This window comes from Xenorhabdus sp. Sc-CR9 (assembly GCF_963897815.1).
GTDB lineage: Bacteria > Pseudomonadota > Gammaproteobacteria > Enterobacterales > Enterobacteriaceae > Xenorhabdus.
In genome coordinates, this window is record NZ_CAWQTY010000233.1 from 1 (window position 1) to 57,671 (window position 57,671).

Consider the following 57,671-nt stretch of genomic DNA (forward strand, 5'->3'; position numbering starts at 1 on the left):
CTGGATCTTGTCCTACTTGTACAGTATTAAGATCAACTTGCCAAACTTTGCTATAAGTGCGCGTTCCATTATCATCTTCTACATAATATTCGAAATACAGGGTTCCTTCTGCACCACTGTGGTACCCTTGCGCTCTATTCAAGGAACAATAGCGTATAGGAACAATCTGATAAATATTATTTTTAAGATTAGCGGGATTGGATAAATCAAATTTATAATTACATTTATTCTGGCGATTCAGGGATGTTAAGTACATTGATATCCCACCTTTTGCCCCCATTTGTGGCAACGTTTTATCATTTCTATCAGTAGTTCCTTTTATGACCACATATAAACCAGGAATAGTATCCGTTTTTACCTGCTGATCTGGCGGTAATGTATCATTTTTTATTTTCTGCTGTTCTATCGTATCTAAAGTAACAGCCCCGTATTCAGAAACTCCATCATCATAACTTGTCGGATCAAGGGTATCTTGAGTCACATAACTAGAGTAGACTGTTAATTTGTCATAAGGTCTTTCTATATTATCATCAGGAGATGCATCGCCTCCTCCTATATATTGTACTTCTATTCCTGTAGAGTAAACCGATGGCCCTTCCTGAGGTATTATCATATAATACAATGCCATCATCTCATTGATTTTTAATTTATTATATGGAAATTTAAAGCGGTATGTAGACAACGTAGTTATATCATTAAGCTTAAATACAGGCTCTAATCTTATTACATGGTTATTCACAAGCGACATTAGATAAAAAACAATACTATCTGTATCCTGATAAGAAGAATATTTAAAAACTTTAACCTGAAATTCCGATTCTCCAGGAGTCTGTTTTAGTGTACCACCCGGCTGTAATCCAAGTATAAACGGACTAGAGATACCAAAAACAGGAGCTGGTTTATCGTTAAAAACATATAGAGATGCCACAAATCGTGCGTAAGTTACTCTCAATATTTGAATCGTAAAATCAACCCTGACAGGAGTGTCTTTTACCGCATATACACGAAATGATATCTTTCCGTTCTCATCACTTTTTACAGCAACAAATTCAATATTGTCATACTTTTGAGGTAATTTCTGAGGCATGAGGTGAGTTGGATTAGTTTCATTTGTAGTTATTTTTACAGAAGGAGTATTTGAATATAGCTGACCTAAAACCATACTGGAAATTAAAATCTGAGTATGCTTTAATGGTGTATTTTTCCCATCATCTGCAGTAATAGCACCAGAAAATACAGAATAAATCTGACCTGTTCCTATCGCATTATCATCTGCCGGAACATTCAGAAATTCGGGTGATGCTGTTAGGTGAATAGTAGTTTGTTCATTTAATTTCTTGACAATATAATTAACTGGTAAAGTTTGTAATGGAGGTTTACTCACGTCAGTCCCCATCAAATTTATAGTAAAAATAACTTTTTCTTCATCAGCTAGACCATTGTCAACTTGTAATAAAAAGACCATATCTTTACTGGTAACAAGATTAGTAATCCGGTTAGATATAGGCGATGCCTTTAAGTTAGTTGTTGTAGGCGATATAGTTACATTAGAAATGTTTGCTATATCAGATGCATTACCTGATACCGTTATTGTTAAAAAACAATATTGCCCTGAAATAACATTCGATCCGTCAGGTATATCTGGAACGATTGTATATTTATCATTTTTTAAAATTGTCTTTCCCATTTTTTTTGCTGTATAGCTAACTTGTTTTGTTGTAATTTCTTGTACGTCATCACCTGAAATAGAAACAGCATGAACAGTATAATTAACTGTCGCATCTGCAATCAAATCATGATTAATTTGCAATTGAAATGTTGCATAGCCACAGGTTTTATCAGAATTTATTCTCCAATCATCAATATTACTTGTTTGAATGGAGTTAGTACCATCTTTTATTAAAAGATGACTTATTTTTTTCAGTACAGATTGATCAGCCGAGAGTGTTACTTTTAAATAACAAATTTGTCCAATAATAACATCTGAACCTGATTTTATGGATACACAAAGCTCCCCATTATTGCATAAATTATGCTGTGCATCTGCTATATTCATATTATTCTCCATTTCATTAATTAAAAAATTATTATCCCTTATTCAATTAACAATTGAAGTTGGCTGAACATCCCCGTAAATAACCTGGATCTTGTCCTACTTGTACAGTATTAAGATCAACTTGCCAAACTTTGCTATAAGTGCGCGTTCCATTATCATCTTCTACATAATATTCGAAATACAGGGTTCCTTCTGCACCACTGTGGTACCCTTGCGCTCTATTCAAGGAACAATAGCGTATAGGAACAATCTGATAAATATTATTTTTAAGATTAGCGGGATTGGATAAATCAAATTTATAATTACATTTATTCTGGCGATTCAGGGATGTTAAGTACATTGATATCCCACCTTTTGCCCCCATTTGTGGCAACGTTTTATCATTTCTATCAGTAGTTCCTTTTATGACCACATATAAACCAGGAATAGTATCCGTTTTTACCTGCTGATCTGGCGGTAATGTATCATTTTTTATTTTCTGCTGTTCTATCGTATCTAAAGTAACAGCCCCGTATTCAGAAACTCCATCATCATAACTTGTCGGATCAAGGGTATCTTGAGTCACATAACTAGAGTAGACTGTTAATTTGTCATAAGGTCTTTCTATATTATCATCAGGAGATGCATCGCCTCCTCCTACATATTTTACTTCTATTCCTGTAGAGTAAATAGGTGGCCCTTCCTGAGGTATTACCATATAATACAATACCATCAGCTCATTGACTTTTAATTTATTATATGGAAATTTAAAGCGGTATGTAGACAACGTAGTTATATCATCAACCTTAAATACAGGCTCTAATCTTATTACATGGTTATTCACAAGCGACATGAGATAAAAAACAATACTATCTGTATTCTGATAAGAAGAATATTTAAAAATTTTAACCTGAAATTCCGATTGTCCAGGAGTCTGTTTTAGTATACTACCCGGTTGTAATCCAAGTATAAACGGACTAGAGATACCAAAAAAAGGAGCTGATCTATCGTTAAAAACATATAGAGATGCCACAAATCGTGCGTAAGTTACTCTCAATATTTGAATCGTAAAATCAACCCTGACAGGAGTATCTTTTACCGCATATACACGAAATGATATCTTTCCGTTCTCATCACTTTTTACAGCAACAAATTCAATATTGTCATACTCCTGAGGTAATTTCTGAGGCATGAGGTGAGTTGGATTAGTTTCATTTGTAGCTATTTTTACAGAAGGAGTATTTGAATATAGCTGACCTAAAACCATACTGGAAATTAAAATCTGAGTATGCTTTAATGGTGTTTTTTTCCCATCATCTGCAGTAATAGTACCAGAAAATACAGAATAAATCTGACCTGTTCCCATCGCATTATCATCTGCGGGAACATCCAGAAAATATTTCGTTTCTGTTAGGTCAATAACTGTTTGTTTATTTAATTTCTTGGCAACATAATTAACTTGTAGAGTTTGTAATGGAGTCTTGTTAGTTTTATTCCCCATCAAATTTATATTAATAATAACCTTTGTTCCATCAGATAGACTTTCCGGAACTTGTAATAAAAAGGTCATGGAATTATTAATAACAGGATTAGAAAGCCAGCTAGATAGAGGCGATGCTATTATGCCATTTGTTGTACTTGATATAGTTACTGTAGTAATGTCACTCATATCAGATGCATTACCTGAAATATTTATTGTTAGATAACAATATTGTCCTAAAATCACATTTGCTCCACCAGGTATATCTGGAACGATATTATATTTCTCTTTATTGAAAATTGTCTTATTCATTTTATGGCCCCATAAATAAAAACATTAATGTAACCAGTTGGAAAGTTCTTATTTATGGTAATTTACTCTGGTTGCTAAATTTTGCATAATGAAAAAAAGTTATCACTCATGATGATAGTAATATAAAAATAAATAAAACTGGTTAGTTTGTTATTCTGACTGAAATTTATATCAGGCTTATAAAAAGAGCAAATAGTCAGTTAACAGATAAGACTCTCCGCCCGACAAGAAGGCGGAGAGGTGCAATAACTCAAAGTTTAGCTCTCAGGGAAGAAGAGACAATGCACAGAATAAATAACCAGCTACTGAGTCGCCAGAGACCATTGTGTCGGTAGCGAGATCAAATACAAACACGTTTTGATGTAATGATGCATTTCCTCCACGAATATCTGCCATATTCGGAGCAGGTACTCCAGTATTAAGAAAGCTCAATATTCCCCAAAAGTAAGGTTTAGGAAACTCCACCACTAGAGGAATTCCACCTCCTGCAGGGTCAAACACATCATTGACTGTTGCATCTTGCACCAGCGGATTAGCCTCAGTGCATGAACCAGGGTCGTTCGGCATATAAACCACAGGATCGCTAGTATGTGAGAAAAATCTTTTATTATTAAATTGATACGTATAAAGATGCCGAACTTTATTCTTCGGATTCTTAACAGATACGTTTATAGCAGCCGTCCCAATAGCAGATAAATTTATTACTCCCGTTGTATTATCTATATTAACGTATCCCTTTATTACCTGAGGAGGAGGATCGAGTATATCTCCATTCTGAAGGATCGGATCTTCTGATGGTAATTTAACTAAACGTCCTTGTAGACCCCTAAACGAGTTATAAGGTCTGTTTTGCTCCTTAAATACTTTTTTCATTGTTTTGTTATTTACACTAATTGTACTGCTCACTTCAAGCCCCGCTTCGTGTGGCATTGGACTGAAGGCAACAATATCTGCTGATTTCGTCTCAGGTGGCTGCCCTTTCACAGGCGGTATTGTTAGTGTAACTTTCACCCCATCCGTTACCTGATCATTCTTAACATCCCCGACACCTACGCTACTAGATAAATGGGCAATAAGCTCCCCTTTCGTTACTGTAGTATCCATTCGTGTAAACTTCATTTCTGGAATACCATTCTCTTGGCTAGTGTCTGCCGCAGGATCAGAACTCCAAATATCATTTTGGAAAGAGTAACCGTCAGGGAGTGGCTTTCCGGTTTTTTTATTAATTATCTTAGCTGTATAGATATAGTAATCCTGACTATTTCCATCTAATACCTTTTTGCCAGTGGGAAGTGTTGATACGATAATTTCTTCAATCCCTACATCCAGATAAAAATTTATCTCAGGAGTACATGCTTTTGGCTCAGTTTGTGGTTCAATAACCTGGAGGCAAACATTTACATTTTGTACAGGGGATCCATTATCAAGCAATCCCCCCGTCAATGTATTTTGTAGGGTGCCGTCTAAACCAATAGTTAATGCTCCTCCAGATGGGGTATCCAATGTCGTCCCTTCAGGTGCGGGTAACCAAGCAAATTTAATATCTGTTCCTTTATTGTCATTTGGTCCTTTATAAAGGATAGTCTTATTCTCATCACGATAAACCGTTGCAGACACTTTATATCCACCACTACTTCCAGCAATTATGTTTTTCCCTAAAACCCGTACATCAATCGTTGGCCAATCAAAATTTACCCCTTCTGGGTCTGAAACTTTATGTCCATCAACTGTTGCTGAGACTCTAATTCCTGTAGCTTTATCTGCACTTGTTAACGTTGCAGTGGCCTTCCCTTGGTTATTCGTCGTTTTTTCAACTGAAATGAACTTAACGGCTGGCCCTGTTTTTGGCTCAAACTCCCATGTTACATTTTGCGCTGGTATTGGTTTGCTATTCTCTCCTGTAACTGTGACTGTGTAGGTGTAAATATCATTTATTAATGCTTTGTTTTTACTGAGATTAACTGGATTATTACGATCCAGTTGAACTTTATAAGTTTTGGGATCCGGAATAAAGGCAAAGGCAGGTGATTTGGCCTTAATTTGATTGTCAAATGAAAGTTGTACCGTGAGTCCATCCAAGGCCTCTGTACTTTTTAATGTTGCTTGTAATGTTCCATCGTCTTTTGTTGTTACTTCGCCATCCAGTGCACTAAAAGTAAATTTATGATTATCCGTGACATCTTTCGTCTCATTTTGCATGATGTGCCACTTCACATTTTTAATGTCCTGTTTCCCAAGAGGCTTGTTATCAATACTATCGATGACAGTTGCTGTAAAGGTATAGGAAGCTTCACCATTGGCGGGTAAAGGACTGCCAGGCTCCATATCCAGCTTTCCTCCTTTAATACGGATCGTTGAGGAATCTATAATGAAGGAAACCAGCTGGTTTGCATCAACATCCTTGTGGTTTTCAATGGAGAGCGAAACCAGTAACTTTTCTCTGGGTTCGTGACTCGCTAACTGTGCCGTTAGTTTTCCATCTTTATCTGTTTTGACGGTTCCGGTTTGGGGGTGAAAAACCAGCTGCTTATCGTCACTCACATCCCGACCATTGAGTGTGATTTTCCATTTTACTTGGTTAATTTCTTTATTCTTTAACACATTGCCATTACCATCCAAAACCACTGCGGTATAGGTAAATGGACTGAGTCCATTAGCAGTTATGGGCTTTTGTGGATCGACAATAAGCTCTTTTATCTTGTACTTTGAGGGATCTGCAATAAAGGAAACCTGTTCTGCATTAAAGGGAGGTTGCTTTTCAATAGTGAGTGAAACCCGGACATCACCGATAAACGTTTTGCTTGCCAACGTTGCTTTTAATTGTCCGCTATCATCTGTTTTGAAGATATCTCCTTCTTTGATAGGCACCAGAATCAGGCCGTTATCCTCTTTCTGATTAGTACTCCATGCCACATTTTTGATTTCTGCATCGGTCACGGCCCGATGGTTATCATTGATATTCACAATTGTGGCCGTGTAATGGAATTGGCTGCGACCGTCAGCCGTTAATGTCCCGGTTGGGGTGACGGTGATATCCTGAACACGGTAACCGGCAATATCCGCAATAAAGGAAACGGGATGGGGGGCTTCAATGGTGGGCGCGTCACCTTTAATGGAAAGTGCAACTTGTAAATCTTTTATCTCTTTATGGCTGGCTAGCGTTGCCGTTAATTCTCCTGATTCATTTGTTGTATCACCCAGAGGTTTAAAAATAAGATTTTGGTTCTGGCTCTCATCTGTGCCGTTTTGTTTAATAAACCATTTCACCTGAGAAATTTTCGTCTTCTTCACAGGGTTATTCTGTGCATCAAAGACAGTGCCGGTGAAGGTATAGTCGTCATGACCATTGGCTATCAGAGGGCTTTTTTTATTCACCGTCAGCTCACCCTTAATATGATACCCCGCAGGATCATCATCAAAACTCACTGTGCCGACTTGGGTTTTCGCCATGCCATCCATTTGCAGGAATACGTTCACCTCTTTCTGCGGTTTACTACTCACTAATGCGGCTTGTAATTGCCCTTTTTCGTTGGTTGTCGAGGTTGGTTCCGGTTTACCCCAACTCAGCCCTGATTCTTCACCAACCGGCGGTTCAGTTGTCCATTTAATATGGTTTAACGGAACATCCTTCGGCAACGGGATATGATTAACTGTGTCGTAAGTCATGACGGGGGTGAAAATATAGGGAGTTTTACCGTCAGCAATGACGCCTCCGTCAGGTTGAACTTCTTTTTCTTTTATTAAAAATGGCCTGACAATCACTTGTATGGTGGCATGATGAGTCTGTTGCAAATTGCTACTTTCTGATACGGTAAAATTCAGCGGATAAGTATTGACTCCCCCTGTATTCAACTGGTATTCAGGAAAGGTGATGGTCATTTTATTGCCGGCATTCAGTGAGATTTTGCCGCCATTTTTGATAAAGTCGTTATTTTGTTGCAGCCAATCCACTTTATCGCTGGGATTGTTAGTCACGGTAACAACCTGTTCTTCATGGCTGTATCCCGTCATCACTTCCGGCAAAGAAAGTTGTAAAGTGGAGCGCTTTTGGTGATCAAGGATGATTTGGTTATTTCTTTCCACCAAATCATAGCGGCTGCCCGCCAATGTTCGCATGGAAGCCACACTGTCTGGCGATAACTGCACATGAAGTGGAACACCCAGTTTATAATTTAAATTCGCCAGGAATTGGGTTTCAGTATGTCCGCTTTCCCCCTGTTTATAATCAACCCCCAGTGTAAAGAGCGGGATGGGGGTATAATTCAGTCCTAACGTCGCCAGGCTGGGATTTTTCTGTTTGGTATCACGGTTGAATAAAGTAACGTTATCACCGAAATATTGCTCATAGGCTAGTTTGGCACCCAGATTGGGATAAGCCGGCAGGAAAAATTCGCCATTAATATCATAACCATTGGCAGGACGTTCATGATAATCGCGCAAATGTTGGGATTTTTTCCAATCACTTAAGCCGTAATACGCATTGGCGGAGAGCTTAATATAGTCTCCCCAGATTTCGCCTCCCATCCCCAAGCGTTGGTTTTTACCTGTCAGATCATGGTCATAAAAGGTATTCAGGCCATACATCCAGTTTTGGTAAAAATAACGGCCACCCAAACCTACGTTAACGGTATTCCTGCTGTCTTTGTTACGGTAGCCAAATTGGGAAAAGAATAACCAATCGGCTTTATTGTCGTAAATAGGGAGCAACAGATCGAGAGAGGTATTCTCTAAAGTCCCTTTTTTATCCAGCCCAAAGTTAATTCTGGTCGTACCAAATTGCGATAACCATTTTTTTACTTCGGAGGTAACGGTGTTGTTAAGTTTGCTCAACGCATAGGATTTGGCGTGTTCGGTTAACTCTTTAGGGGACGAAGAAAGAATATTGCTGACTGCGTGAATATTTCTCGCGATAAAATTTGGTGTGTCAGAATTTGAGGTGTCACTGTTTTTTTCTATATTGGCTTCTTTATGCGTGTTCGAAATTAATAATTTATTACTTGACTCACTTACTGGAATATCTATATTATTTTTCGTGTTTATTTTTTGTGAATAGATATCATTATCCGTTAAATTACCCTCTGCAAGGGCGGTTGTTATTGTAGACGGAATCAGTAATGTATAAATAGCAATGAAAGAAACAATAATCTTACTTAAATATGATGGCATATAAAAGTACCTCAAGATATTTTATTCGTTGACTGTTTTTTCTTTGATGTTTATCAAGAAAATGAGACTTCCCTAATTTCACATATTAGAATGTGTTGTTTTTTTTATTATGAAAAATAGTTATCGGCTGATAACAAAAAGTTATTCTGCCACACGGCTAATAGTTAGATTTCCTATAATAAAAATATTCACACTCTATGAAAGCTCCTGTCACTTTATCGTGTATTTATTCCGGACGTATTTAATTTATTGGATTGGTTTTAATTAGTTATCAAGATAGATAAAAACTAAGATAGTACAAAACTAAAAAACAGCTCGGATATTATCAGTAATCAGAGGGTTTATATTTTTTCTTTTTATTAAGCAGGCTTAACTAACAAGTTTATCTTTATTAAGATAATTCATCGATTGCAGGTCAAATTACAGTACAATAATAAGGGAAAAAATCCCATATGGATGACCATGTGGTTGAGAAAGCTTGTGTCACTAACAAGGCTTGTAGAGTGCTAAAGAAGGGCACAGCCAACTTATCTAAGGTGATACATCTCACATTTATTTCACTATGTTGTCATAACGTGTAAAATAGCAGCATATTTGTGTTAGACGAATGTGGCAGTATTCTGCCATGTTGTATCCATCTAATAATCCATCAAATAGCTAAAACGGTAAAAATACTTGTCAATTAATAACTTAAGAAATATCGCCATCATCGCTCACGTCGACCATGGCAAAACCACGCTGGTTGATAAACTCCTGCAACAGTCCGGTACTTTCGGTGAGCGCGCTGCAACAACTGAGCGTGTGATGGATTCTAATGATCTAGAAAAAGAACGTGGTATCACCATTCTTGCGAAAAACACCGCCATAAAATGGAATGATTATCGTATCAATATCGTAGACACCCCGGGCCACGCCGATTTTGGTGGTGAGGTTGAGCGTGTTATGTCGATGGTAGACAGTGTGCTGCTGCTGGTTGATGCGATGGATGGCCCAATGCCACAGACTCGTTTCGTTACCCAGAAAGCGTTTGCCCACGGTCTGAAACCTATCGTGGTTATCAACAAGGTTGACCGTCCTGGTGCCCGCCCGGATTGGGTTGTTGATCAGGTATTCGACCTGTTCGTAAACCTTGGTGCAACTGATGAGCAACTGGATTTCCCAATCATCTATGCTTCAGCGCTGATGGGTATTGCAGGTAATGACCATACTGATATGGCTGAAGATATGACTCCGTTGTATCAGGCAATCATTGAACATGTTGAGCCACCTAAGGTTGACCTTGATGGCCCATTCCAGATGCAAATTTCTCAGCTGGATTACAACAACTATGTTGGTGTTATCGGTATTGGCCGCATCAAGCGCGGTAAAGTAAAACCAAACCAGAACATCACTCTTATCGACAGTGAAGGTAAAACACGTAACGGTAAAGTTGGTAAGGTTTTCAGCCATCTGGGTCTGGATCGTATTGAATCTGAACAAGCTGAAGCGGGCGATATCATTGCGATCACTGGTCTGGGCGATCTGAACATCTCCGATACCCTGTGTGAATTCAATGCGGTTGAAGCGTTGCCGGCACTGGCGGTTGATGAGCCTACCGTGAGCATGTATTTCTGCGTAAATACTTCCCCGTTTTGTGGTCGTGAAGGTAAGTATGTCACTTCTCGTCAGATTCTGGATCGTCTGAAAAAAGAGTTGGTTCACAACGTTGCATTGCGTGTTGAAGAAACTGAAGACCCAGATGCATTCCGTGTATCAGGTCGTGGTGAATTGCACCTGTCTGTTCTGATTGAGAACATGCGTCGTGAAGGATTTGAGCTGGGCGTTTCTCGTCCAAAAGTTATTTTCCGTGAAATTGATGGCCGTAAGCAGGAACCTTTCGAGCAGGTAACTCTGGATATCGAAGAGCAGCATCAGGGTGATGTGATGCAGGGGCTAGGTGAGCGTAAAGGTGAAATGCGTGACATGCTGCCAGATGGTAAAGGCCGTGTTCGTCTTGATTACGTTATCCCAAGCCGTGGTCTGATTGGTTTCCGTACTGAATTCATGACTATGACTTCCGGTACGGGTCTGCTGTACGCGACATTCAGCCACTATGATGATATCCGTCCGGGTGAGATTGGTCGTCGTCTGAATGGTGTACTGATTTCTAACGGACAGGGTAAAGCGGTTGCTTACGCGCTGTATGGTCTGCAAGAACGTGGTAAGTTGTTCCTTGGTCATGGTACTGAAGTGTATGAAGGCCAAATCATCGGTATTCACTCGCGTTCTAACGATCTGACAGTTAACTGTCTGACCGGTAAGAAGCTGACTAACGTACGGGCATCAGGAACGGATGAAGCGACAACCCTGTCTCCGCATATCAAGAAAACACTGGAACAGGCGCTGGAGTTTATTGACGACGACGAACTGGTTGAAGTGACTCCACAGTCAATTCGCCTGCGTAAGCGTCATTTGACTGAAAACGATCGTCGTCGTGCAAGTCGTAGCAAAGAAGTTTAATTACTTTTTGGTACATTGCGTGTGACAGATTGAATACGAATAGCTTAGGGTGCTTCGGCACCCTGAGTTTTTAGATATTACCTCTTATCTTTTTACCCTGCTCATCTATTCCTGATTGTCTGTCAGTACAGAAAGTTATAATTCTAATCACCATTCATCAAATTCAACACCTGTTCATTAAATGCGCGGCTTGTTTGTTTTTTTGTCTCTTATCCTTTTTTATGCACAAAAATATGATAAAAGTACCAAACGATGAACATCAGTCAGGAGGAATTATGCTGTATATTTTCGATATGGGTAATGTGATTATTGATATTGATTTTAAAAGGGTTCTGGCTGTTTGGAGTAATTTGAGTGGAACTCCACTGGCAACATTGACCGCGAAATTTTCATTGAATGATATCTTCGAAAAACATGAGCGCGGACAAGTCAGTGACAATGAATTTGCAGAAATGGTGTGTGACGAAATGGAGATTTCACTTAGTTTTGAACAATTTGCTGAAGGCTGGAATGCGGTTTTTATTGGTATCAGACAAGAAATTATTGAACTCATGAATAAATTACGCACACAAGGGCATCGCGTAGTTGTGTTATCAAATACTAACCACCTGCACTTTGATTACTTGTCTGTGCATTATCCTGAGATTGCAGCATCAGCCGATTTCCTTTACTTATCTCAAGAACTGGGAATGCGTAAACCGGAACCTGACATTTTTAAACATGTACTTAAGGCGGAAGGTGTAATGGCAGATCAGGCCATATTTTTTGATGATGTTTTAGAGCATGTCGAAGCAGCAATACGATCAGGTATCAATGCAATTCATGTAGCTGGCAGGAATGACATTCCTGATTATTTCAAGACACATGATTTCTCACTTCCCGCAAAAAATTAATGTTTTCCGCAATCAGCGGAAGATATTTTCCTCTATTCTCCTTGCCCGGATAGGGTGAGGACAACAGGTAAGAAAAATGATCGCTTTAATACAGCGTGTGACACAGGCAAAAGTTGTTGTTGAAAATGAAACTATTGGGGAAATTGGACAGGGATTACTGGTGTTATTGGGAGTTGAGAAAGATGACAACCCACAAAAAGCACAACGTTTATGCGAAAAAGTGATGGGATATCGGGTATTCAGCGATGAGCAGGGAAAAATGAATTTGAGTGTTCAGCAGGCTAATGGCGGCTTACTGGTTGTGTCCCAATTTACATTGGCGGCGGATACTCAGAAGGGGTTGAGGCCAAGTTTTTCTGGTGGTGCTGAACCTAAAAAAGCAGATGAACTTTATCGCTATTTTGTTGAACAGTGCCGTATAACTGGTGTAAAAACAGAAACGGGGAAATTTGCTGCAAATATGGAAGTCAGTTTAACGAATGACGGACCCGTGACTTTCTGGTTGCAGGTGTAAAGTAATCCGCAGTGTGCTGTATACGTTTCCCTGACTTACACATGACAACACACAAGAGAGGGGTTGTTTCTATGTACCACCTGAGAGTACCTCAAACAGAACAAGAGTTGGAAACCTATTACCAATTTCGTTGGGAGATGCTGCGTAAACCGCTTCATCAGCCCATTGGTTCAGAGAAAGATGGTTACGACTCAATCGCTCATCATCAAATGGTGGTGGATGAACATGGTAACCCGCTTGCTGTCGGGCGCTTATATATTAATGCGGACAGTGAAGGGGCAATCCGTTTTTTGGCTGTTCACCCCAATGTGCAGCGGAAAGGGCTGGGCACACTGATTGCAATGGCGTTGGAATCTGTTGCCAGACAAGAAGGGGTAAAGCGGGTCGTTTGCAGTGCACGGGAAGATGCCGTCGATTTCTTTGATAAATTGGGTTTTGAGAACCGCGGTTTAATCAATGGGGCCAGAACATCACCGATTAACCATTTTCTAATGATAAAACCTATCATGAGCCTTGATGATATTCTGCATCGTCCTGATTGGTGTGCGGAATTACAGCAAGCATGGCATAAACATATTCCTCTGAGTGAAAAGATGGGGCTGCGGATCACGCAATATACTGGGCAACGTTTTATCACGACGATGCCTGAAGCGGGGAACCAAAACCCACACAATACTATTTTTGCGGGCAGCTTGTTTTCCCAAGCTACGTTAACAGCATGGGGGCTAATTTGGTTATTGCTACAGGAACGCCAGCTGGGCGGAGATATTATTTTGGTGGATGCCAGTATTCGCTATCGGCAGCCCATTACTGGGCGTCCCAGTGCAATCGCAGATTTCAATAATATGAGTGGCGATTTGGCCCGCCTTGCCCGTGGCAACAAAGCCCGCGTAAAACTGGAAGTAGAGGTTAGCGGTGAACATGGTGTCGGTAGCGTGTTCACCGGTACTTATATTGTCATGCCTCCAGAACGTTTTGCTACAGCCTGATTTTGGTGCAGGTTTCACTCTCTGTTGTTGGATGTTCGGTTTCCGAGTTATCTACGGGAGAGTGGGCTGCTGTAGTGCAACGATTTGTCGAAATCAGGCCTTGCTCAACAGACTGTGACTCTTTGTCTGATGATTTATCTTCAGCAACCAATGTACCATTGATTGTGCCTTTAACATTATCAGCAGAGAGGTCACCAGTAATCGCGAGTGAGAAATTCCCTTCTCCTTGAATATTGAGTGGCACCCAACCCCATTGAGGCAAAATGCTCAAATCCGCATTCATTCCTTTGAAATTGAGGTTAAAAGGAGTTTGGGACGTTCGTTGTTCCGCTGTGCCGGTAATTTGCAGTAACCCCTCACTTGTAAAAGCATTTAATTTATCGATGGTTATCTTGTCATCAGTAGTGTGAAATTGCAGATAAGGACGGGTTATCTCTATTTTATTGAATGTCCCCGCTGCGGCCTGAAACGATGCCTGTCCATTCCACAATCCCCATTTGCCATCTTTCAAAAGCTCCAGAGTGTCAACATGGCCTGAAAGGGTGGTGAGCTGGAATGGAAAATGAGGATTAGTATCAACCAACAGGGTATTGTTGATGCTAATGTCATTGAGTTTCAGCCCGGAAATCCATTCTGGTGCCGGGTTTTGTAAATAGTTAATCCAGGCTGATGGCAAATGATAAAACAGCCCTGTTACTGAGCTATCTTTGAGGGTCAGCAACCGGTTTTTGCGATCCCATTTAGTTTGGATATTAAACAACCCCTTTTGATAGTGGGTTGTCAGATTGGCAATGGTAAAAGTATCGCCAGAAAACCGGAATTTCCCAAGAGTATCACTGAGCTGGGCATTATTGAGGGACATGTTCATAACATTAAAATCAATCAACCCATCTTCGCCATCCCAACTGCCATTGACCAGCCCCAGATTTTTGATGGTACTGTTCAGATAATCGACAGACCAGTTTTGCCCTTGTAACTTGGCATTGGTGATATTGAGGTCTTTCACATGAATGGCAGGAAGATGGCTGATTTCTTCCTTGATTGCATTCAATGTCATCGGTGATTGCCAGCGGATATCGCTGATCAGGAGATTATTCCACTGCCAGCTGCCATTAGATAACCGTTGGCCATCTCCAGAAACAGCACCTTGCAGAAATGTCGCGCCAAAAGAATCAATATTCAGAGCCTTATTCTGGTAGCTCCCCTGCATCATGACATTTTCAACGGGAATGCCATTTAAGCGGATTACATGGGCACTGAATTGATATTGCCCATCACCAAATGGGCTTTCCACGGTAGGTGCCCAAGGGGTAATTCCGCCAGTGATGTTCTCTCCCTGAATAGGTGTGGTTGGGTTGTTCAACTGAACATTCATCTGGTTCAGTTGTAAAATATCTGCTTTCAAAGGAAGTGGTAATTGGTTATCAGCTAACGTTACTGTTCCTTGTTGCAATGTCAGGCGGTGGAGATTTTGTGGTGTCAGTAGATGTCGCCATTTGAAATCGAGATTGATGGTATTGGCTTGTAGTGAGAAAGGGCTTTGTTTATCGTGAATATCCACACGGCTAAACGTTAAGGTGGATGGTTGCAACCAACTATGGCTGATGCTTTCCATATTGACCTGATAATGCCCTTGTCGGTTAAACCACTGGCTTAATTGTTTTGCGCCCCAATGCGTCTGGATAACAACATAGATGGTAATAATTGCCAGAGCGAGCAACAATAAAAGAGCGACAACACTTTTCCCTAACCATTTCATGATTCTCACCTCAATATTTCCTCCTGATAGAAACTCTTTTATGCCGTAAAAAGTACAGACGCTCAAGAGCTGGTGCAGATAAAACAGTATTTAATATATTTTTATGGAAGTAAATTCAGATATTGCGAATAGATACGCAAAATACAAAAACTCCCGCCGGGAGGAGCGAGAGGAAGGCAACCAACACTAGCGGCTATTTTCCGGAGTAAAAATCAGATTCAGCAGAATGGCCGTTAAATCACCCATCAATTACTCTAGATATTGGTTTTTATGAATTTGGGCAACAAATATTACGACCAACGCTATGCGGTTTTCGACAATAGGGAGAGGTCTGTACCAATTAGAACCAGCCATTAATGGAGGACACACGCCTATTCATGGAGAGGGTAGTGAGGTCAATGCATTGCGTCACGGTACTTGGATGGGAACTATTGCAGCTCGATATGGTGATGAAGTGGCGAGTTTCGTAGGTAACGCTCACGAAGGACTTCCAACAGGACAAAATGTGAGAGAGCTTAAGCAATTTGACTTAAATCAACGCGTTTTTGATATTGGCTGGGGTTATGATGTGTCTTATCCGGATAAAATAGTCGATATGCTTAATAACGAAATAGGTTGTGAAATTGGTAAAAATGCCGGCTCAACATCGATGAAAGATATTTCATTGAAAGTTTTGGAGCATTTTCATAAAGAAGGGATGTATGTATTTGATTTTTGGGACCCATTTGGGGCTATTGGGGGAGCAACTATTAGTGGAGAATTTACAGATGTTTTCAAAGTAAAAGATTTGGGTGATAAATATCGCGTGCATGGTACGGTAGATTATTACCTTTATGACAAATTTGCCGATCCTTTCGATATGAAAAATCTTATTGGAAAAGAGTGGGATGCTCTTGGTGTTCCATATGATATCGATGACCAATGGATGGGAATTATTAAATTTGAGATAGACAAAGATATTTATGATAATAAAATTAAACCTATGATTGAACAAAAACAAAAAGAAATGATCGAGAAGTGGCAGAAAATGCAGCAATAATTAAAATAGTAATTAGGCGCGCATTTTTAATTATAAATTATTTTTTATCCAGTATAAGATAGCTGTAGGAGCAAAAATGCTGAATACGAAAACAAACATTATTAATAATGTTACCCATATTGATTTTTTTACACTTTTGCCTAATGCAAAATAATTAACCAGAAGAGTTAAGAAGAAAAATAATATTACTGATAGCAAAAACATAGCGATGAATGGCATTTTACGTACTCTGTTAAAAAATGTTTGATGGCATTATGAATGTAAATTAAATTGTTATTTAGTAGTAAAGATGGTTTTTGTGACTAAATTAACAATTATTTTAGATTAATTTTGTTGACGTTTAGGTTAGAGTAATTTGAATATTTCATCGCAAAATCGATGACCGGGCGTGAGAACCCGTGATTTAAGTGGCGCAATAACACGCCATATGCGTGTTTTTTTATTTGCGTAACGGAGCAAGCAGGAAATCCGGTCTTAACAGATCATTAGCTTCCGTGAGTTTGGGTGAATTTTTCCGTCAGTTAGAATATAAATCACTGTGGCGCGGTGTTGCTTTTTTGAAAATCGACAGATGGGCACCATCCAGTAAAACGTGCAGCGTTTGTGGCCATGTTAATGCCGATTTAACGTTATCCATGCGTCAGTGGAAATGTGTTTGTGGTGCTGAGCATCATCGGGATATCAACGCAGCTGTTAATATTGTGGCGATGGCTGTGTGAATAGAGGGTGGAACCGCGGTCCCACCTTAATTTAAAATGTCATTCTGATATCTATGTTAGCACCACAGGCACTAGCGTAACGTGATAATGTTTTCACACTAGCACCCAGCGGATTACCCTCTAGTCGTGTGATCGCGGATGGAGATATACCCAATCGTTTAGCTAATTCTGATTTTGTTAATCCAGCGCGCTCGCGCATTTGGTAGAGCATTTCAACTATCGCTAATTCTTTATCAGCATCGTTGTATGCCTGAATAGCGTCTGGAATATCCAACATTTCTGCTTTCAGTTGTTCGAAACTGATATCGTTCATTTGTTCATCTCCTGTAACCGTTTTCTGGCTATATTTTTATCTCCAACTCGTGGTTCGAATAAACCACCGCCAATAACTTTACTGTGCGGTATTTTTATTTGGTTTCCACCCACACTCAGTCGTTCTATCAACCGAAACATGCGACCTCGCAGTTCGTCAGGTAGTTGTTTTAATTCCAATAGGGCATCTGGATGAGTTATCACATCAAACATTTCTCCTCCTGATTTAAATATACTTAAAAGAGAAATTTCTGTAAAAATTAAGTTTAATCAAAAGAAGAAATTTAACTAAAATATGCCTGCCATGCCTGAATCATTGCATCTTTCAGGTTATCAGCCTGACCAACCCACGAGTAATGTTGCCCTTTATATTCAAATTTTACTACCCATTGACCATCATCACGGCGATGTGGGCGGCAAATTTGGGGCGATATCTTCGAGGCGATAAATCAATTCATTATCTGATTTAGCGGAAACTTCTGGTGAATTGGAGCCATGGGCTGGATTGGCCATGTTATGAAATTCCAGATGGACAAAACAACGCATTTTAATGATCTACAACATTAAGGCAATCGATTGCGTTTGGTTTTACTTATCCCAAACGGCTTAATTCCGTCACATTTTTAAATGTTTTAACTTGTATTTATTAATAATTTTCTTTCTAATCCGATCCCTATCTGCTCTTTGGCGTTTTTATAGGATGATTATAACGTCACATTAAACTTACATAATATTAACAATGGATGGGGTACATAAATGTATCATCTGGATATTTATGGCACGCTCGTTGCTGCCACTCTTGTTTTGCTACTAGGAAGAAAACTCGTAAAAACAGTTCCATTTCTTGAGAAATACACAATCCCTGAGCCGGTCGCCGGTGGATTATTGGTTGCTTTAGTTTTATTGGCGGTTAAACAAACCGTAGGTTGGGAAATCAGTTTTGATTCATCTCTCACCGAACCTCTTATGTTGACGTTCTTTGCCACAATCGGCCTGAACGCTAACCTTGCCAGCCTGAAAGCGGGCGGAAAACTTCTGATAATTTTTGTCTTTGTGGTTGTTGGCCTGTTATTAGTGCAAAACACCGTAGGCATCGCATTGGCGAAAATGCTTGGCCTTGACCCATTAATGGGTCTGCTGGCGGGTTCTATTACACTCTCCGGGGGGCACGGAACGGGAGCCGCTTGGGGTAAATTATTCACTGAACGTTACGGCTTTGAGAATGCGACGGAAGTCGCAATGGCATGTGCGACATTCGGTTTGGTCTTGGGTGGTTTGATCGGTGGCCCGGTTGCACGTTTTTTGGTGAAAAACATCAAAACACCGGGTTTGCGTACAGATGATACAGAAATCCCAACTGCATTTGAGAAACCTTATACTGGTCGTCTTATCACGCCATTGGTGATGCTGGAAACCATTGCCATGATTTCCATCTGTTTGTTGGCGGGCAAATTTATTGAGAAACTGTTGCAAGGCACTTCATATGAATTACCGACATTCGTGTGTGTGCTGTTTGTTGGTGTTATCCTCAGCAATGGTCTGTCTATGCTTGGTTTTTATCGGGTATTTGACCGAGCGGTTTCTATATTGGGTAACGTCAGTTTGTCACTGTTCCTTGCAATGGCACTGATGAGCTTGAAACTATGGCAGTTGGCTTCCCTTGCACTACCAATGCTGGTGATCCTCACTGTGCAGTCAGTGGTGATGGCGTTGTACGCGATTTTCGTGACTTACCGTATAATGGGCAAGAATTATGACGCGGCAATATTGTCAGCCGGTCACTGCGGTTTTGGCTTGGGCGCAACACCAACAGCTATTGCAAATATGCAGGCGATTACTGATCGTTTTGGACCATCACATGTGGCATTCCTTTTAGTGCCGATGGTTGGTGCATTCTTTATTGATATCGTTAATGCTGCTGTTATCAAGTTATATCTGTTGTTACCGGTATTCCCATCTGTTGCAGGTTAATTTGACACGCTTGTGATATGGCCTGATATCTTGGCTAAAATGCCGCTGAAATACTCAGCGGCATTTTAGCCATTATCCCATCCGGCTTTCTGACGTTTGGTTTTTACATCCACCTTAATAGCTTTCTTATTTTTCAGCAGGTTAAGGGCTATTTTATTCATTAATGCGATGTTTCAGCGGCATGACCACTTCTTAGACGCTGTCTGTTTTCACCAAAACTGACGTCTATGAGTATTTAAATAATACCTATTATGTATCAATTACAGAGATTTTTTGTACAAGAGTCAGATAATTTTTCATGCCAGTTAGCATGATGGGATGGGCAGATAACATCAATTTTCGCCACTTGTATACTATTCCAAATAACAAAATTATTCATAAATAAATTGATGTTGTTACTCTATTTTGATTTATCCATGGGGTTTCTAAGTTATCATTTTAACTCAGAGGCACTGGAATTAAATAATAATCGAAATGAATTATTTTGTATTTCACGTTGATGTCTTTTTACGATCGTTTTCATCGTAGCAAAAACCTGGAATACAAAAAATGAGTGGAGCAATATTATGAAAAGTTATTTAATTATATGCATTTAAATTAAAAAAGATCACTTTCATACAACAATATTATAGTTTGCAAACATATTGGAGAGCGACTACAACTCCGAAAAATCATTTCATCTTTTAGAAAGTAAAAGGTGAATTAAGAGATAAAGTTAAATGATGGCGGATTTGCATGCATAATAAATAGTTTTATCCTATAGACAGAAAATTAAATATCACTGCCAAGGACAGTTACAGCTATGTCAAAAAATATTTCTATTGCATTACTCACCCTCGCTTTATTTACGGTGACATTTGCTGTTAACCTTCAAACACCTTTATATGGAGTTTATGCTGCGAAAAGCGATGTAGGGGCAACCGCCGTGACTATAGCTTTTGCTGCTTATGTAGCAGGATTGATGCCGACATTACTCTTGTTAGGGGGATTATCGGATCGGATTGGTCGCCGATTACCTATTACGATAGCTTTGTTGCTTGCAACAGTAGCGACAGTGCTTTTAGTCTTGATTCCTAGCTGGGAAAGCCTTTTTATTGCACGGGTACTACTTGGTATTGGAACAGGATTAGTAACAACTGCTGGTATGGCTTATATGACCGAAATTATGGGAGCTGATAGCATCCGGCGTGCTGCCCTGATCGTGACATCTTCCACCTCGCTAGGTTTTGGCGGAGGTGCTTTGGCTACCAGTTTAAGTCTTGGGTTACAAGGCTCAACTCTCATGCCCGCTAGCTTTATTGCACTATTTGCTATGGCGCCTATTCTTGCTCTCATTGGTTTCAAGATGCCACGCATTGATGTACCTCAACATGTTTCGCTCCTCCGATTTCCGGTGTTTCCTAGTGGAACGTGGGGGTTTGGTATCGCTATGGCTTTGGCATGGTCAACAACGGGAATGATAATTGCCGTAGTACCATTGGAGCTAAAAGCTCAAGGTCTGGATGGCTGGGCAGGGTTTGTCATTTTCTTAGCGATCTTTATCGGCTTTCTCTGTCAGCCCATTGCTCGCCGAATGATGAATTCAAAGGCACTTATTTTAGGATTATTATTAACTCCGCTCGGTTTTCTTATTCTCCTTGTTGGCCTATGGACTCAATCAATAACACTAATATTGGTAGGAACATCCATTACCAGTGCATCAAGTTATGGTTTCACTTACCTTGCGGCTTTATTCGAGTTCTCTGCAAGAGTTCCAGATAATCGAGCCAGAGCAACCGCAGGCCTTTTTATTTACGCTTACATTGGTTTCTCTCTCCCAGTTATTGCGAGTGGTGCATTAGCTGATATGTTCGGTTTACTGCCTGCAATGGTTATATTCTCGGCAGTCCAGATAATCATCACATTAGTTACTATTTGGTTTTGGAAAAAACATTCAGATTTTTAAAAAACAAGCTTTTGGCAGCCATAGATCGATTTCAGAAGTAGCTCATAAAAACTATTTTTATATTGATGAAAGGTGGTATAAGTGAATATTTTAGATAAGGATCTGAGTGTTACAAAATTAATTTCTCAAGTACAACTCAATGAAATGAAATGAAAGGAGATTGGCGATATGCCGTTCTCAGCGATATTTAATCTCGGCTTAGTGATGTTGATTTTCCTTGTGTTTTCTCTAAGAGAGCATTTCGAAAGCAGTTGTTGAAATTTATTTTCGTGGAAAATATTGAGACAAGCGGTATCCAATATTTAGGTGAAGGACTTAAATAATATGTAGAAATATCCAAGAATTGGGATGGTAATTTAAATACAGCATATCCACTTATTGTGGCGTTCTCCTTGGATGTTATAAATGTTCAGTCTGTCGATGAATATCATGTTTTTGGTTGGAAAGTTCTGCAGAAATTACATGATATTGATTCTGAATCTTGGCCAGATAATGTTGGAAAGGATTCTAATTCTCCATCTTGGTCCATGTGTTTTAACGGCATGCAGCTATGCGAACCTTCGTTAAATCTCCCCTTTGCTGAAAGCAGTGCAATGCAATTTGCACAAGCTCTGACTAAACGACTAGATCGTTATCGCTAAGGGCATCCTCCTCCCTCCTATAAATTACATTGCGTGCTTGAGAGGCTATTCAAAGCCTCTCATTACGTAGTCGATTTAGGCATGGCTGTACTGCGAGCTATCCGGTAGCCACCGCTCAATCAGTGCCTTGGCATGTTCAGGATAGTGCTGCTGGATATAGCGAGCGATGCGTTGAGCTTCGGGCAGCATACTTTGATCCCGCAATAAATCCGCGATCCTGAATTCTGCATTACCAGTTTGGCGTGTGCCAAGCAATTCACCCGGCCCGCGAATTTCCAGATCTTTCTGAGCAATTACAAAACCGTCGTTACTGTCCCGTAAAACTTGCAGGCGAATTTTGGCCGTTTGGGTCAGAGGGGTTTTATAGAGCAGGACGCAGTGGGAAGCAATGGCCCCACGCCCGACACGCCCGCGAAGCTGATGCAACTGAGCCAATCCGAGCCGCTCAGGGTTGTCAATGATCATCAGGCTGGCATTAGGAACATCAACCCCAACTTCAATAACTGTAGTGGCAACCAGCAATTGTAATTCACCTTGTTTGAAAGCCTCCATGATACTTTGCTTTTCAGTGGGCTTCATTCGTCCATGTACTAAACCGATTTTCAGTTCCGGCAACGCAAGAGCCAGTTCTTCGCTGGTGGCTTGTGCTGCTTGCGCTTCCAACACCTCAGAATCTTCGATCAACGTACATACCCAATAAGCCTGACGGCCTTCATCCAGACAGGCATTTTTGATACGCTGGATAATATCGTTCCGGCGGGTATCAGGAATGGCGACGGTTGTCACTGGTGTTCGCCCCGGCGGTAATTCGTCGATGATGGATGTATCCAGATCGGCATAGGCGGTCATTGCCAACGTGCGTGGAATGGGGGTGGCTGTCATGATCAACTGATGGGGATGGAAGCCCTGTTCTCGGCCTTTTTCCCATAAAGCAAGGCGTTGATGAACACCAAACCGATGTTGTTCATCAATGATGACCAGCGCCAGTCCTGCAAATTTTACCTGCTCCTGAAACATCGCATGGGTTCCGACGACCATGCTTACCTGACCATTCGCAATCGCTTCTTGTTGTGCCTGACGAGCCTTGCCTTTTTGTTTGCCAGCCAGCCAGCCGATTTGAATACCGAGTGGTTCGAGCCATTGGCGGAAGGTATTGGCATGCTGTTCCGCCAGCAGTTCAGTTGGCGCCATCAACGCAACCTGCTTACCGTGAACAATGGTGCGAACTGCCGCCAAAGCCGCGACCAGCGTTTTACCTGATCCGACATCCCCTTGTATTAAACGCATCATGGGAACGTTCTTTTCCAAATCGTGCTCGATTTCTGCAACAACACGCGCTTGCGCCCCTGTCGGTGAGAAGGGTAATTGATTGAGAAGCTGCTGCTTTAAGGTGTCATCCGCCATGAGTGGTTGGGCGCGAAAGCGCTGTGCTCCGGCTCTGACTGCCAACATACTCAAATGGTGTGCCAGAAGCTCTTCCAGAATCAATCTGCGCTGGGCCGGATGTCTGCCGTTATCTAAATCAGTCAGGGATATGTCCGGTGGAGGACGATGCAATGTATGAAGGGCATCGGGCAGGCTAATAATCTTCCGGCTGAATTCTTCAGGTAGCAGTTCGTTAACAGCACAGGTATCCAATATCTCCAAGGCTTGTTCGATCAACTTACGCAGCGTTGTTTGGCGCACTCCCTCGGTTGTGGGGTAAATGGGAGTCAATGTCTCTTGCAGTTGAACACGGTTGGCGTGTTGCTGGACTTTATATTCAGGATGAATAATCTCTGGCCCCTGATTTCCGGGACGAATTTCGCCATAGGCAACGACGTGTTTCCCTTCGGCCAGATTGTTTTTCATGGCAGCGGAGAAGTTGAAAAAACGCAGGGTCAATACACCTGTTCCATCGCTGATTTGGCAGGTCATGATGCGCCGGCGTCCAAAAGTGACATTGGTACGCAATACTTCACCCGTTACCGTCGCGTGAATGCCAGTCAGCAACTCATTGATGGTATACAGGCGGGTTTGATCTTCATAGCGGAGAGGCAGGTGCAGCAGCAAATCCTGTAGATTGACCAACCCTAATTTGGCGAGTTTAGCGACCTGACTGGCTCCAACACCATACAGAGTGGTTAAGGGAATGGCATCAAGTAGTTGGCCTTTCATGCGATGTCTCCGTCGGTGTGATTTATATCCTTGTATACCTGTTGTCTTTCAATTCGCCGCTTTGTTGGCTGCGCTCACTTGCTGTCGTGCTGCATCTTGAAATTCAATGGGTATCGATGGCGCAGTCGTTGCCTGCATTGCTGCCCACCACACTTCACTTGCGATGATTTGCCCTTGTTTATCAATCAATGGCTGTTCCAGACCCTTACGGTGAGAAACGGCTGCCAAAACGGGATATCCCCCTTCGAAAAGCAGTTTTTGTTGTTCCTCTTCGGATAATATGCTCTTTTCCCGCTGGTACATGCCGGCCAGTTGCCGCTGCCGCTGCGCTTCATACAAGATTAAAGCAGATGCTACTGAGACATTCAACGATTGCACCATACCAGTCATTGGGATGATGATGTCATGATCTGCCAACGCGATGGCCTGCTTTGAAATACCTTTCTTTTCCTGCCCCATAATGATGCAGGTAGGTTTGGTGTAATCAATTTGGCGGAAATCGACGGCTTTATCGGAAAGATGAGTCGCCAAGATCTGCATGCCATCGGATTTAAATTGTGCAATGGCCTGTTCAACTATGGAGTGTGTCTTCACTTGTACCCAACTGTTACTACCCGCCGCGGAGGAGAGTTGGGTTCTTAATGGTTGGTTGGGCCAGATGGCATGGATTTGGTGGAGGCCAACTGCATCCGCCGTACGAATGACAGCAGATACGTTATGGGGTTTGTGGACTTCTTCCAGACAAATTGTCAGGTCAGGTTGGCGCATTGCCATCATTTGGCAAATACGAGCGTAACGTTTAGGATTCATAACCTTTAATTTCGGTTACGGCTGACCCGCATCACGTCCGGCATAACACGTATCTTACGCATGATATTCGCCAGCTGGATACGGTCTTTGGTCGTCAGCCTGATGAAAGCACAATAGACGCGGCCATCTTTTTCCTCTGTATTCATGCTTTGAATGCTGGAGTTTGCATCATTGATGGCGGCGGTCAGATTTGCCAGTGCGCCTTGATGGTTAAACATATCAACTTTAATTTCAGCAATAAAATCACTATTGATATCTTTATCCCATTCAACAGGCATGAATTTTTCTGGTTCTTTCTGATATCCACGAATATTGCGGCACGATTCGTGGTGGATCACTAAGCCTTTCCCCGGACTGATATGGGAAATAATCGGGTCGCCTGGGATTGGACGACAACATTTTGCAAAGGTGATCAGAATACCATCAGCGCCCTTGATAGGCAGCTTACGCGTTGCATTGCCACTGCCGTTTGATGTTTTTTCCGCTGCACCCAATAATAAATTACGCGCGACAACCACGCTCATGGCATTGCCCAGCCCGATTTCGGCCAGTAAATCATCCAATGTAGCAAGTTTCATCCTTGCCAGTTCTTTATCGATATTCTCTTGTGGAATATCGATGACTTTTGTACCGTTGCCCAGTGCATGATTGAGTAGACGTCGCCCTAATCCGATGGAATCATCCCGTTTCAGGTTTTTCAGCAACTGGCGGATTTTGGCTCGGGCCTTAGAACTGACGACAAAGTTTAGCCATGCTGCATTAGGACGAGCACCGGGTGCTGTGATGATTTCGACGGTTTGCCCGCTGCTGAGCGTCTGTGAGAGAGGATAAGGCAGGCGATCAACGCGTGCGCCGACACAAGCATGACCGATATCGGTATGGACAGCATAGGCAAAATCGACAGGGGTCGCACCAGCCGGTAACTCAACAATTCGTCCTTCAGGGGTAAAAACGTAAATCTCATCGGGGAACAAATCAGATTTGACACTCTCAATAAACTCAAAAGAGCTTCCAGCGCTTTGCTGAAGCTCCAGTAAACTCTGCATCCAACGCTGGGCGCGGACTTGTGCAGTTGTGCCGGACTCTCCCTGTTCTTTATAAGCCCAGTGTGCCGCCACCCCCATTTCTGCCATCTGATCCATATCTTCGGTACGGATCTGAACCTCAACAGGCACACCATGCGGGCCAATAAGGGAAGTATGCAGGGATTGATAGCCGTTAGCCTTGGGGATAGCAATATAATCTTTTACTCTGCCGGGACGCGGTTTATATAAACTGTGCATTTGCCCCAATACGCGATAGCAGGTATCAAGATTATTGACGATGACACGAAAAGCGTAAATATCCATGATGGAATGGAAACGCTGTTCTTTCAAATGCATCTTGCGATAGATAGAGTAGAGATGTTTTTCGCGACCACTGACGGTACATTGGATGCCAGCATCTGTTAACCTGCCTTCAATTTCAGACAGAATTTTCTGGATCATCTCTTTACGGTTACCACGGGCGGCCTTAACAACCTCTTTAATCACGCGGTAACGGTTAGGATATAGGGCTTCAAACCCAAGCTCCTCCAGTTCAGTTTTCAGGTGATGGATACCCAAACGATGAGCCAGGGGGCTATAAATTTCCAGCGTTTCCCTGGCAATGCGCCGCCGCTTATCGGGACGCAGGGAGCCAAGGGTTCGCATATTGTGTGTACGGTCTGCCAGTTTAATCAAGATGACGCGGATATCCTGCACCATTGCCATGATCATTTTGCGGAAGTTTTCAGCTTGTGCTTCCTTTTTGTCACGGAAGTTCAGCTTATCCAGTTTAGAAACACCTTCCACCAAACCGGCAACGACCGTGCCAAATAACTGTTCTATGTCCTGAAATGTTGCTGGAGTATCTTCAATTACGTCATGCAGAAGTGCCGCCATAAGTGTTTCATGGTCAAGTCGCATTTCGGCCAAAATACAGGAAACGGCCACAGGGTGAGTAATATATGGCTCACCACTGGAACGGGTCTGCCCTTCGTGGGCATCCCGCGCAACCACATAGGCCTGCTTAAGTAGATCGATTTGATCTTCAGGCAAATATTTCAGAACAAGCTGATTCAAGCTTTCAAACAGGTACAAGGCAGACCTACCGTAAAATTAACGACGACCTTCAGCGATGGCAGAAACAGCTTTGATTTCTGCGGCTTCTTGTTCTTGCTGTTCCTGACGCTCACGAACATCAAGAATTTTATTGTTGATAAGGCCTTGCTCGATTTCACGCAGAGCGATAACAGTCATCTTATCGTTTTCTTCTGGAACGAGGGGATCTTTGCCACCTGATTGCAATTGACGTGCTCGGCGAGCAGCGACCAACACCAGGTCAAAACGGTTACCAATTTTTTCTACTGCGTCTTGAACAGTTACGCGTGCCATATGTGTGCTACTCCACAGATAAATAAATGACTGGGCATAATACTGAAACTTGGTTCAGTCTGCCAATAATTTGCTGATTAAGGCATCATGCCGCTGAGTCTGACGATCTAATCGTAGACGCTCTGAACGAATAATAGATTGTAAATCGGCCAGTGCCGTATTGAAATCATCATTGATGATGATGTAATCGTATTCGTTGTAATGATCCATCTCTGCGACAGCCTGAGCCATTCGTTTAGCAATAACTTCTTCGCTGTCCTGACCACGTCCGCGCAGGCGGCGGAGCAACTCTTCCCTGGAGGGCGGAAGAATGAAAATGCTGCAGGCTGCTGGCATTTTCTGACGGACTTGCTGCGCTCCCTGCCAGTCAATATCAAGGAAAACATCAACACCACTGGCGAGAGTGTCTTCAATGACTTTTCGGGATGTACCGTAATAGTTACCAAAGACACAGGCATATTCCAAAAACTCATCATGGCTGATCATATTTTGGAATTCATCTACTGTGATGAAAAAATAATGTTCACCATGATTTTCGCCTGAGCGGGTCTGACGTGTTGTATGTGAAACAGATACCTGAGTGTCATACAAAGGCTGAGTTTTCAGTAAAGCCTGAATGAGGCTTGATTTGCCTGCTCCACTCGGCGCAGAAACAATATATAACGTTCCTTGGTTCATGATGATTTCTTGACTGGTTGGGTATAAACAAATGCAAGCGCAGGAATATAAAATCCCACATAGTATACACGGATAGGTCAATCCATGCAGCGTTACAATACATGCCAACGGACATTTCAACAAAATTTTTTCTTAACAAACTGACGTTACTGCTTAATTTTGCGAAACAATTTCAGGAAAAATAAACGGTTGCAGAAATTGAGTGTTTATTTTTCGAAACGCTTCGCAAACCCACATTTTCCCCCTTGGTAAAAATTACTGGGCTTTTTATTCTCTGCTCGTGTTTCAGGGAGCTAACGGAGCAGGGATGCTTAACTTTCTTATTGGTTTTCTTATAACAGTCTGTGTGTCGCTATTTGGAATGCCTGCGGCATTTGCTGACAAGGGACATTGTTCTGCATGGATACAGGAAAAATGGTCACAGGAAAAACTTCAGCATGAAATAGAGCATCTGAAACGACAGATGGCGAAATGGGATGCTCTCTATCGCCAGCAGGGTGTCAGTGAAATAGATGATGAAATCTATGATCAATTACTGGAAACTTTGGTGCTGTGGCAAAGCTGTGCAAACCAGATGCCAGACAGCACTTTCGAAATTAAGGTATCGCAGGAGGGAAAACAGCCTCACCCTGTCCAGCATACCGGCTTAAATAAGCTAAAAGAGGTGTGGAAAGTTCGTCAGTGGTTGCAGGGAAGAACGAAAGTCTGGTTGCAACCTAAGATTGATGGTGTTGCGGTTACTTTGGTCTATGAGAAAGGTCAATTAGTGAGGTTTATTAGCCGCGGTGATGGAATAGAGGGAACTGACTGGATGGATAAAAGCCTGTTTATTCCCAGTATTCCGAAACAGATAAAAAATGCACCGGAACATATGGTATTACAAGGTGAGCTTTTTTGGCAGCAGAAGGAGCATCGGCAATCCATTTCAGGTAGCCACGGCTCACGTAGCAAGGTTGCGGGGTTAATGATGCGCAAGACACCTGCTGCGCAGCTTAAGCAAATTGGCGTCTTTATTTGGGGTTGGCCGGATGGGCCATATGACATGGAAGTTAAATTGGAACGATTGGCATCTATGGGGTTTCCTCTCGTACACCAATACAGTCATCCCGTTGCTACCCCGGAAGATGCAGAAAAAAAATGGAAAGATTATTTTGAATTGCCACTTCCTTTTGCCTCAGATGGTGTTGTTTTACGGCAGGAAACTGAACCGGCCGGACGGCAATGGCGTGCCGGGTCAAATAGTTGGGCGATTGCATGGAAATATCCATTACTCCAACAAGTGACAACGGTAAAAGATGTCAACTTCACAATAGGCCGGACGGGGAAAATATCCGTTGTCTTGGGATTAGAAAAAGTGAGGTTGGATGATAGACAAATTAGCCGTGTCAATATCGGTTCTGTCAAACGATGGAAGCAATGGAATGTTTATCCCGGAGATAAAATAACAGTAGCGTTGGCGGGGCATGGTATACCTAAACTCGATAAGGTGGTATGGCGTATGGCTGAACGTCCTGATATCCAGCCACCTGATGAACAGGATTATCACTATCTTAGTTGTTTCTCTTTCAGTTATTTGAGTAATGTGAATGAACATTATTGTCAGCAACAGTTCATTGCCCGCCTGACCTGGCTTGGAGAAAAATTGAAAATGAAAGGCATTGGACAAGGAACATGGGCCGTTCTGGTAAGGCATGGGCTTGTGACGAATTTAACGGATTGGCTGGCGTTGGATAAAGCACAACTTGAAAAAGTACCCAATATCGGAACTAAGCGTGCTGAGTTGATTTTCTCCCAATTACAGCAAGCGAAGTCACGACTGTTTTCATCATGGCGTGAAGCAATTGGCCTACCTTATGCCAATCGGTTTACAGAAAATATGGGTTGGCAATGGAATATGCAGCCAGAGGGTGCTGACACTAAACACTCACTATCATTAACGGCAAAGCAAGCAGAAAAAATTTCAGCTTTTTTACAGCATCCAGAGATAAAGAGGGTAATTCAGAGTCTGGCTGTACATGGTATCAAGGAGGATAAATGGATTGGGGAGATAAACACGTCAGAGAAGCAAGATGTCGAGCCGATGGATAAAAGTAGGAGAGATGGGGCGGCAAGCCACCCCGAAGCGCATAATTAAGGTTAATGGTCTGCACTGTCATAGTTAAAGATAGGTAATCCAAGGCGATAACGGATAGCAATTAACCGTGCGGCGAGTCCTGCGATAAGCGTAATCAGGATCACGCTATTTGGATGCAATGGCGTATGTAATAAAGCGATATAGAGCCAGGCGGCGGCAAAAGAGACCCCTGCATAAATTTCTTTTTGGAATACTAGCGGGATGGTATTGCAAAACATATCGCGCAATACCCCGCCAAAAACACCAGTAATTACGGCGGCAATGGCTGCGATGATCGGGCTGTAGTGCATATCCAACGCGATTTGAACTCCAATGATGGAAAAGACAATTAAGCCAATTGCATCAAGAATGAGAAATAAACGGCGTAAGTGCTTCATCATGGGTGCAACCCAGATGGTGACCACGGCAGCACAAGCAACGGTCACGATATACTCTGGATTTTTTACCCAGCCGAGAGGGTAGTGACCAAGGATCATATCTCGGACGGTGCCACCACCAATGGCCGTCACGGAAGCAATAATAATAACGCCGAACACGTCCATTTTTCGGCGACCAGCGGCTAAGGCACCTGTCATGGCTTCAGCCGTAATACCAATAATATAAAGGACACTAAGTAACATAATTTTAGTCAAATAAATAACGTAGAAGTAAAGAGTACTGTTGAAATAATAACTCCTCGCCTGAATTTTTTTAGTTAAATTTCAATAGAATTAGTTTTTTTCATCCGAAATCTCTCAATGTTAAGGTAATAAAAATGGTCTTTAAAGAACGCCAGATAACATTTGATAGCCATAGCCATCAGATAACTAATATAAATGTTTGGACACCTGACAGCCAGTGGTTGGTATACGATGTTCGTCCTGACGGAGCGTCTTTTACGGGCTTAACGATAGAAAAAATTCATATTGACAATGGGCAGACTGAAGTTGTTTATTTGGCAGGAAAGGGATCTCATGTTGGGGTGGTGACAGTGAGCCAACAGGAACCTGTTCGTTATGCATTCATTCATGGCCCAGAAAATCCAGATGCGCAATGGCAGTATAATTTCCATCACCGTCGTGGGGTGATTGTTTACGATACCCAGCCACACATAGCGGTGAATATTGATGCACTGGATATTACTCCTCCCTATACCGCCGGAGCCTTGCGTGGCGGTACACATGTTCACGTTTTCAGTCCTGACAGCAGTCGCTTGAGTTTTACCTATAACGACCATGTAATGCATGAGTTAGATCCTGCATTTGATTTACGTAATGTTGCTGTGGCTGTTCCGTTGAAATCCGTGGAGTCAGTCAAAAAACATCGGAGGGAATATGATGGCAGTTATTTTTCGGTTGTGGTCAGCCAAACTACTCCATCTCCCCGTCCCGGAAGTGATGACATTAATCGGGCTTATGAAGAAGGTTGGATAGGGAAAAGGGGGTATTTAAAAGATAATGGTCAATGGCAGCGTTGGGCGCTGGCCTTTATTGGAGATACCTGTGCTGAAAATGGTGAAAAGATACCGGAAATTTTTCTCATTGACCTGCCTGAAAATGATAGCGATTACGCTATTGCCGGTAGTCAGCCTTTGGCGGGTACTGAAACAACATTACCCGCTCCACCTGCGGGAGTGAAACAGAGGCGTTTAACATTTACACATGATAAACGTTGGCCGGGTGTAGTGAATATACCCCGACATTGGTTGAGAACATCACCAGATGGCAGCAAAATCTGTTTCTTAATGAAAGATGATAATGGGATTGTCCAACTATGGTACATCTCGCCAAATGGTGGTGAGTCAATACAGATAACTCACCGTAGTGACAATATTCAGTCTGCATTTAGCTGGGATAGTCGTGGTCGGTTTATTGCCTGTGTTTGTGATAACAGTGTTGTACTCTGTGATAGTCAAAATGGCGAAATTCGGCGTTTGACGCAGCGTACCGAAGATGCTCCTTCCGCGGATGCAATTGTCATATCACCGGATGATCGCTATGTTGCTTTTATGCGTGATATTGAGGGTTATCGGCAGATATTTGTGGTTGAAACAGGAATGGATAGTGTTTATTGCAGAGATGAATAACAGCTATATCCTTGCTCTTTCAAGTTGCAGCTTTGCCGGCGGCACTCACTTAACTCCAGTCACCGTTTTTATAAACATACGGTTAGCTATATTCTCAGGATTTGTTCCCTTGTCGTCGGGCTGAATCCAGAGATCCACTAAGTTTATGCTTCATTGTTAATCGTTTATGACTCAGGTTCAGATAGTGCGATACTGTTTTTTTCCAGCTGTTCAATACGATGTTTAGGGGATTGTTCCGCTTTATTTTGATTGGAGCGGGCATAATCATAAGGGATCAGGAGTGTATCCAGAAAGGCAGAGAACGGAAGGTCAACAGCAAGCAGGGGTTTCATGAACCACCCTGTCCGGCCATCTTTCAGCATATCTATATTAGCTTTGGCACCAGAGTAATAACCTTGGTGGGGGCCACTATGCGTCATGATGCTAGAGCAACCCGTGACAAGTAACCATCCAAATGTGGTACATAGTATATATAGTAATAGAAGTACTTTACAGTTTTTCATCGTTTCCATGATCTCATTGAGTTAATTTTCCAATGTTCAGATACTTTATTTACTCTTTAACGCTAATTTTTCCAAAGTGTGAAGATAAACCTTCAATACCATTTACTCTTTAATACTATTTACTATAGTCAGGTAGTATTCAGTTTGCTATAGCACTTATCGCTGAATTTAATAATTTTTTGTGATGGAAATTTTAATTCTGTTTTTATTTCTGCTTTTTGGAGAGGCCATCAGGAAATAAAAGCCTTCTTATTTTATCCATACACAACTGCATGAAGGGACTGGCATAGATAGCCGATGTTTTATCCACTGGCGCAGCTATGAAGAGTTTATGTCACCCGAAATTTTGACCGTTATGATGATTTAGGTCAGGGCTAACAGATTAAGTACTCTTACGTTAATCATTAAATGTGCTTTAGATCACAGAACACTGCTCGATCACCCCTATTTGACCTCAATTTGAGATAGTAGAAGTGGTTTAAAGTTAAAAAAACCTTCCTGTTCAACCCATTATAAAATAATTTTTCTGATTAAATATACTCAGTTCAGGGAAGGTATATAAACAAGGATTGTTTTCCTTTCCTGTTGTGTGTAAAGAATTCTTTTGGAATTACTGTCCTGTTCGCAGGTAAAAGTCCTCGTTATCATCTTGCTCCCTCTCCCCTAAATGAGGGAGCTTTTTTTTATTATGAGGATTAGAAAGAGGTTTCATTTACTTTTGTTTTCAATCTTCAAGTAGCCGCTGATCTTTTTCGAATTATTCTCCATTGCCATATATACCTGTCGTCTTTCAAGTTGTGCGCTCACTCACCCCACTCACATAGTTAGCTATGCTCTTGGGGGTTCATTCCCTTGCCGCCGCGCTGCATCTTGAAATCCATTGGGTATAGCTTATTGAAGCACGCCATTTCGGCCATCAACATTTCCTATCGTAATTTTAACTGACTCGATTTCACTTTACTGCTTGATGAATAATGTAACTTAAACCCATAAAACTATCCTGCCGTGTCAATATGGGTATTATTGAGCAAAATTGGAAAGTTTTGTGATGAAATGTCAGATAAATTCTACATGTTTTGTCCCGGAATTTTTATCAATACCCATACAATGATTGCTTTTACACAAAGTAGAATTCTTCCTTGCCATAATTTAGGGTTAAATAAATGTAGGGTTAAATAAATTAAACTTGTAAAATATTTTTTCTTTTTATAATAATAAAACGTTTTCATAAAGTTGGGTGAATAATATATTATGTAGGATACATAAAAACCATATATGCAGAAATATTTAATACTGTGTAATAATTATATAAATCAAATTTCATAATAAACAATTGAAATTGATATCATAGTTGACTATTAGGTTGTAATATATGAAAAATGAAAATGATATACAGAAAATGGAAAGTAGCTTTGTTGAAAAAAAGAGAAAGACTAAATCTTTCTCTTTGCCTTGGAGAGCATTTTGGCTTGGAATGTATAACATGTTGCCACTGTGTTTATCTGTTATTCCTTGGGGAATATTAGCTGGATCAATGGCTGTCCAATCGGGTTTAACACTGTGGCAGAGTATCGGCATGTCTGTCATCCTGTTTGCTGGTGCGGCCCAACTAGTCACATTAGGATTATTGACGTCAGGTGCTAGTATTCTCACTATTATTATTTCTATTTTTTTTCTTACCTCTCAGCATTTTCTCTATGGACTAACATTGCGTGAATATGTAGCAAGTTTAAAAATTCGCTATAGACTACCAATAGGTTTTTTACTGACTGATGAACTATTTGCTCTAAGCTGTGCTCAGAGTGATAAAGAAAAATTAACACCTAGCTATTTAATTGGTGCAGGACTTTGTTTTTATTTATGTTGGAATTTATTCAGCCTGATAGGGGTATTTATGGCGTCATCCATCCCAAATCTATCTGATTATCATCTTGATTTTTCCATCATCGCAACATTTATAACCATAATTGTTCCGATGATAAAAAGAATTAGTGTGCTGGGTGGAGTGCTATTTTCTCTGATTTTATCGATGGTGTTATCATACTTTCATATTGAGGGTGCTATAATTATTGCTGGTGTTAGTGGAATGTTTTTTTCAGTATTTATCGCTAGATTAATGAAGGAGTCAGTATGAGTTGGGCTTTAATTTTTATATTGGGAGGTATTATTTTTTTAAACCGATATATATTTCTGGAACCTAAGATGCCAGTTAAATTACCTGGATTTATCAACGAAGCTTTAAAGTATTCTGCACCTTGCTTACTTATCGCCATTTGTGGTCCTATTATTCTAATGGAGAATGGGGAATTAAGAGGTTTTACAAATAATCCTTATCTTTGGGGCGCATTATTAACTGCGTTATTTGCTTTTTTTATTCGTAATCTTGTGATCTGCGTTATTCTTAGTTTGATGGTTTTTTATATATTATTGGCTTTTCTATAGTGGAAGAGAATTAATGCTACAGTTTTAATAATTCAATAAGTAGGATGCTGGCTCAACACTATGTTTTATGGCTGTTATGATTTTAAGTACTTAATATGAATCTGCACCTTAATCAGTTAATCTATAACTTTTTAGGTGCAGTTGACTATTAAGGGATTTTTAATTTTATATTAAAATCAATAAAAATGCCTTTTTCCATAAGATATTTTAGAGAAACTATCACTCTATATTTTCATTATTTAAATAATGAGAATTTTTTTGTCAGTGGTGATAGAATATCTCGATCCCCATAAAGTGCTACTGCTACAAAATCTAACTCTTCTACAGGGGCATTTAAAGTATCTTCTTTTTGTTGTTCGGCGGAATGTGAAATCATGCTCGTTGTGAAAAAATTATACTGAATTTTTTCTTGATGACATTTCTCTGTTAACTTTTTCAATTGGTTACTGTTTTTAGCTTTTAATATCACTATAGGATAATGACTGATATTAGCTACAAATTCACTGCTTTCATTATAATAACGATGAAAAGACATCCCTTGAACAGAATCAACAATACCAGCCGTTAAATGGCAAGCGGCATTGAATAATATGCTATTTTCATGATTATTACTTAAAATTACGTAAATTTTTTTATCATTATCTTCGTACATATCAAACCTCTGCTTTTGAAAGTGATATAAAACTGTTCATAACCATATTACGTATTCCCCAAATTTCTTGTAGAACAATTTTTTCATTTGGTGTCATTACGGCTTGTTGTCTTAGGTAGATGCTATTTTGCCAATAGATTGAAGATTGGCCTAATTCACCTGCCAAATGATGCCAATCATGTACAGGTAAGTCACCACACAAGATCATTATTCGACATGGGGCATGAAAAAACAGCATTTTAAGCCACCAACTTATTTTAGACAGGATATTGCTATTGGTTGGATATATTTCTCCAGTAAATCGTCCCCAACAACGTCTGGCGTAATCGTCAAGATCTTTAGGTGAGTGTTTGGTGATCAACCAAGCATGTTCGGTTAAAAACTGCAATAATGAGCTGATATGGTAGATCACAAAATAAGGAATATAGATACACAATATTGACAGAACAGGTTCGAAGAATACAGGTACAATTAATATCGCTAACCAGATAACGGCAAATAAGCTTTCTATCAGTGATCCACGAAAGATAAAACTATTAATACGTGACCAGAAGAAACGTAAGTGAAACATAGGGCTGATAATCGTTAAAAATAAAAGCTTCTTGTAATAACTCACTGGCATACCAGGAATGAACCCCAGACTCTTTAAAAAAGCAGCATCGCTATCTTCTTCAGTTGTAAAGTTTTTTTCGTCATGATGTCCTAAATGATCGACTGTATAATCACGCCCATTCTGAGATACCGGAATAATCGTACAAAGTGCTAACATTACGCGATTAAGTAACTTATTACTATTAAACAGGCAACGATGTACAGCATGGTGTGCATATGTTACCTGTATTTTTCTTAAACATCCTACCGTAACAACCCAGCAAATAGGAATAATGATAAACCATAATATATCAGGAATATAAGGTAATAATAAAATAGCGCCGAATGTAGAGGTAATAAATATTAATACTGTTAAAATGAATTCTGTTATTGCTGGTAATTTTATACGAGACTGTCCCGATATTGGTTTCCCCGTTATTATAGTTAATAGTTTCTGGAAAATATTTGGAAGTACTTGCATACTTTCCCGTATGTGACTTGAAAAATAATTTTTATCATTTGACATTAGAAACTCTCCTGAACAATAGATGAACGGTTTTTTTCAATTATCACTCTATTATCAAAAAATAATTTATTTAACTCAGGTGTGCCACAAACAATATACGTAGCATTACTTTCTTGGCTACTCTTTAAATAGTTATTTACTTCATCTATATTCATGCAATAGTCTTTAGTAATTGGATATTTTTGTTTAAAATCAGAGATCAATAGATCATGATATTGGCCGAGGCTTTTTTTTCTGCTTGCAGAAATAATTGTTGGGTTTATTAAATATTTTGAACATAATTTGTCTAAAAGAGTCAGCGCCACTCCCATCCCACTTCCTGTCGCAATAGCCAGACCAGTGCTAGGCGTTGTATCAAAATTAGGCAGCCTAAATTCTCCTTGAGGTTGAGAAATAAAAATTTCTTGGCCATGACGAGAATTAGCTAAAAGATTTGATACTTCACCATAGGGGTGTTTTTTGACATGTAATATTAAATTTTTTTCATTAATACTGACAATTGAATATTTACGTTGACTATTTTTTTGTTTATCAAAAGTAAGATCAACATACTGCCCTTCTTGTTCTTCATCTAATTCAATAGAAGGGGCAAAAAGGCCGACTTTAATAATTTCATCACCTAATTGGGTAATGTTATCAATGTTCGCTTTATGCCATTGTTTATTATATTCTAAAGTTATGTCACTATCGCTACTAAATTGACAGGCTAACACGGTCGAACCGTTAATGAATACTTCGCAACGTCTGCATGTTCCAACTCTACAGTTATGAGGTAATAGGATATTCTGGCGTAATGCACCTTCCAGTACGGTTTCGTTTTCCTTTTGGATGAAATTACCATACCTACTGGTAATGTTGAATCCTTTCTTTTCTTTCTTTCGATTAAATAAACCGAACATATTTTTCCCCTAAGTTTTAATAAAACTAATAAATAATTACATTGTGAATGGAATATTGAATTATTTAAGTTTTAATTTTAATGCGTTTATTAAATGAAAATCCATATCATTACGTATGTCTTTTTAATCTAAAGTAAATAATAGTTATTAAATTATTATTTTTGGTTTGTTGTTTTATTACTTGTTGAATTTTTGGATTTTAACACTGGATTATTTGTTGTTTTAAAGAAATAAAGCCCATGCATAATGTGAATAAAAGATAATACACATATTATAAAAATTATAGATATTAACGTGATGTGTGGGGAATTTAAGTGAGTAATAAATTTAAAACTAACTACTAATTATGTTTAACAAAGTTGGAAGTTAGATGTAAAAAGCATAATTGATTTAAATTAAGAGTGTGACCGGAAACAAATTTAATAACTGAGATTGGAGGGGGTAATAGAATATGATATTGATTTTTAGATATAAAGATTTTACTTATAAGCTATGGCTTTATGCTATAAGTATAGTTTTTTATTATTATGTTTCTGCTGTTCTTTAATGGTTACTTTAACTTAAAATCATTAAATAGAATTCGGCCTAATCATTGGAAGACTAAAGAAGGGTAAGCTAGTACTAATCTTTGGTCTTTTCTTCATGATAATATCTGATTTAGGTTTGAACCAGTTGATTCAATTTTCTAAATATGAAACCTAATGAAAGAATGGTGAGAGTTACTTATCTTTATTAGCGTGAAAATTTTAATAAAAATAGGGAGTAACTCTCATGGATACATAATGTGCTGAATACATGAGGTTATTGAGCCTACAATCAATAACTATTGTTACAGATCAGTATCCAGCTTCTTTATGGGCGATCTCAATCTCTTCAGACAAAATGCGGATGCCTTCTTCGATTTTCTCCACATCAGGCACATAATTCATGCGCATACACTGATGGGCATGAGGCCAGTCATGTTCCAAGCCCGGAAAGAAGAAATGACCCGGAACCATCAGCACTTTCCGTTTTTTCAACCGCTGATAAAGCACCTCTGTCGTGATTGGCAAATTTTTGAACCAGAGCCAAAGGAATATCGCCCCTTCCGGTTTATGGATCAGGCAGCGCTCTTCTGACATATGGCGGCGAATAATCTCAATCACATTATCTACCCGCTTTTTATAAAACGGCTGAATAACATCCTGTGATAAGCGGAACAGATCATTGCGCCTGATCATTTCCAGCGCGATAGCAGGCCCGACACCGCCCGGAGATAAGCTGATAATGCCATTCATATTGCTGACAGCATTGATAATTTTTTCATTGGCGATGATTATCCCACAGCGGGAACCCGGCAGGCCAAGTTTGGACAGGCTCATGCACAGAATAATATTAGGATTCCATAGCGGGGTAGCTTCACTGAAAATAATGCTGGGGAATGGCACTCCGTAGGCATTGTCAATCAATAACGGGATTTGGTGCTGTTGAGCCAGCCCATCCAAGCGCAGCAACTCTTCATCGGTGATGACATTGCCTGTTGGGTTGGTTGGTCGTGAGACACAAATCAGGTTGATATCTTCAGTAATATTCAGGTGATCAAAATCGACACGATACTTGAATTGGCCATCAGGCAGTAATTCAATATTCGGTTTATTGGCGACAAATAACCCTTCATCCAAACCTGAATCCGAATAACCGATATATTCTGGGGCAAGAGGAAACAAAACCCGCTTCATTGAACCGTCTTCTGCACGACCAGCCAATAAGTTGAACAGATAGAAAAAGGCACTTTGGCTACCATTGGTCAACGCAATATTTTGTGGATGGATTTCCCAGCCAAGTTTTTCTCGCAATTCTCGGGCCAGAGCAGTTATCAGGGTATTTTTTCCTTGTGGCCCATCATAATTACATAGGGTTTCGCTTAATTGGCCACTTGATGCCAAGTCAGTTAATATCTGCTGAAAATACTCATCCATTTCAGGAATATGTGCTGGATTTCCTCCACCTAGCATAATTGCGCCGGGTGTTCTCAGGCCTTGGTTAAGATCAGTCATCAATCGGGTAATTCCCGAATCTTGCGTAAATTTGTTGCCGAATTGCGAAAATTTCATAACGGTTTTTACGTCGGTTTTTGTATGAGAAAAAGACACCATACCCCGCCTATTATTAGGGTGCAATGGGGCAAAATAAGTATTCTATGTTTTTATATAGCGTATTGTGATCACCGATTGGATTTAAAAACTAGATATTTATGATTAATCTGGTTTTATATTTTAAAGTGGTATTTTTGTTTATTTTTATGCACTAATTTTAATTTTTCAGTATACCCGGTGAATTTCAAGTTGAAGCTTTGTTGGCTGCATCTCGAAATCTGCCGGGTGTAGCTAATTTATTTTCGGCAGAAGCAACTGACGAGGTGATCATTTATCAAACCCGCTGCTTGCATAAATGCGTAGCAGGTGGTGCTGCCAATAAATTTAAATCCTCGCTTTTTCAATGCGGTGGAAAGGGCATCAGAAATAGCAGTTTGCGCAGGAACTTCTGTCAGTGTTTTCCAGTGATTAATCAGGGGAGAATCATCGACAAAGTGCCAGATAAATGTGCTGAAATCTTCTCCCTGTTCGGTCATTTTCAGATAAGCACGGGCATTATGAATAATCGCATTGATTTTGGCTCGATTGCGCACGATGGCTGACTCCCCCATCAGTCTTTCAACATCGGTTTCATCCATTTTAGCTATTTTGATCGGATCAAATTGGTGGAAACACTTTCTATAACCTTCCCGCTTTTTCAGGATAGTGAGCCATGATAAACCGGCCTGTTGTCCTTCCAGACAAATCAGTTCGAAAAGCTGTTGGCTCTCTTTCAATGGATTTCCCCACTCCTTGTCATGATAGGCCTGATACTCAGGATCGGATGTCACCCAACCACAGCGAGTCATTTCTTTATTCATGAACCGAGCTTCCTTAAAAGATTAATGGTTAATAATTAAACTGATTTTAGCTGTATAGATATACAAGTAAATAGGCTAGGATAAGATTTTTTTATACTGCGACAAAATTGGCGGGCGATCAGTGCTGTATATCTTACGGTCAAAGGGTATACTGACCCCTTTCGTTTAAATTCATATGTATCGCGTGCGGATTCAACATGCAAAAGTTTGATACCAAAACCTTTCAGGGGCTCATCCTGACATTGCAGGATTACTGGGCTAATCAAGGCTGTACCATTGTCCAACCACTGGATATGGAAGTCGGTGCAGGAACCTCTCATCCTATAACTTGTCTGCGTGCTTTGGGGCCTGAGCCTATTGCAGCAGCTTATGTGCAACCTTCCCGTCGTCCAACTGACGGGCGTTATGGTGAAAATCCGAACCGCCTCCAGCATTACTACCAGTTTCAGGTTATCATCAAGCCATCTCCCGATAATATTCAGGAGCTTTATCTTGGTTCTTTGAAAGCCTTGGGGCTTGATCCTACTGTCCACGATATCCGCTTTGTTGAAGATAACTGGGAAAACCCAACATTGGGTGCCTGGGGGCTGGGCTGGGAAGTCTGGCTGAACGGCATGGAAGTGACTCAGTTCACTTATTTCCAACAGGTGGGTGGCCTTGAGTGCAAACCTGTGACCGGTGAAATTACTTACGGCTTAGAACGTCTGGCGATGTACATTCAGGGCGTGGACAGCGTTTACGATCTGATATGGAGCGATGGCCCGCTGGGTAAAACCACGTATGGCGATATTTATCACCAGAATGAAGTGGAACAGTCCACTTATAACTTCGAACACGCTGATGTGGATTTCCTGTTTACCTGCTTTGAGCAATACGAAAAAGAAGCACAGGCATTGCTTGCACTGGAAGTTCCTCTGCCACTGCCAGCTTATGAGCGCATTCTGAAAGCGGGTCATACTTTCAACTTGCTGGATGCCCGCAAGGCGATTTCCGTGACTGAACGTCAGCGATATATCCTGCGCATCCGTGCCCTGACCAAATCAGTTGCTGAAGCTTATTATGCCTCCCGCGAGGCGCTTGGCTTCCCTATGTGTAATAAGACTATTTGTAATAAGAACTGAGAGGCCATCATGACTCAACAGACTTTCCTTGTGGAAATCGGCACAGAAGAGCTACCACCAAAAGCACTGCGTTCACTGGCTGAATCTTTTAAAGCCAATTTTGAGGCAGAGCTGAACAACGCTAATCTGGGTCATGGTGAAGTTAGCTGGTTTGCGGCTCCCCGTCGTTTGGCACTGAAAGTGGCAAATCTGGCTGCTGCACAGGCTGATCGTGAAGTTGAAAAACGTGGCCCTGCAATAGCTCAGACATTTGATGCCGAAGGTAAACCAACTAAAGCGGCAGAAGGTTGGGCACGTGGTTGTGGCATTACCGTTGATCAGGCTGAGCGCATGGTTACGGACAAAGGGGAATGGCTGCTCTATCGTGCTCAGGTCAAAGGCCGTGAAGCAAAAGAGTTGCTGGCGAACATGGTGAGCAATTCTCTGGGCAAATTGCCTATCCCTAAATTAATGCGTTGGGGTGATAAAGAAACTCAATTTGTTCGTCCGGTTCATACCGTCACTATGCTGTTAGGTAGCGAAGTGATTGAAGGCGAAATTCTGGGAATTAAATCAGATCGCATTATTCGCGGGCACCGCTTTATGGGCGAAGCCGAATTTACGATTGAAAACGCAGAACAGTATCCGACCATTTTGCAGGATCGTGGCTGTGTTATCTCGGATTACGAGATGCGTAAAGCGATTATCAAGCGTGGCGCAGAACAGGCCGCGACACAACTTGGTGGTGTGGCTGATCTGAGTAACAGCCTGCTGGAAGAAGTGACATCGTTGGTGGAATGGCCGGTTGTACTGACTGCGAAATTCGAAGAAAAATTCTTGGAAGTGCCTGCTGAGGCGCTGGTTTACACCATGAAAGGTGACCAGAAGTATTTTCCGGTTTACGACAAGTCCGGTAAATTGATGGCAAACTTTATTTTTGTGACCAACATTGAATCTTCTGATCCTCAGCAAATCATTTCAGGTAACGAAAAAGTTGTACGCCCGCGTCTGGCAGATGCGGAATTCTTCTTCAAAACAGACCGTAAACAGCGTCTGGAAGATAATCTGCCCCGTCTGGAAACCGTGCTGTTCCAGAAACAACTGGGAACACTGCGCGATAAGACTGATCGCATTCAAACCTTGTCTGGCTGGATTGCAGAAAAAATCGGTGCAGATGTGAACCATGCGACTCGTGCGGGTCTATTGTCCAAATGTGACCTGATGACCAACATGGTGTTCGAATTCACCGATACTCAAGGTGTGATGGGTATGCACTATGCCCGTCATGACGGTGAAGCTGAAGATGTGGCATTGGCGCTGAATGAACAGTACCAACCACGTTTCTCTGGTGATGAATTGCCATCAACAGGCGTTTCCTGTGCTGTAGCCATTGCGGACAAAATGGATACTTTGGCCGGGATCTTCGGTATTGGCCAGCATCCGAAAGGGGATAAAGACCCGTTTGCGCTGCGTCGTGCTGCATTGGGTATCCTGCGCATTATCGTTGAGAAAAAACTGCCTCTCGATCTCCAGACTCTGACAGAAGAAGCGGTACGTTTGTACGGTGAAAAACTGACCAATGAAAAAGCGGTGGATGAGGTGGTTGAGTTTATGCTCGGTCGTTTCCGCGCTTGGTATCAGGAACTGGGTTACAGTGTCGATACCATTCAGGCAGTACTGGCGCGCCGCCCGACTCAACCTGCTGATTTTGATGCCCGCATGAAAGCGGTAACGCACTTCCGCACATTGGATCAAGCGGTTTCTCTGGCGGCTGCCAATAAGCGTGTTTCCAACATTCTGGCTAAATCAGAAGAGAAGTTGAATGACAGCGTTCAGGTTTCAGTATTGAAAGCGGCAGAAGAGATCCAACTGGCAACACATCTTGTTGTGTTGAAGGAAAAACTGACCCCGCTGTTTGCCGAAGGTAACTATCAGGATGCGCTGGTTGAATTAGCTTCTCTGCGTGAAGTGGTGGATGCGTTCTTCGATAATGTGATGGTGATGGATGAAGATCTGCAAGTAAGAATCAATCGCCTGACACTGTTGAGTGAGCTGCGCGATCTGTTCTTGCGTGTGGCGGATATTTCACTGCTCCAGTAATCTCTGATTGCTCTATTTAATATATAAAGCCTCGCTATTAAGGTGAGGCTTTTTACTGTCAGAAACATACTGTATGACATGTATTCTGGACGGATTATCATCAAATAAACGCTTATCGTTAAAAAGATATTGACGGTTTGAAGCGCTGGCAGTAAGATGCGCTTCGTTTTCGGCGAGTAGCGCAGCTTGGTAGCGCAACTGGTTTGGGACCAGTGGGTCGGAGGTTCGAATCCTCTCTCGCCGACCAGCATTCAGAAACCCTGCTCTTATGAGCGGGGTTTTTTCTTATGTATTCAATGAATATATTTTAAATACTTCCTGAATATCACTGCTAGCATCGTAATCCTTCCCATTCATATTGATTCATTTCCGGGACTGTCTGGGGCTATACCCGCAAGTTGCCAACGTGTATTTTCGCATTTCATCAGCTAACTTATATTATTACTGAAATAAGCCAGTATAAGGAATAACCATAACGTTATATTAACTCTATCTTAATAAATAGAATTAATAGTAAAAATGTCTGGTTTAACAAGTGAAGTAATGCGATCGGCTGTAATGGTTTATTTTTCAACAAATTCTTTGGTCTGAACTGTATTTACATCTTATGTACCCCCGCCTTTTCAATAATCCTTATTGCTCATTATTTAAGTAATTGGTCACAAATTCAAAATTATAATCAATAGAGATTAATTCTTGACGGGATTTGATTTTTTAGTGGATTTGACTATTTAATGTGCTGGGAATCATATTTTTTAACCAGTTTTGTTAATAAATGTTTTCTTTTATGTTTTGATGGTGTTTCCATTATCATGTGTGATTATGTTGACGCCGGGCATAACAATTGATTAATTGATAAACGAAAAACAATAAAACAAGCTGGGACAGTGGCATTTAGGAAGAAAACTCTGGGCTGGCTAAGAAACAATAAACATCACAAACGGAGTCCGAGTAATGATAATCTCCAAGAAAAAACAATCCAGTTTGTTGAAACTGGGTATCGGTTTTATTGCGTTAGCCATAACAGCCAGTATTCAGGCCAAAACGTTAGTTTACTGTTCCGAAGGTTCTCCGGAAGGTTTTAACCCACAGTTGTTCACTTCCGGTACGACTTATGATGCGACTTCCAGACAAATTTATAACCGCCTGGTGGATTTTAAAGCAGGTACAACTGATATCATTCCAAGTCTGGCTGAAAGCTGGGATGTAAGTGACGATGGTAAGGTTTATACCTTCCATTTGCGTAAAGGTGTGAAGTGGCACAGCAGTAAGGAGTTCAAACCTACCCGTGACTTTAATGCTGAAGATGTGCTTTTTACTTTTATGCGTCAGAAAGATAAAAATCATCCATATCATCGTATTTCGGGTGGCAGCTACGAATATTTCATTGGCATGGATATGGGTAGCATCATCAGCAAAATAGAAAAAATTGATGATTATACTGTTCGTTTTGTATTGTCGCGCTCTGAGGCTCCTTTCATTGCTAATTTGGCAATGGATTTTGCTTCGGTTCTATCTCAAGAGTACGCTGATGTAATGATGAAAGCGGGTACGCCGGAAAAGGTTGACCTTAATCCGATTGGTACAGGCCCGTTCCAATTACAGCAATATCAGAAAGATTCCCGCATTCTCTATAAATCATTCAAGGATTACTGGGAAGGGCCATCGAAAATTGACCGCTTAGTGTTCTCTATTACCCCCGATGCCTCTGTCCGCTATGCAAAATTACAGAAAAACGAATGTCAGGTGATGCCATACCCGAACCCGGCTGATATTTCCCGTATGAAACAGGATAAAGATATTGTCCTGAAAGAACAGGCCGGTATGAACGTGGGTTATCTCGCATTCAATGTCACGAAGCCACCGATGGATAATCAGAAAGTTCGTCAGGCACTGGCGATGGCAGTCAATAAAGATGCCATTATTGATGCTGTTTATCAGGGAGCCGGACAAAAAGCGAAAAACCTGATCCCTCCAACTATGTGGAGTTATAACGATGACATTAAAGATTATGCCTATGATCCTGCCAAGGCGAAGGAATTGCTGAAAGAGGCTGGTTTTGAAAATGGTTTCGAAACAGATCTGTGGGCAATGCCGGTGCAGCGTCCGTACAACCCGAATGCCCGCCGTATGGCGGAAATGATTCAGGCTGACTGGGCGAAAATTGGTGTCAAGGCCAAGATTGTCAGTTATGAGTGGGGCGAATATCTGAAACGTGCCAAAGATGGTGAGCCTAAGACTGTTATGATGGGATGGACAGGGGATAATGCTGATCCTGATAACTTCTTCGGTACTTTGTTTAGCTGTGCTGCCAAAGAAAGAGGCTCCAACTATTCCAAATGGTGCTATAAACCTTTTGAGGATGTTATCCAGCCAGCCCGTGAATCCTCTGATATCAATAAGCGTACCGAGCTTTATAAACAGGCTCAGGTTGTCATGAATGAACAAATACCAGCATTAATCATTGCTCACTCCACAGTTTATGAGCCAATCCGTAAAGAAGTGAAAGGATATCTGGTTGATCCGCTTGGAAAACACATTTTCTATCAGGTTGATCTTAAATAACGCTTGCTGTTGAGCTGTTGTGATGCACCATCCCCCGGATTTTTCTGTAGGGATGGTTTCGCTTCTCTGATGGGCAAGTCGAACTCTGTTACACCAAACGGCCTGAAGAGCTGTAACTGGTATTCAAAAAGAGAATTCAGGATATGCTGCAATTTATCCTCCGACGTCTGGGATTAGTCATCCCGACGTTTATTGGTATTACGCTACTGACTTTCGCTTTTGTACATATGATACCGGGTGATCCGGTGCTGATTCTGGCGGGAGAACGCGGTATTACTGCTGAGCGTCATGCGCAATTATTAGCTGAAATGGGGTTGGATAAACCTCTTTGGGAACAGTACCTTCATTATATCAACGGGGTTATGCATGGTGATTTGGGCATCTCTCTGAAAAGCCGTATTCCGGTGTGGGATGAGTTTGTTCCGCGTTTCAAAGCAACACTGGAATTGGGTATCTGTGCCATGTTATTCGCCATCTCTGTCGGTATTCCGGTTGGCGTATTAGCCGCGGTTAAGCGTGGCTCTGTTTTTGATCACACAGCAATTGGCCTGTCATTAACAGGTTATTCCATGCCGATTTTTTGGTGGGGAATTATGTTGATCATGCTGGTTTCCGTCCAGTGGGATCTCACGCCTGTTTCCGGTCGAATCAGCGATAGCGTATTTCTTGATGATAGTTATCCCCTGACGGGATTTATGTTGATCGATACACTGATTTGGGGGGAAGACGGTGATTTCATTGATGCAGTGATGCATATGCTCCTGCCTGCTGTTGTTCTGGGAACCATTCCGTTAGCGGTCATTGTGCGAATGACCCGCTCTGCCATGCTGGAAGTGTTGGGGGAAGATTACATCCGTACTGCCCGTGCCAAGGGGTTGAGCCGTATACGTGTCATTATCGTTCATGCTTTACGTAACGCTTTATTACCCGTTGTCACAGTCATTGGCCTGCAAGTGGGCGTTATGCTGGCGGGTGCGATTCTGACAGAAACTATTTTTTCATGGCCGGGGTTGGGGCGCTGGTTGATTGATGCTCTGCAACGCCGTGACTATCCGGTAGTGCAGGGTGGTGTATTACTGGTAGCAACCATGATCATTCTGGTTAATGTGGTGGTTGATTTGCTGTATGGCATCGTCAATCCGCGTATTCGTCATAAGAAATAAGGAGCACATGATGACTCAAACAACTGAGCCAGTAGTATCGGGTGCGCCAAAATTGATGACGCCGCTACAGGAATTCTGGCACTATTTTAAACGTAATAAAGGGGCGGTAATTGGCCTTGTTTATATTGTCCTGATGCTGTTGGTCGCCTTATTGGCCGGAGTATTGGCACCACATGGGCCAGCCGAACAGTTCCGTGATGCCTTGCTGACACCTCCGGTGTGGCAGGAAGGCGGAAGCTGGCAGTTTATCCTCGGTACAGATGACGTCGGGCGCGATATTCTGTCCCGTCTGATGTATGGCTCACGCCTTTCGCTGCTGGTCGGCTGTCTGGTTGTGGTGATGTCACTGATAATGGGCATCATTCTGGGCGTACTGGCGGGTTATTTCGGCGGTGTTGTCGATGCCATCATCATGCGTGTTGTCGATATTATGCTGGCATTGCCAAGCTTGCTATTGGCATTGGTGCTGGTGGCGATCTTTGGTCCATCCATTGTCAATGCATCATTGGCACTGACTTTCGTTGCCTTGCCTCACTATATTCGTCTGACAAGGGCAGCCGTGCTGGTTGAAATTCACCGCGACTATGTGACGGCTTCTCAAGTAGCTGGCGCGGGAGCCGTTCGTCAAATGTTCATCAATATTCTGCCAAACTGCCTCGCTCCGTTAATTGTGCAGGCATCATTAGGATTTTCGAATGCCATTCTCGATATGGCAGCTTTAGGATTTCTGGGAATGGGGGCACAGCCACCGACCCCGGAATGGGGAACCATGCTGGCGGATGTTTTACAATTTGCTCAGAGTGCATGGTGGATCGTTACCTTCCCCGGAGTGGCTATCTTGTTGACGGTATTGGCGTTTAACCTGATGGGAGACGGGTTGCGTGACGCACTCGATCCTAAGCTCAAGCAGTAGGGGTATTGTGAAATGGCATTGTTGAATGTAGATCAATTATCGGTGCACTTCGGAGATGAAGATACACCATTTCGCGCCGTTGACCGTATCAGCTACCGTGTTGAACAGGGGGAGGTCGTCGGGATCGTTGGGGAATCCGGTTCAGGTAAGTCAGTCAGCTCACTGGCGATTATGGGGCTGATTGATTATCCGGGTCGGGTGATGGCTGAAAAGCTGGAATTTAATGGTCGTGACCTGACGAAGATTTCAGAAAAAGAGCGTCGTCAGTTGGTTGGTGCGGAAGTGGCGATGATTTTCCAAGATCCCATGACCAGCCTCAACCCGTGTTATACCGTCGGTTATCAGATCATGGAAGCCCTGAAAGTACATCAGGGCGGAAATCGGAAAACCCGGCACCAGCGGGCGATTGACTTACTGACTCTAGTGGGTATTCCTGATCCTGCCTCTCGTCTGGATGTCTATCCGCATCAGTTGTCGGGGGGAATGAGCCAGCGTGTGATGATCGCTATGGCTATCGCTTGTCGGCCGAAACTCTTGATTGCTGATGAACCTACGACAGCGCTGGACGTGACTATTCAGGCGCAAATCATCGAATTGCTGTTGGAATTGCAGCAGCAGGAAAACATGGCATTACTCTTAATTACTCATGATTTGGCGCTGGTAGCGGAAGCGGCGCACCATATTATTGTGATGTATGCCGGTCAGGTAGTGGAAATTGGCAAAGCAACAGAAATCTTCCGTGCACCACGCCATCCTTATACCCAAGCGTTATTGCGGGCCTTGCCAGAGTTTGCTGTAGATAAATCCCGTTTGGCATCATTGCCGGGTGTTGTTCCCGGAAAATATGATCGTCCTACAGGATGTTTGCTGAATCCCCGCTGCCCTTATGCCAATGAGCATTGCCGTCAGGAGGAGCCTCCATTGAAATCAGTGGGAGGACGTCAGGTTAAATGTCATATACCGCTGGATGATGAGGGGAGACCGACAGTATGAGTACTCAACAAAATTATGAACAGGAATATGAACCGCAAAAGGTCACGGCCCCTTTATTGAAAGCCACAGAGTTAAAGAAATACTATCCGGTGAAAACAGGTATATTTTCACCAGAGCGCATGGTTAAGGCATTGGATGGTATTTCATTTGAGCTGGAAAAAGGCAAGACATTGGCGGTTGTAGGGGAATCCGGCTGCGGAAAATCCACATTGGGCCGTCTGCTGACTATGATTGAAAAGCCGACCGATGGAGAACTTTATTATTTTGGGCAAGATCTATTGGTGCCGAATAAAGAAGCGGAAAAACTGCGCCGCCAAAAAATCCAGATCGTATTTCAGAATCCCTACGCTTCTTTGAATCCCCGTAAAAAAGTAGGGCAGATCCTGGAAGAGCCGTTGCTGATTAATACCTCGCTCACGGTGGCTGAACGCAAAGATAAAGTTTTGCAGATGATGGATAAAGTGGGGTTAAAACCGGAACATTATGCGCGTTATCCGCATATGTTTTCGGGGGGGCAGCGACAACGGATAGCCATTGCCCGTGGATTGATGTTAAATCCAGATGTGGTGATTGCGGATGAACCTGTTTCTGCACTGGATGTATCAGTGAGGGCGCAAGTTTTGAACTTGATGATGGACTTACAGCAGGATTTAGGGCTTTCTTATGTCTTTATATCCCATGACCTTTCGGTTGTTGAACATATTGCTGATGAAGTGATGGTCATGTATTTGGGGCGCTGTGTTGAAAAAGGTAATAAGGAAATGATCTTCAATAATCCGCGCCATCCTTATACACAGGCGTTGTTGTCTGCGACTCCTCGCCTGAATCCCGAATTGCGGCATGAACGCATAAAGCTGACAGGAGAATTACCCAGCCCGATGAACCCGCCTTCTGGATGCGCTTTTGCTGCCCGTTGTCGTCGTGCATTCAGCCCGTGCACCCAGTCCCAGCCTAAGCTAGAGCAATATGGCGGGCAACTGATTGCGTGTTTTGCGGTTGAACAGGACGAAAATCTATCCATCTAATCGGATCTGATCGTGGTATAACGGTAAATATGACCAGTGAAAACTGTTATGTTGTTGTGTTAGTGAATGCAACCGTTATACCCTCGTTTTTCAAGCTGTAGTTTTGTTGGCTTCGCTTACTTACCCCGGCCACCGTTTTTGTAAACAGACGGTTACCCATGCTCCGGGATTCGTTCCCAAGACATAAGCGCTGCGACTCGAAATCCATTAAGTATAATCTCGGTCATTTTCTGTATTGAACTTATCAAAATAAGACGACTACAAAGAAAATCAAGTATACTCGGTCGCATTGTTAAGGTGTGATAGTCAGTCTTTTTACAATTATCGGTTTGGATAAGATGAAATTGCGTGTCAAACGTTCGTTAACTATTAAACAAATGGCCGCAGTGACAGGAGTCACTTTGGTAACTATTGCCATTTTCATCACTATCCAATTATCGCACTTATTGCAGCAGCGAAAAGATGACTATATCAGCCAACTACAGAATGCGGCAGTACAGATCCAAACCCCTTTGACAGAAGCATTGCGGAGTTCAGATCTCAATAAAGCGAAATCACTGTTGATTGGGCTAAAGACCTCCGGCATTTTAGGGAGAGCTGATATAGTATTGCCCGATAATATTCGGGTGATGAGCTTGGATTTTGCGACACACCGGCCTATCCCTGAAATGGCAAACTATTTTTTTGGCATTCCGGTTGAGGTAAATATTCCTCTCTACGTTTATGGTGTTTCGCCAAAAACTATAGAGTCACAGGGGCACCTTATCTTGCAGGTTGACTCCAATCGAGTGTACCGTTTTGCTTTAAATACACTAGCATTAATGTTAACCACTTATTTATTGCTTGCGCTTATTCTTGCGGTATCGATAAGTTGGTGCATAAATCGCATTATCATCCATCCACTGCGCGATATTGCACGCGAACTGAATGAAGAAGAACCATCGCCAGTACCAATGTCTTGCCCTAAAGGCCATCAAGATGATGAGTTAGGGTTACTGGTAAAAGGTTATAATCGTCAGGCTAATAAGCAGAAAAAGTCATCAAAATGAAACCTTAAAAGATGAATAATGGTCTAATCCTTGATGATAATATCTGGGTTCATCTGATCGTCTCAGGTTTTTGAGGGATAAAACTAAACAGGTAGGGGTAAGTAAGAATGCAGGGCAACAAAATCGGATATCTTATTGGTGGCGCGATTCTGGGGACAACTTGCTTGGCACAGGTAGAAACTTTGCACCCTGATCCGGCTTGGCAACAAGGCAAACTGGAAAACGGATTCAGTTGGCAATTCCTGCAAACACCACAGAGACCCAATGACAGAATTCAGCTGCGTTTATTGGTAAAAACAGGGTCATTGGCTGAGAAGAACCAACAACGTGGCTATACTTACCTCATCCCTAAAGTCGTTTTATCCAGCAGTAAAGATTTATCATCGCAAAAACTAGAAAACCTGTGGAATAACGCGATAGATACCAAAAATCCTTTCCCACCCGCTATTGTTTCCTACGATTTCACGCTTTATAGCCTCAGCTTACCGAATAACCGTTCTGACCTATTGAAAGATGCATTGATATGGTTGTCAGATATTGCTGGTGGAGCAGTATTTAATCCTGAGACATTGGCACATGCCATGAAAGAGGGTGAATATGTCACCACTTTTCCCCCTGATGTCCAAGATCCGGTATGGCGTACGCGTTTGCAAGGATCGACTTTGATCGGTCACGACCCGGGAATGCCAGTATCTGGATCTGTGGATGCAAAGAAAGTCGAAAACTTTTATCACCAATGGTACACGCCGGATGCGATGACACTCTATATCGCGGGGCATGTTGACAATCGGTTTCTGTCAGAGCAAATTAATCAGACATTCTCATCACTGGAAGGAAAAAGGCAGACACCGGTTCCCGTTCCTACATTGCTACCGCTGAAAGCGGCAACGATTGGTGTAGAGAGCGAACAGGCCAAGCAAGATCGCTTATCTTTAACCTGGAACTTGAATTGGCTGCCGATTAAAGATTCACAGACATTGATTCAGTACTGGCAGAATGACCTGACGCGTGAGGCACTTTACCGTTATCTGCAATTGGGGCTTAAAGAAAAACAGGATGGCATGCAGTTAGGTCTGGATTGTCAGGTATTATATCAGCGGGCGAATTGTTCACTGAATCTTGATGCTCCCACAGATAAGCTGATGGAATCGACACTTTATCTGGCTTCCCAGTTGTCATCATTGCGTGAAAATGGGCTATCACAGGAACAATTTGATGAGCTTTATAACCAGAAGCGGACTCAGCTCCAGCAACTATTTGCCATGTACGCCCGCACAGATACCGATATCTTGATTAACCAGCGTCTGTTGTCACAGCAAAATAACGTGATAGATATCGCCCCGGAACAATTCCAGCGCTTGAGACAGACGTTTTTATCCTCCCTGACTCCCCAACTTCTGAATAAAAAACTGAAAGAGATGCTATCTCAGGAAATCTCTTTTATTTTAGTTCAACCGAAAGGCGAGGCATCGGTTGATGTTAACCAAATCAAAAACAGCTTTAATCAGATAATGAGACCCGGGCCGGTGCCAGAGGAACCTTAATTTTTCTGTAATTAATATATTATTATTTAAGTTGTTCTTGATTTTTTTAACCCCGGTCGTTGGCAACAGGAGCTAAGCTTTACCAAAACCATGTCAGACTGGCTTGTAAGTATAAGGAGAGATGGTTACGAGTGGAATTGAATGGACTTTCGGATATAAAGGGCAGATTGCTCTACCCTTATTGATTAATAAAATGGATTTATTTCTTCGCAGCAGCCCTTAGCTCAGTCACGTTTTTACCCCCGATTCCCCAATTATCTGTCTCCACTTCATCAATAATCACAAAGGTGGTTGCAGGGTTTTTGCCGAGTACATCCACCAGCAGTTGGGTTGCACCTTCAATCAGTTTTTGTTTCTGTTCAGCGGTTGCGCCTTCACGGGTAATTTTGATGTTCACAAATGGCATAGGAAGGACTCCTTTTCTGGTTTGTTATGAAATGCTTCTGATGAAGCATCCCGCTTTGGCGCGGGAGTGTGGGTACAGCAAAAAACAGTCTTAATACTTTTTCGTCTTTCAAGTTGCAGCTTTCTTGGCTGCAACTTGAAACCCATTGGGTATACATTAATATGTGGATAGTTACTCAATATGTGAATAGTTACTCTGACTTTTTCTCTTCTGCGGTGGCGATCCACGCAGCGCAAAACAGTGTCAGCCGGGCAAAGAAATAGAAAAATGCCATTAAGCCAATCACTGAACCAAAGGCAGCACCAGAAGGGGAGCTGGCAAGGCGTGGTAGCATCATGGTCATAATATATTTGATAATCTCAAATCCAATAGCCGCTATCAAAGTGCCTTTGAGCAGCGATTTTCTTTCAGGCCGATGGCGCGGCAATATCCACAATATCCACAGAAATAACAGATAATTGGCCGAAATGGAAATCGTCATGCCAATTGATGTCCATACAGGGCGAAGCCATTCTATGCCTTCTAATCCGAGAGCATGGACAATGGTCGCTTGGGCTGAGCCTGCGATGGAGGTCAGCGAAAGTGTCATGACCAATGCAAATAGCATTCCGAATAAGGAGAAAAAATCGCGGATGTACTGAAAGTAGATCTTTTCCTTATCTTCGTGGGTACGTTCCCAGACGTCCCGGGATTGAGCGAGGATCGCTTCACGTAAGTTGCCTACCCAGTTCACACCCGAATAAAGGGCAATGGCCAAACCCGTTAGCCCTACCGTTGTTCTTTGATTGACCGCAGTATCGACACTGTTTTTCAGCGTATTGGCGAGAGCGGGATCACTGATGCTGTTGGCGATGCCATTGATCAAACGGGCCAACAAATCAGGATTGGAAGCCAGCACAAAGCCCGCGATGGCAAAAGAGAGCATTAGGATGGGGATCAGGGATAGAAAGGAAAAGTAAGTAATTGCAGCCCCAAATTGACTGCCCATTCGGTCATTGAAACGTTGTGCCGCCCGAATCAAATGAGCGATAAAAGTAATACGACGGATGGCGTTGCCAATACGAATCGTCACGGAAAGCGCTTTCTTACTGCTATGTAGCCCTTTCTCTAATGGTGTGGGGATCTTACCCGTATCGGGTTGCTCCCTTTTTTTATGGTCATTTGGCATGACATCCCCCTCAAATCTGGTCGGGCTTAATGTTACTTACTATATGCATTATGCTGAATAGCTTTGAAATTCGTTCGCTATATATGTATGAGGAAAAGAGTAACAGGCAAAATGGAAAAGCAACAGGAAACGGTGGCTAAAAAATACGGTAGCCGTGTGATTGGCTACCGTACAGAGGATCAATTGGAGATCATGATGATCAATCTAATTGGCGACCCTTAACTTCACTGTGGACAGTTGGAAGCTCCGTGTCGTGACTTTCATTTTTCACAAAAGGCACTTTGCCGGAAAAAATATCTTTTTGTGCAGAGACAGCCAGACTTGCGATGGAATCTGATAAGTTAACACCCAAGTCTTTGCCTTTGTCGTATCCCGTTACAGCTTGCTGGTTAATTTGCTGGGTATTCACTGTTACAGGTCCTTGTGCACTGTCAATTTTGCCGCCAGTTAAGTAAGTATTTCCAGAGATACCCAGATTGACTCCTTGAGTTCCGGTCAGCGTTGTTTGTTTACCTGCAGCTTCCCGATCGAGGGTATTGTAATTGCCTTGCAGCTTGCCATTGTAGCCTTTGAAAGCCGCAGACAGCTGATCTTTCAGACTCGGTGCTTCGTCTTTGGCTTTGGCATTGCCGGTGGCCTCGGTTTTAGTTGTGCCGGTAGCCACGTTTTCTGCTGTATTAGTAAGGTTCGTTTTAGAAGGATCGTCCCCTTTGACGGTTTTGCTATAACCCAAGCCAGCATCCAGACCGACATTCAGGCTATGAGTGCTGTCTTTGAGGCTTTCGACATTAAAATTGCCGCCGACTTTGCCCGAAACTTGATCAGCCGTTACATTAGCGCCTTTGAGTGAGGTATCTCCCGCGCTGGTCAGCGTGACATTGCCGCCGGAAACATATGCGTTATGGTGAGTCGTTTTATCCAGATGATTAACCCCGAATTTTAATTCACCACCAATGTTATATTTGTTGTCGATGATTTTGTTAGCCGAATCTTCGGTTGCCGAAGTATTACTTGCCGCATCATCACCTCCTTCATTTTTGCGGGCGGTGGAAGACATACCACCTTTAGCTTTAGCGCCGACGTTCCAGCCATTGGCGTTGGCAGTATCTTGAGCCGAAGTCAGTTCGATTTTTCCACGCTGTGCGGTTAAATCTACCTGTTTGCCAGAAACATTGGCGCCTTGTAATGCCAAGTTATTTCCCGCATTCAGATTGACACCCTGCCCACCTGTGATATTGCTGGTTTGAGCTGTCGTATTGCTTTGATTGTCTGTGTTATAACCGCCACCGAGACTACCACTGAAGTTCTTTTTGTCCGGCTCAGTTCCCACGGTCAGGGAAATCTCACCATTGTAACCAGTGCTTTGTTTCTCAGTACGATGGGTGGCTTGGTTGAACTGAATATTTCCACCTGCATCAACATTGTTTGAACCCTTGCCCGCATTCATTGATGTACCTTGATAGCGTGCATCTCTGGTGACCTGGACATTAATACCGTTTTGGGCGTTGATGCTGCCGTTAACTGCGCTGGTATTGTTGTTAGCGGTTTCCTGATAGCTGCCATTGCCTTTACCACTGACGGAGATATCTGTGCCCGTTTTGGTGTAAACACGTAAGCTAGCATTACCTGTGGTGTCAGAGGTCTGGCTGTTTTGGTGATTGAATGCGGCTTCACTGGTATGGCTGCCCGCGGTCAGCGATATACCACCTTTATTGGCTTGATATTGCGTACCTTGATCGTAAATATCGCCATTTGTTATCACCTTGACATCGCCAGCCTTAATGGTGGTTACCACCGCATTGGATTTATGGTCATTGGTGTAATGGCTATTGCCATTCATCTCCATTTCAATACCCACATTAGGCAGATCTGTCTTCGTGACGGAAGTATCCAGTTTCTTGTCTGCGGCGGCTTTTGCCGTTTTTTCTACTGGGCGGGTCGTTGCACTGTAATCGGCTGTGCCACTGATTTCACCGCCTACCTGTAATTGACTGGTCGAGCTGGATTCCGTGTTAGTGGTTGCAACATTCTTAATGCTGCCTGCATTGGCCTGATAGCTACCCTGTACCTGATGGTTAGTACCTTGTTGCTTCAATTCTCCCATTGCATTCAGTCCAAGGTCACCGGAGACTTGAGTGTTTGTCACCACTGCTGTTGTCTGGGTCTGAGATTGACCATTGTTGTTGTAACCCCCCTCAGCACCGTTACCGAACCTGTCCATGCCACCAGTGTAAAATACGCCGCCACGGGTTTTTTCTTGTGAGGTTGAGGTTGATGTACTGTTTTCACCCACCAGCAGAGCAACGTTATCCCCGGAGATTTTTGCATTGCCCTGTGTTGTCACCAGATTAGCGCCTGTAGCCGTCACATTTCTACCTGCATTTACAGTGAGAACACCGCCATTCAGTTCTGATGACTGTTGAGTCGTACTCTCGTTTCTATGTTTATCGAAAGTATGGTTAAAACCGACCCCGACACGGTACTGCTTATCTTTTACATCCTTCGCGTAGGCCTGCCAATCAAGGTTGGTTTTTTCCTGTTGGTACTGGTTTTTCTCACCATAGT

42 protein-coding genes, 1 tRNA gene and 1 pseudogene (1 of these 44 running past the window's edge) are annotated in these 57,671 nt (G+C 42.1%); 23 read left to right on the top strand and 21 right to left on the bottom strand.

From position 1 onward, the window contains the following. The 3 genes from AACQ81_RS18535 to AACQ81_RS18545 form a co-directional block, all read right to left on the bottom strand. Positions 1–2,056: hypothetical protein (locus AACQ81_RS18535; protein ID WP_237385806.1), on the bottom strand; the 2,056-nt coding region annotated here is incomplete at its 3' end. Between the two features lie 46 nt (positions 2,057–2,102). Then, on the bottom strand, positions 2,103–3,827 hold the full coding sequence (locus tag AACQ81_RS18540; protein WP_237385807.1) for a hypothetical protein: 1,725 nt from the start codon (positions 3,825–3,827) through the stop codon (positions 2,103–2,105). Between the two features lie 264 nt (positions 3,828–4,091). Continuing rightward, a complete protein-coding gene (locus AACQ81_RS18545) occupies positions 4,092–8,993 on the bottom strand; it encodes an inverse autotransporter beta domain-containing protein (RefSeq protein WP_237385808.1) in 4,902 nt (1,633 codons plus the stop codon). Positions 8,994–9,668: 675 nt separating this feature from the next. Between AACQ81_RS18545 and typA the strand changes: the two genes are divergently transcribed. The 4 genes from typA (at position 9,669) to fabY (ending at position 13,888) form a co-directional block, all read left to right on the top strand. Beyond that, positions 9,669–11,492 carry a ribosome-dependent GTPase TypA gene (gene typA, locus AACQ81_RS18550; protein ID WP_237385809.1) on the top strand — a complete coding sequence of 608 codons (1,824 nt, stop codon included), beginning with the start codon at positions 9,669–9,671 and terminating at the stop codon, positions 11,490–11,492. Between the two features lie 275 nt (positions 11,493–11,767). After that, the gene (gene yihX / locus AACQ81_RS18555; RefSeq protein ID WP_237385810.1) at positions 11,768–12,385 is read left to right on the top strand and encodes a glucose-1-phosphatase; all 618 of its coding nucleotides are present in this window, start codon (positions 11,768–11,770) and stop codon (positions 12,383–12,385) included. A gap of 76 nt (positions 12,386–12,461) precedes the next feature. Then, positions 12,462–12,899: a D-aminoacyl-tRNA deacylase gene (gene dtd, locus AACQ81_RS18560; protein ID WP_237385811.1), complete on the top strand. Its 438-nt coding sequence runs from the start codon at positions 12,462–12,464 to the stop codon at positions 12,897–12,899. Positions 12,900–12,970: 71 nt separating this feature from the next. Then, positions 12,971–13,888, top strand: a complete 918-nt coding sequence (gene fabY, locus AACQ81_RS18565) for a fatty acid biosynthesis protein FabY (protein ID WP_237385812.1) — start codon at positions 12,971–12,973, stop codon at positions 13,886–13,888. On the opposite strand, the gene AACQ81_RS18570 is transcribed toward fabY, so the two are convergent. Further along, complete coding sequence (locus tag AACQ81_RS18570; protein WP_237385813.1) at positions 13,878–15,647, bottom strand: AsmA family protein; 1,770 nt, start codon at positions 15,645–15,647, stop codon at positions 13,878–13,880. The two genes, fabY and AACQ81_RS18570, sit on opposite strands and share 11 nt — an antisense overlap. Before the next feature lie 304 nt (positions 15,648–15,951). Here AACQ81_RS18570 and AACQ81_RS18575 point away from each other — a divergent pair, with 304 nt between their 5' ends. Both AACQ81_RS18575 and AACQ81_RS18580 read left to right on the top strand, forming a co-directional pair. After that, complete coding sequence (locus AACQ81_RS18575; protein WP_237385814.1) at positions 15,952–16,686, top strand: DUF6973 domain-containing protein; 735 nt, start codon at positions 15,952–15,954, stop codon at positions 16,684–16,686. A 494-nt stretch (positions 16,687–17,180) separates the two neighbouring features. Beyond that, on the top strand, positions 17,181–17,405 hold the full coding sequence (locus AACQ81_RS18580) for a zinc ribbon domain-containing protein (protein ID WP_336885664.1): 225 nt from the start codon (positions 17,181–17,183) through the stop codon (positions 17,403–17,405). A gap of 31 nt (positions 17,406–17,436) precedes the next feature. Here the strand turns inward: AACQ81_RS18580 and AACQ81_RS18585 are convergent, their stop codons facing one another. Then, positions 17,437–17,718, bottom strand: a complete 282-nt coding sequence (locus AACQ81_RS18585; protein ID WP_237385816.1) for a helix-turn-helix domain-containing protein — start codon at positions 17,716–17,718, stop codon at positions 17,437–17,439. Between the two features lie 23 nt (positions 17,719–17,741). Beyond that, positions 17,742–17,930: pseudogene (locus AACQ81_RS18590) on the bottom strand (type II toxin-antitoxin system RelE/ParE family toxin); the annotation flags it as partial. A gap of 543 nt (positions 17,931–18,473) precedes the next feature. On the opposite strand from AACQ81_RS18590, the gene gltS reads away from it, so the two are divergent. The 3 genes from gltS to AACQ81_RS19815 all read left to right on the top strand — a co-directional run bounded on the left by gltS (position 18,474) and on the right by AACQ81_RS19815 (position 22,274). Beyond that, positions 18,474–19,688, top strand: a complete 1,215-nt coding sequence (gene gltS / locus AACQ81_RS18595; RefSeq protein ID WP_237385817.1) for a sodium/glutamate symporter — start codon at positions 18,474–18,476, stop codon at positions 19,686–19,688. An 802-nt stretch (positions 19,689–20,490) separates the two neighbouring features. Beyond that, positions 20,491–21,633, top strand: coding sequence for an MFS transporter (locus AACQ81_RS18600; RefSeq protein WP_237385818.1), 1,143 nt, complete (start codon positions 20,491–20,493; stop codon positions 21,631–21,633). A gap of 332 nt (positions 21,634–21,965) precedes the next feature. Beyond that, on the top strand, positions 21,966–22,274 hold the full coding sequence (locus tag AACQ81_RS19815) for a YqcI/YcgG family protein (RefSeq protein ID WP_443089520.1): 309 nt from the start codon (positions 21,966–21,968) through the stop codon (positions 22,272–22,274). 75 nt (positions 22,275–22,349) lie between these two features. Here the strand turns inward: AACQ81_RS19815 and recG are convergent, their stop codons facing one another. Genes recG through gmk form a run of 5 tightly spaced genes read right to left on the bottom strand, consistent with a single transcriptional unit; the run spans position 22,350 to position 28,333 of the window. Further along, complete coding sequence (gene recG / locus AACQ81_RS18605) at positions 22,350–24,431, bottom strand: ATP-dependent DNA helicase RecG (protein ID WP_237385819.1); 2,082 nt, start codon at positions 24,429–24,431, stop codon at positions 22,350–22,352. Between the two features lie 48 nt (positions 24,432–24,479). Further along, positions 24,480–25,241 carry a tRNA (guanosine(18)-2'-O)-methyltransferase TrmH gene (trmH, locus tag AACQ81_RS18610; RefSeq protein ID WP_237385820.1) on the bottom strand — a complete coding sequence of 254 codons (762 nt, stop codon included), beginning with the start codon at positions 25,239–25,241 and terminating at the stop codon, positions 24,480–24,482. Positions 25,242–25,246: 5 nt separating this feature from the next. Then, positions 25,247–27,361 (bottom strand): bifunctional GTP diphosphokinase/guanosine-3',5'-bis pyrophosphate 3'-pyrophosphohydrolase, encoded by a 2,115-nt coding sequence (gene spoT / locus AACQ81_RS18615; protein WP_237385821.1) that lies wholly within the window; start codon positions 27,359–27,361, stop codon positions 25,247–25,249. An 18-nt stretch (positions 27,362–27,379) separates the two neighbouring features. Next, positions 27,380–27,655, bottom strand: a complete 276-nt coding sequence (rpoZ, locus tag AACQ81_RS18620) for a DNA-directed RNA polymerase subunit omega (RefSeq protein WP_013185697.1) — start codon at positions 27,653–27,655, stop codon at positions 27,380–27,382. 54 nt (positions 27,656–27,709) lie between these two features. Next, positions 27,710–28,333: a guanylate kinase gene (gene gmk / locus AACQ81_RS18625; RefSeq protein ID WP_237385822.1), complete on the bottom strand. Its 624-nt coding sequence runs from the start codon at positions 28,331–28,333 to the stop codon at positions 27,710–27,712. 307 nt (positions 28,334–28,640) lie between these two features. Here gmk and ligB point away from each other — a divergent pair, with 307 nt between their 5' ends. Next, positions 28,641–30,467 carry an NAD-dependent DNA ligase LigB gene (gene ligB / locus AACQ81_RS18630; RefSeq protein WP_237385823.1) on the top strand — a complete coding sequence of 609 codons (1,827 nt, stop codon included), beginning with the start codon at positions 28,641–28,643 and terminating at the stop codon, positions 30,465–30,467. Between the two features lie 2 nt (positions 30,468–30,469). Here ligB and AACQ81_RS18635 read toward each other — a convergent pair whose 3' ends face one another. Continuing rightward, a complete protein-coding gene (locus AACQ81_RS18635) occupies positions 30,470–31,087 on the bottom strand; it encodes a trimeric intracellular cation channel family protein (RefSeq protein WP_237385824.1) in 618 nt (205 codons plus the stop codon). A 134-nt stretch (positions 31,088–31,221) separates the two neighbouring features. On the opposite strand from AACQ81_RS18635, the gene AACQ81_RS18640 reads away from it, so the two are divergent. Beyond that, complete coding sequence (locus AACQ81_RS18640) at positions 31,222–32,532, top strand: DUF3748 domain-containing protein (RefSeq protein WP_237385825.1); 1,311 nt, start codon at positions 31,222–31,224, stop codon at positions 32,530–32,532. 164 nt (positions 32,533–32,696) lie between these two features. On the opposite strand, the gene AACQ81_RS18645 is transcribed toward AACQ81_RS18640, so the two are convergent. Continuing rightward, a complete protein-coding gene (locus AACQ81_RS18645) occupies positions 32,697–33,035 on the bottom strand; it encodes a YceK/YidQ family lipoprotein (RefSeq protein WP_237385826.1) in 339 nt (112 codons plus the stop codon). Positions 33,036–34,434: 1,399 nt separating this feature from the next. On the opposite strand from AACQ81_RS18645, the gene AACQ81_RS18650 reads away from it, so the two are divergent. Both AACQ81_RS18650 and AACQ81_RS18655 read left to right on the top strand, forming a co-directional pair. Then, positions 34,435–35,169, top strand: coding sequence for an AzlC family ABC transporter permease (locus tag AACQ81_RS18650; RefSeq protein WP_443089521.1), 735 nt, complete (start codon positions 34,435–34,437; stop codon positions 35,167–35,169). Further along, positions 35,166–35,477, top strand: a complete 312-nt coding sequence (locus tag AACQ81_RS18655; RefSeq protein ID WP_237385827.1) for an AzlD domain-containing protein — start codon at positions 35,166–35,168, stop codon at positions 35,475–35,477. Before AACQ81_RS18650 ends, AACQ81_RS18655 begins: the two co-directional genes overlap by 4 nt. Before the next feature lie 235 nt (positions 35,478–35,712). Here the strand turns inward: AACQ81_RS18655 and AACQ81_RS18660 are convergent, their stop codons facing one another. The 5 genes from AACQ81_RS18660 to AACQ81_RS18680 all read right to left on the bottom strand — a co-directional run bounded on the left by AACQ81_RS18660 (position 35,713) and on the right by AACQ81_RS18680 (position 41,068). Then, on the bottom strand, positions 35,713–36,129 hold the full coding sequence (locus tag AACQ81_RS18660; RefSeq protein ID WP_237385828.1) for a DUF2000 domain-containing protein: 417 nt from the start codon (positions 36,127–36,129) through the stop codon (positions 35,713–35,715). A gap of 1 nt (position 36,130) precedes the next feature. After that, positions 36,131–37,246, bottom strand: a complete 1,116-nt coding sequence (locus AACQ81_RS18665; protein WP_237385829.1) for a fatty acid desaturase — start codon at positions 37,244–37,246, stop codon at positions 36,131–36,133. Continuing rightward, a complete protein-coding gene (locus AACQ81_RS18670) occupies positions 37,246–38,145 on the bottom strand; it encodes an FAD-binding oxidoreductase (RefSeq protein ID WP_237385830.1) in 900 nt (299 codons plus the stop codon). The genes AACQ81_RS18665 and AACQ81_RS18670 overlap by 1 nt, the downstream gene beginning before the upstream one ends. Positions 38,146–38,981: 836 nt before the next feature. After that, positions 38,982–40,238: a valine--pyruvate transaminase gene (locus AACQ81_RS18675; protein ID WP_237385863.1), complete on the bottom strand. Its 1,257-nt coding sequence runs from the start codon at positions 40,236–40,238 to the stop codon at positions 38,982–38,984. 278 nt (positions 40,239–40,516) lie between these two features. Further along, entirely contained in the window at positions 40,517–41,068 is a 552-nt protein-coding gene (locus AACQ81_RS18680; protein WP_237385864.1) for a DNA-3-methyladenine glycosylase I, read from the bottom strand. Between the two features lie 209 nt (positions 41,069–41,277). On the opposite strand from AACQ81_RS18680, the gene glyQ reads away from it, so the two are divergent. The 10 genes from glyQ (at position 41,278) to AACQ81_RS18730 (ending at position 53,532) form a co-directional block, all read left to right on the top strand. Further along, positions 41,278–42,201 (top strand): glycine--tRNA ligase subunit alpha, encoded by a 924-nt coding sequence (glyQ, locus tag AACQ81_RS18685; protein ID WP_237385831.1) that lies wholly within the window; start codon positions 41,278–41,280, stop codon positions 42,199–42,201. A gap of 9 nt (positions 42,202–42,210) precedes the next feature. Then, entirely contained in the window at positions 42,211–44,280 is a 2,070-nt protein-coding gene (gene glyS, locus AACQ81_RS18690) for a glycine--tRNA ligase subunit beta (protein WP_237385832.1), read from the top strand. Positions 44,281–44,450: 170 nt separating this feature from the next. Next, positions 44,451–44,527, top strand: a tRNA-Pro gene (locus AACQ81_RS18695). A gap of 707 nt (positions 44,528–45,234) precedes the next feature. Beyond that, a complete protein-coding gene (gene dppA, locus AACQ81_RS18700) occupies positions 45,235–46,845 on the top strand; it encodes a dipeptide ABC transporter periplasmic-binding protein DppA (RefSeq protein WP_237385833.1) in 1,611 nt (536 codons plus the stop codon). A 143-nt stretch (positions 46,846–46,988) separates the two neighbouring features. Then, the gene (gene dppB / locus AACQ81_RS18705; RefSeq protein ID WP_237385834.1) at positions 46,989–48,008 is read left to right on the top strand and encodes a dipeptide ABC transporter permease DppB; all 1,020 of its coding nucleotides are present in this window, start codon (positions 46,989–46,991) and stop codon (positions 48,006–48,008) included. Positions 48,009–48,018: 10 nt separating this feature from the next. Then, positions 48,019–48,921 carry a dipeptide ABC transporter permease DppC gene (dppC, locus tag AACQ81_RS18710; RefSeq protein ID WP_237385835.1) on the top strand — a complete coding sequence of 301 codons (903 nt, stop codon included), beginning with the start codon at positions 48,019–48,021 and terminating at the stop codon, positions 48,919–48,921. Positions 48,922–48,933: 12 nt separating this feature from the next. Further along, complete coding sequence (gene dppD, locus AACQ81_RS18715) at positions 48,934–49,914, top strand: dipeptide ABC transporter ATP-binding protein (protein WP_237385836.1); 981 nt, start codon at positions 48,934–48,936, stop codon at positions 49,912–49,914. Further along, positions 49,911–50,939, top strand: coding sequence for a dipeptide ABC transporter ATP-binding subunit DppF (gene dppF / locus AACQ81_RS18720; RefSeq protein WP_237385837.1), 1,029 nt, complete (start codon positions 49,911–49,913; stop codon positions 50,937–50,939). The genes dppD and dppF overlap by 4 nt, the downstream gene beginning before the upstream one ends. A 338-nt stretch (positions 50,940–51,277) precedes the next feature. Next, positions 51,278–51,988, top strand: coding sequence for a HAMP domain-containing protein (locus AACQ81_RS18725; protein WP_237385838.1), 711 nt, complete (start codon positions 51,278–51,280; stop codon positions 51,986–51,988). Between the two features lie 107 nt (positions 51,989–52,095). After that, positions 52,096–53,532 carry an insulinase family protein gene (locus tag AACQ81_RS18730; protein ID WP_237385839.1) on the top strand — a complete coding sequence of 479 codons (1,437 nt, stop codon included), beginning with the start codon at positions 52,096–52,098 and terminating at the stop codon, positions 53,530–53,532. Between the two features lie 199 nt (positions 53,533–53,731). On the opposite strand, the gene AACQ81_RS18735 is transcribed toward AACQ81_RS18730, so the two are convergent. From AACQ81_RS18735 to AACQ81_RS18745, 3 genes are all read right to left on the bottom strand, one after another. Beyond that, the gene (locus AACQ81_RS18735; RefSeq protein WP_237385840.1) at positions 53,732–53,938 is read right to left on the bottom strand and encodes a 2-hydroxymuconate tautomerase family protein; all 207 of its coding nucleotides are present in this window, start codon (positions 53,936–53,938) and stop codon (positions 53,732–53,734) included. Between the two features lie 190 nt (positions 53,939–54,128). Further along, positions 54,129–55,106, bottom strand: coding sequence for an inner membrane protein YhjD (gene yhjD, locus AACQ81_RS18740; RefSeq protein ID WP_237385841.1), 978 nt, complete (start codon positions 55,104–55,106; stop codon positions 54,129–54,131). Positions 55,107–55,305: 199 nt separating this feature from the next. After that, positions 55,306–57,671: the 3' portion of a hemagglutinin repeat-containing protein gene (locus AACQ81_RS18745; protein WP_237385842.1), read on the bottom strand. Its footprint extends 2,074 nt past the window's final position; the window shows 2,366 of its 4,440 coding nt (coding positions 2,075–4,440); its start codon lies off the right edge, out of view; it ends in the stop codon at positions 55,306–55,308.

Bases quoted from the DNA above. Each gene is read 5' to 3' on its own strand.
- dppC (WP_237385835.1), top strand. From the start codon at position 48,019: ATGACTCAAACAACTGAGCCAGTAGTATCGGGTGCGCCAAAATTGATG.
- AACQ81_RS18725 (WP_237385838.1), top strand. From the start codon at position 51,278: ATGAAATTGCGTGTCAAACGTTCGTTAACTATTAAACAAATGGCCGCA.
- dtd (WP_237385811.1), top strand. From the start codon at position 12,462: ATGATCGCTTTAATACAGCGTGTGACACAGGCAAAAGTTGTTGTTGAA.
- dppA (WP_237385833.1), top strand. From the start codon at position 45,235: ATGATAATCTCCAAGAAAAAACAATCCAGTTTGTTGAAACTGGGTATC.
- AACQ81_RS18570 (WP_237385813.1), bottom strand. From the start codon at position 15,647: ATGAAATGGTTAGGGAAAAGTGTTGTCGCTCTTTTATTGTTGCTCGCT.
- AACQ81_RS18540 (WP_237385807.1), bottom strand. From the start codon at position 3,827: ATGAATAAGACAATTTTCAATAAAGAGAAATATAATATCGTTCCAGAT.
- AACQ81_RS18635 (WP_237385824.1), bottom strand. From the start codon at position 31,087: ATGTTACTTAGTGTCCTTTATATTATTGGTATTACGGCTGAAGCCATG.
- AACQ81_RS18730 (WP_237385839.1), top strand. From the start codon at position 52,096: ATGCAGGGCAACAAAATCGGATATCTTATTGGTGGCGCGATTCTGGGG.
- AACQ81_RS18680 (WP_237385864.1), bottom strand. From the start codon at position 41,068: ATGACTCGCTGTGGTTGGGTGACATCCGATCCTGAGTATCAGGCCTAT.
- fabY (WP_237385812.1), top strand. From the start codon at position 12,971: ATGTACCACCTGAGAGTACCTCAAACAGAACAAGAGTTGGAAACCTAT.
- AACQ81_RS18645 (WP_237385826.1), bottom strand. From the start codon at position 33,035: ATGAAAAACTGTAAAGTACTTCTATTACTATATATACTATGTACCACA.
- trmH (WP_237385820.1), bottom strand. From the start codon at position 25,241: ATGAATCCTAAACGTTACGCTCGTATTTGCCAAATGATGGCAATGCGC.
- AACQ81_RS18660 (WP_237385828.1), bottom strand. From the start codon at position 36,129: ATGTACGAAGATAATGATAAAAAAATTTACGTAATTTTAAGTAATAAT.
- AACQ81_RS18585 (WP_237385816.1), bottom strand. From the start codon at position 17,718: ATGAACGATATCAGTTTCGAACAACTGAAAGCAGAAATGTTGGATATT.
- dppD (WP_237385836.1), top strand. From the start codon at position 48,934: ATGGCATTGTTGAATGTAGATCAATTATCGGTGCACTTCGGAGATGAA.
- AACQ81_RS18600 (WP_237385818.1), top strand. From the start codon at position 20,491: ATGTCAAAAAATATTTCTATTGCATTACTCACCCTCGCTTTATTTACG.
- AACQ81_RS18545 (WP_237385808.1), bottom strand. From the start codon at position 8,993: ATGCCATCATATTTAAGTAAGATTATTGTTTCTTTCATTGCTATTTAT.
- yhjD (WP_237385841.1), bottom strand. From the start codon at position 55,106: ATGCCAAATGACCATAAAAAAAGGGAGCAACCCGATACGGGTAAGATC.
- AACQ81_RS18650 (WP_443089521.1), top strand. From the start codon at position 34,435: ATGGAAAGTAGCTTTGTTGAAAAAAAGAGAAAGACTAAATCTTTCTCT.
- gmk (WP_237385822.1), bottom strand. From the start codon at position 28,333: ATGAACCAAGGAACGTTATATATTGTTTCTGCGCCGAGTGGAGCAGGC.
- dppF (WP_237385837.1), top strand. From the start codon at position 49,911: ATGAGTACTCAACAAAATTATGAACAGGAATATGAACCGCAAAAGGTC.
- yihX (WP_237385810.1), top strand. From the start codon at position 11,768: ATGCTGTATATTTTCGATATGGGTAATGTGATTATTGATATTGATTTT.
- recG (WP_237385819.1), bottom strand. From the start codon at position 24,431: ATGAAAGGCCAACTACTTGATGCCATTCCCTTAACCACTCTGTATGGT.
- AACQ81_RS18640 (WP_237385825.1), top strand. From the start codon at position 31,222: ATGGTCTTTAAAGAACGCCAGATAACATTTGATAGCCATAGCCATCAG.
- AACQ81_RS18670 (WP_237385830.1), bottom strand. From the start codon at position 38,145: ATGTTCGGTTTATTTAATCGAAAGAAAGAAAAGAAAGGATTCAACATT.
- glyQ (WP_237385831.1), top strand. From the start codon at position 41,278: ATGCAAAAGTTTGATACCAAAACCTTTCAGGGGCTCATCCTGACATTG.
- AACQ81_RS18575 (WP_237385814.1), top strand. From the start codon at position 15,952: ATGCGGTTTTCGACAATAGGGAGAGGTCTGTACCAATTAGAACCAGCC.
- dppB (WP_237385834.1), top strand. From the start codon at position 46,989: ATGCTGCAATTTATCCTCCGACGTCTGGGATTAGTCATCCCGACGTTT.
- AACQ81_RS18665 (WP_237385829.1), bottom strand. From the start codon at position 37,246: ATGTCAAATGATAAAAATTATTTTTCAAGTCACATACGGGAAAGTATG.
- gltS (WP_237385817.1), top strand. From the start codon at position 18,474: ATGTATCATCTGGATATTTATGGCACGCTCGTTGCTGCCACTCTTGTT.
- AACQ81_RS18655 (WP_237385827.1), top strand. From the start codon at position 35,166: ATGAGTTGGGCTTTAATTTTTATATTGGGAGGTATTATTTTTTTAAAC.
- ligB (WP_237385823.1), top strand. From the start codon at position 28,641: ATGCTTAACTTTCTTATTGGTTTTCTTATAACAGTCTGTGTGTCGCTA.
- AACQ81_RS18675 (WP_237385863.1), bottom strand. From the start codon at position 40,238: ATGAAATTTTCGCAATTCGGCAACAAATTTACGCAAGATTCGGGAATT.
- rpoZ (WP_013185697.1), bottom strand. From the start codon at position 27,655: ATGGCACGCGTAACTGTTCAAGACGCAGTAGAAAAAATTGGTAACCGT.
- glyS (WP_237385832.1), top strand. From the start codon at position 42,211: ATGACTCAACAGACTTTCCTTGTGGAAATCGGCACAGAAGAGCTACCA.
- AACQ81_RS18735 (WP_237385840.1), bottom strand. From the start codon at position 53,938: ATGCCATTTGTGAACATCAAAATTACCCGTGAAGGCGCAACCGCTGAA.